The 57,671-nt window shown below is 71.7% G+C and carries 43 protein-coding genes, 2 tRNA genes and 1 other RNA gene (2 of these 46 cut by a window edge); 33 read left to right on the top strand and 13 right to left on the bottom strand.

The window, feature by feature from the left end; translation table 11 throughout:
* Nucleotides 1–500, bottom strand: partial view of a pyridoxal phosphate-dependent aminotransferase gene (locus BJK06_RS13830; protein ID WP_070419490.1) — the start only. Its footprint begins 682 nt before the window's first position; the window shows 500 of its 1,182 coding nt (coding positions 1–500); the start codon lies at nucleotides 498–500; its stop codon lies off the left edge, out of view.
* Nucleotides 501–681: 181 nt separating this feature from the next.
* Between BJK06_RS13830 and BJK06_RS13835 the strand changes: the two genes are divergently transcribed.
* The 6 genes from BJK06_RS13835 (at nucleotide 682) to BJK06_RS18675 (ending at nucleotide 4,270) form a co-directional block, all read left to right on the top strand.
* Nucleotides 682–754 (top strand) — tRNA-Trp (locus tag BJK06_RS13835).
* Between the two features lie 35 nt (nucleotides 755–789).
* Nucleotides 790–1,053 carry a preprotein translocase subunit SecE gene (secE, locus tag BJK06_RS13840; protein ID WP_370871658.1) on the top strand — a complete coding sequence of 88 codons (264 nt, stop codon included), beginning with the start codon at nucleotides 790–792 and terminating at the stop codon, nucleotides 1,051–1,053.
* A 119-nt stretch (nucleotides 1,054–1,172) separates the two neighbouring features.
* Nucleotides 1,173–2,222 carry a transcription termination/antitermination protein NusG gene (gene nusG, locus BJK06_RS13845; protein ID WP_070418373.1) on the top strand — a complete coding sequence of 350 codons (1,050 nt, stop codon included), beginning with the start codon at nucleotides 1,173–1,175 and terminating at the stop codon, nucleotides 2,220–2,222.
* Between the two features lie 142 nt (nucleotides 2,223–2,364).
* The gene (gene rplK, locus BJK06_RS13850; RefSeq protein ID WP_022906459.1) at nucleotides 2,365–2,796 is read left to right on the top strand and encodes a 50S ribosomal protein L11; all 432 of its coding nucleotides are present in this window, start codon (nucleotides 2,365–2,367) and stop codon (nucleotides 2,794–2,796) included.
* Between the two features lie 88 nt (nucleotides 2,797–2,884).
* The gene (gene rplA / locus BJK06_RS13855; RefSeq protein ID WP_070418374.1) at nucleotides 2,885–3,574 is read left to right on the top strand and encodes a 50S ribosomal protein L1; all 690 of its coding nucleotides are present in this window, start codon (nucleotides 2,885–2,887) and stop codon (nucleotides 3,572–3,574) included.
* A gap of 87 nt (nucleotides 3,575–3,661) precedes the next feature.
* Complete coding sequence (locus BJK06_RS18675; RefSeq protein ID WP_156794870.1) at nucleotides 3,662–4,270, top strand: Pr6Pr family membrane protein; 609 nt, start codon at nucleotides 3,662–3,664, stop codon at nucleotides 4,268–4,270.
* Here BJK06_RS18675 and BJK06_RS13865 read toward each other — a convergent pair.
* Both BJK06_RS13865 and BJK06_RS13870 read right to left on the bottom strand, forming a co-directional pair.
* Nucleotides 4,267–4,986, bottom strand: a complete 720-nt coding sequence (locus tag BJK06_RS13865) for a YqaJ viral recombinase family protein (protein ID WP_070418376.1) — start codon at nucleotides 4,984–4,986, stop codon at nucleotides 4,267–4,269. The genes BJK06_RS18675 and BJK06_RS13865 overlap by 4 nt on opposite strands.
* A gap of 73 nt (nucleotides 4,987–5,059) precedes the next feature.
* The gene (locus BJK06_RS13870) at nucleotides 5,060–6,271 is read right to left on the bottom strand and encodes an ROK family transcriptional regulator (protein ID WP_070418377.1); all 1,212 of its coding nucleotides are present in this window, start codon (nucleotides 6,269–6,271) and stop codon (nucleotides 5,060–5,062) included.
* 145 nt (nucleotides 6,272–6,416) lie between these two features.
* Between BJK06_RS13870 and BJK06_RS13875 the strand changes: the two genes are divergently transcribed.
* The 6 genes from BJK06_RS13875 to BJK06_RS13900 all read left to right on the top strand — a co-directional run bounded on the left by BJK06_RS13875 (nucleotide 6,417) and on the right by BJK06_RS13900 (nucleotide 12,924).
* Nucleotides 6,417–7,163, top strand: coding sequence for a sugar phosphate isomerase/epimerase (locus BJK06_RS13875; protein ID WP_070418378.1), 747 nt, complete (start codon nucleotides 6,417–6,419; stop codon nucleotides 7,161–7,163).
* Nucleotides 7,160–8,317, top strand: a complete 1,158-nt coding sequence (locus BJK06_RS13880; RefSeq protein WP_070418379.1) for a Gfo/Idh/MocA family protein — start codon at nucleotides 7,160–7,162, stop codon at nucleotides 8,315–8,317. The genes BJK06_RS13875 and BJK06_RS13880 overlap by 4 nt, the downstream gene beginning before the upstream one ends.
* A 92-nt stretch (nucleotides 8,318–8,409) precedes the next feature.
* The gene (locus BJK06_RS13885; RefSeq protein ID WP_070418380.1) at nucleotides 8,410–9,711 is read left to right on the top strand and encodes an ABC transporter substrate-binding protein; all 1,302 of its coding nucleotides are present in this window, start codon (nucleotides 8,410–8,412) and stop codon (nucleotides 9,709–9,711) included.
* A 262-nt stretch (nucleotides 9,712–9,973) separates the two neighbouring features.
* On the top strand, nucleotides 9,974–10,969 hold the full coding sequence (locus BJK06_RS13890; protein ID WP_092386365.1) for a carbohydrate ABC transporter permease: 996 nt from the start codon (nucleotides 9,974–9,976) through the stop codon (nucleotides 10,967–10,969).
* Nucleotides 10,962–11,801: a carbohydrate ABC transporter permease gene (locus BJK06_RS13895; RefSeq protein ID WP_070418381.1), complete on the top strand. Its 840-nt coding sequence runs from the start codon at nucleotides 10,962–10,964 to the stop codon at nucleotides 11,799–11,801. Before BJK06_RS13890 ends, BJK06_RS13895 begins: the two co-directional genes overlap by 8 nt.
* Before the next feature lie 190 nt (nucleotides 11,802–11,991).
* Nucleotides 11,992–12,924, top strand: a complete 933-nt coding sequence (locus tag BJK06_RS13900) for a hypothetical protein (RefSeq protein WP_070418382.1) — start codon at nucleotides 11,992–11,994, stop codon at nucleotides 12,922–12,924.
* A 157-nt stretch (nucleotides 12,925–13,081) separates the two neighbouring features.
* On the opposite strand, the gene BJK06_RS13905 is transcribed toward BJK06_RS13900, so the two are convergent.
* The 5 genes from BJK06_RS13905 to BJK06_RS13925 form a co-directional block, all read right to left on the bottom strand.
* The gene (locus BJK06_RS13905) at nucleotides 13,082–13,756 is read right to left on the bottom strand and encodes an ABC transporter ATP-binding protein (protein ID WP_070419492.1); all 675 of its coding nucleotides are present in this window, start codon (nucleotides 13,754–13,756) and stop codon (nucleotides 13,082–13,084) included.
* A gap of 140 nt (nucleotides 13,757–13,896) precedes the next feature.
* Entirely contained in the window at nucleotides 13,897–15,435 is a 1,539-nt protein-coding gene (locus BJK06_RS13910; protein ID WP_070418383.1) for an ABC transporter permease, read from the bottom strand.
* An 87-nt stretch (nucleotides 15,436–15,522) separates the two neighbouring features.
* Nucleotides 15,523–16,251: a glycosyltransferase family 2 protein gene (locus BJK06_RS13915; protein WP_070418384.1), complete on the bottom strand. Its 729-nt coding sequence runs from the start codon at nucleotides 16,249–16,251 to the stop codon at nucleotides 15,523–15,525.
* Nucleotides 16,248–17,606, bottom strand: coding sequence for a PIG-L family deacetylase (locus tag BJK06_RS13920; RefSeq protein WP_258027644.1), 1,359 nt, complete (start codon nucleotides 17,604–17,606; stop codon nucleotides 16,248–16,250). Before BJK06_RS13920 ends, BJK06_RS13915 begins: the two co-directional genes overlap by 4 nt.
* Nucleotides 17,603–18,676 carry a hypothetical protein gene (locus tag BJK06_RS13925; RefSeq protein ID WP_070418386.1) on the bottom strand — a complete coding sequence of 358 codons (1,074 nt, stop codon included), beginning with the start codon at nucleotides 18,674–18,676 and terminating at the stop codon, nucleotides 17,603–17,605. Before BJK06_RS13925 ends, BJK06_RS13920 begins: the two co-directional genes overlap by 4 nt.
* A gap of 105 nt (nucleotides 18,677–18,781) precedes the next feature.
* Here BJK06_RS13925 and BJK06_RS13930 point away from each other — a divergent pair, with 105 nt between their 5' ends.
* From BJK06_RS13930 to BJK06_RS13950, 5 genes are all read left to right on the top strand, one after another.
* The gene (locus BJK06_RS13930; protein ID WP_031274250.1) at nucleotides 18,782–19,522 is read left to right on the top strand and encodes a response regulator transcription factor; all 741 of its coding nucleotides are present in this window, start codon (nucleotides 18,782–18,784) and stop codon (nucleotides 19,520–19,522) included.
* A 10-nt stretch (nucleotides 19,523–19,532) separates the two neighbouring features.
* Entirely contained in the window at nucleotides 19,533–21,152 is a 1,620-nt protein-coding gene (locus BJK06_RS13935; RefSeq protein WP_070418387.1) for a cell wall metabolism sensor histidine kinase WalK, read from the top strand.
* 269 nt (nucleotides 21,153–21,421) lie between these two features.
* Complete coding sequence (gene rplJ / locus BJK06_RS13940; protein WP_070418388.1) at nucleotides 21,422–21,937, top strand: 50S ribosomal protein L10; 516 nt, start codon at nucleotides 21,422–21,424, stop codon at nucleotides 21,935–21,937.
* 51 nt (nucleotides 21,938–21,988) lie between these two features.
* On the top strand, nucleotides 21,989–22,372 hold the full coding sequence (gene rplL / locus BJK06_RS13945; protein ID WP_022907351.1) for a 50S ribosomal protein L7/L12: 384 nt from the start codon (nucleotides 21,989–21,991) through the stop codon (nucleotides 22,370–22,372).
* A 280-nt stretch (nucleotides 22,373–22,652) separates the two neighbouring features.
* Complete coding sequence (locus tag BJK06_RS13950) at nucleotides 22,653–23,570, top strand: hypothetical protein (RefSeq protein ID WP_070418389.1); 918 nt, start codon at nucleotides 22,653–22,655, stop codon at nucleotides 23,568–23,570.
* A 180-nt stretch (nucleotides 23,571–23,750) separates the two neighbouring features.
* Here the strand turns inward: BJK06_RS13950 and BJK06_RS13955 are convergent, their stop codons facing one another.
* Nucleotides 23,751–25,220 (bottom strand): amino acid permease, encoded by a 1,470-nt coding sequence (locus tag BJK06_RS13955; protein WP_374115153.1) that lies wholly within the window; start codon nucleotides 25,218–25,220, stop codon nucleotides 23,751–23,753.
* 92 nt (nucleotides 25,221–25,312) lie between these two features.
* Between BJK06_RS13955 and BJK06_RS13960 the strand changes: the two genes are divergently transcribed.
* From BJK06_RS13960 to BJK06_RS13990, 7 genes are all read left to right on the top strand, one after another.
* Nucleotides 25,313–27,205: an ABC transporter ATP-binding protein gene (locus BJK06_RS13960; RefSeq protein ID WP_070419494.1), complete on the top strand. Its 1,893-nt coding sequence runs from the start codon at nucleotides 25,313–25,315 to the stop codon at nucleotides 27,203–27,205.
* A gap of 180 nt (nucleotides 27,206–27,385) precedes the next feature.
* The gene (locus tag BJK06_RS13965) at nucleotides 27,386–29,611 is read left to right on the top strand and encodes an adenylate/guanylate cyclase domain-containing protein (protein WP_083295271.1); all 2,226 of its coding nucleotides are present in this window, start codon (nucleotides 27,386–27,388) and stop codon (nucleotides 29,609–29,611) included.
* The gene (locus BJK06_RS13970) at nucleotides 29,608–31,041 is read left to right on the top strand and encodes a mechanosensitive ion channel domain-containing protein (protein WP_070418391.1); all 1,434 of its coding nucleotides are present in this window, start codon (nucleotides 29,608–29,610) and stop codon (nucleotides 31,039–31,041) included. Before BJK06_RS13965 ends, BJK06_RS13970 begins: the two co-directional genes overlap by 4 nt.
* A 10-nt stretch (nucleotides 31,042–31,051) precedes the next feature.
* Nucleotides 31,052–32,416: a cystathionine beta-synthase gene (locus BJK06_RS13975; protein ID WP_070418392.1), complete on the top strand. Its 1,365-nt coding sequence runs from the start codon at nucleotides 31,052–31,054 to the stop codon at nucleotides 32,414–32,416.
* Nucleotides 32,417–32,463: 47 nt separating this feature from the next.
* Nucleotides 32,464–33,609 (top strand): cystathionine gamma-synthase, encoded by a 1,146-nt coding sequence (locus BJK06_RS13980; protein ID WP_070418393.1) that lies wholly within the window; start codon nucleotides 32,464–32,466, stop codon nucleotides 33,607–33,609.
* A 73-nt stretch (nucleotides 33,610–33,682) separates the two neighbouring features.
* Nucleotides 33,683–35,071, top strand: coding sequence for an MFS transporter (locus BJK06_RS13985; protein WP_083295272.1), 1,389 nt, complete (start codon nucleotides 33,683–33,685; stop codon nucleotides 35,069–35,071).
* 10 nt (nucleotides 35,072–35,081) lie between these two features.
* The gene (locus tag BJK06_RS13990) at nucleotides 35,082–35,627 is read left to right on the top strand and encodes a substrate-binding domain-containing protein (protein ID WP_175473677.1); all 546 of its coding nucleotides are present in this window, start codon (nucleotides 35,082–35,084) and stop codon (nucleotides 35,625–35,627) included.
* Nucleotides 35,628–35,646: 19 nt separating this feature from the next.
* Here the strand turns inward: BJK06_RS13990 and BJK06_RS13995 are convergent, their stop codons facing one another.
* Complete coding sequence (locus tag BJK06_RS13995) at nucleotides 35,647–36,228, bottom strand: TetR/AcrR family transcriptional regulator (protein WP_070418395.1); 582 nt, start codon at nucleotides 36,226–36,228, stop codon at nucleotides 35,647–35,649.
* Nucleotides 36,229–36,499: 271 nt separating this feature from the next.
* Between BJK06_RS13995 and BJK06_RS14000 the strand changes: the two genes are divergently transcribed.
* Both BJK06_RS14000 and BJK06_RS14005 read left to right on the top strand, forming a co-directional pair.
* On the top strand, nucleotides 36,500–37,756 hold the full coding sequence (locus tag BJK06_RS14000; protein WP_070419497.1) for a multidrug effflux MFS transporter: 1,257 nt from the start codon (nucleotides 36,500–36,502) through the stop codon (nucleotides 37,754–37,756).
* A gap of 62 nt (nucleotides 37,757–37,818) precedes the next feature.
* Nucleotides 37,819–39,789 (top strand): helicase HerA-like domain-containing protein, encoded by a 1,971-nt coding sequence (locus tag BJK06_RS14005; RefSeq protein WP_070419498.1) that lies wholly within the window; start codon nucleotides 37,819–37,821, stop codon nucleotides 39,787–39,789.
* 4 nt (nucleotides 39,790–39,793) lie between these two features.
* Here the strand turns inward: BJK06_RS14005 and BJK06_RS14010 are convergent, their stop codons facing one another.
* Together BJK06_RS14010 and BJK06_RS14015 are read right to left on the bottom strand one after the other, a co-directional pair.
* Nucleotides 39,794–40,435 carry a hypothetical protein gene (locus BJK06_RS14010; protein WP_070418396.1) on the bottom strand — a complete coding sequence of 214 codons (642 nt, stop codon included), beginning with the start codon at nucleotides 40,433–40,435 and terminating at the stop codon, nucleotides 39,794–39,796.
* 310 nt (nucleotides 40,436–40,745) lie between these two features.
* Nucleotides 40,746–40,833: transfer RNA gene (locus tag BJK06_RS14015), tRNA-Ser, on the bottom strand.
* Nucleotides 40,834–40,953: 120 nt separating this feature from the next.
* Between BJK06_RS14015 and pta the strand changes: the two genes are divergently transcribed.
* Together pta and BJK06_RS14025 are read left to right on the top strand one after the other, a co-directional pair.
* Nucleotides 40,954–43,062: a phosphate acetyltransferase gene (gene pta, locus BJK06_RS14020; protein WP_070418397.1), complete on the top strand. Its 2,109-nt coding sequence runs from the start codon at nucleotides 40,954–40,956 to the stop codon at nucleotides 43,060–43,062.
* Nucleotides 43,063–43,114: 52 nt separating this feature from the next.
* Nucleotides 43,115–44,311 (top strand): acetate/propionate family kinase, encoded by a 1,197-nt coding sequence (locus BJK06_RS14025; RefSeq protein WP_070418398.1) that lies wholly within the window; start codon nucleotides 43,115–43,117, stop codon nucleotides 44,309–44,311.
* A gap of 146 nt (nucleotides 44,312–44,457) precedes the next feature.
* Here the strand turns inward: BJK06_RS14025 and BJK06_RS14030 are convergent, their stop codons facing one another.
* Nucleotides 44,458–45,132, bottom strand: coding sequence for an SDR family oxidoreductase (locus BJK06_RS14030; protein WP_070418399.1), 675 nt, complete (start codon nucleotides 45,130–45,132; stop codon nucleotides 44,458–44,460).
* 37 nt (nucleotides 45,133–45,169) lie between these two features.
* On the opposite strand from BJK06_RS14030, the gene ffs reads away from it, so the two are divergent.
* The 5 genes from ffs to BJK06_RS14055 form a co-directional block, all read left to right on the top strand.
* An RNA gene (ffs, locus tag BJK06_RS14035) (signal recognition particle sRNA small type) lies at nucleotides 45,170–45,266 on the top strand.
* A gap of 163 nt (nucleotides 45,267–45,429) precedes the next feature.
* A complete protein-coding gene (locus BJK06_RS14040; RefSeq protein WP_070418400.1) occupies nucleotides 45,430–52,980 on the top strand; it encodes a choice-of-anchor G family protein in 7,551 nt (2,516 codons plus the stop codon).
* 142 nt (nucleotides 52,981–53,122) lie between these two features.
* Entirely contained in the window at nucleotides 53,123–56,056 is a 2,934-nt protein-coding gene (locus tag BJK06_RS14045; RefSeq protein ID WP_070418401.1) for a DNA polymerase III subunit gamma and tau, read from the top strand.
* Nucleotides 56,056–56,655 (top strand): recombination mediator RecR, encoded by a 600-nt coding sequence (gene recR / locus BJK06_RS14050; protein ID WP_070418402.1) that lies wholly within the window; start codon nucleotides 56,056–56,058, stop codon nucleotides 56,653–56,655. The genes BJK06_RS14045 and recR overlap by 1 nt, the downstream gene beginning before the upstream one ends.
* A gap of 131 nt (nucleotides 56,656–56,786) precedes the next feature.
* On the top strand, nucleotides 56,787–57,671 hold the 5' portion of the coding sequence (locus BJK06_RS14055; protein ID WP_070418403.1) for an aspartate kinase. It continues 381 nt past the right edge of the window; 885 of the gene's 1,266 nt are visible here — the first part of the coding sequence; the start codon lies at nucleotides 56,787–56,789; its stop codon lies off the right edge, out of view.

Raw genomic sequence — 57,671 nt, forward strand, 5'->3', positions numbered from 1 at the left:
AGCAGCGCCTTGGTCTTCGGGGTGCGGGCGGCCTCGAGCTGGTCGACCGTGACGAGGTAGTCCTGGTCGCTGCCGGCGAAGACCTCGACGGGGACGCCCCCGGCGAGCCGGATGGCCTCGGGGTAAGTGGTCCAGTACGGCGCCGGCAGGAGGACCTCGTCGCCGTCGTCCACGATCGTCTGGAACGCCTGGTAGACGGCCTGCTTGCCGCCGTTCGTGACGATCACCCGGGCGGGGTCGACGGTGATGCCGGACTCGCGGGCGGTCTTCTCGGCGATCGCCTGCTTGAGCTCGGGCAGGCCGGTCGCGGGCGTGTACCGGTGGTTCTTCGGGTCCTGCGCTGCCTGCACGGCGGCGTCGACGACGTGCTGCGGCGTGGCGAAGTCCGGCTCGCCCGCGGCGAACGAGATGACCGGGCGGCCGACGGCCTTGAGCGCCTTGGCCTTCGCATCGACCTTGAGCGTCGCGGACTCGGCGATCGCGGCGATGCGGGACGCGATGCGCGGCCGATCGGTGGTCGCGGCAGCGGGGTGGGCGGTGGACTCGGGGCCTGGGGCTTCGGTGCTCACGGGGCCCAGCCTACCGGCGCGGCACGCCGGAGCATCCGTCAAGTGGACACCGTGTGACGGACTCCCGTACACTCGACCACCGGAACACGGATCGGTGACGAACCGTGTCCGAAGGGCGGTGGCTCAATTGGTAGAGCAGCGGTCTCCAAAACCGCAGGTTGCAGGTTCGAGTCCTGTCCGCCCTGCACATCTGGAAGGGTAGAAGTTGGCGAGCAAAGACATGGAGACGACGGCGGATGACGTCGTCGCCAAGGCGAAGCAGGACCGGGCCGAGCGCCGTGGTCCGTTCGCTGCCATCGTGCTCTTCATCCGTCAGGTCCTCGGCGAACTCCGCAAGGTGGTCACGCCGACCCGCAAGGAGCTCTTCAGCTACACGGGCGTCGTCCTGGTTTTCGTCGTCGTGATGATGATCCTGGTGTCGGTCCTCGACTTCGTGTTCGGACTCGGCGTCGGGTACGTGTTCGGCAACGGGCCGACGGCCTGAGCCGGACGCCGGCTGTCCTGACCGCTCGCGGACAGGAGTACGGTCGCCCGAGACGGCGCCGGTCGTGAACCGATCCGCCCGCCAACCCGATCCGCATCACCGAACGGAAAGATTCGACAGTGTCTGACAACTCCCGCGACGACATCGACCTCGCCACGGCTGCCGAGCAGTCCTCCGAAGTCGAGGAGAACCAGGAAGGCGACGTCGAGACCGGCGAGGAGCGTTCGGCCGAGTCCGCCGAAGAGCGAGCCATCGAGATCGAGGACGAGAACGACGAGTCCCTCGGCCTGAGCGACGAGCCCGACGACGGCACCGTCGACGCCGGCATCGACGAGGCGCTCACCGCGCTGGCCGAGTCGCGCGACCCCGAGGCCGACGCCGTCGTGGACGACGCGCTCGAGATCGACACCGCCGACGAGGCCGAGGCCGCCGTCGAGGCAGTCGAGGACGAAGAAGAGGTCGAGCTGGAAGAGGAGACCGCGGCCGAGGCCAACGCGACCCTCGCCGCCGATGAGGCCCTCGACGCTGAAGAAGCCGAAGAAGAGGCCGAGGTCGACCCGTACGAGGCCTTCAAGGCCGAGCTGCGGATGAAGCCGGGCAAGTGGTACGTCATCCACTCCTACGCGGGCTTCGAGCGCCGCGTGAAGTCGAACATCGAGAACCGCATGGTCTCGATGTCGATGGAGGACTACATCTACCAGGTCGAGGTCCCGATGGAGGACGTCGTCGAGATCAAGAACGGGCAGCGCAAGCTGGTCACCCGCGTCCGGATCCCCTCGTACGTGCTCGTCCGCATGGACCTCAACGAGGACTCGTGGTCCGTCGTCCGGCACACCCCGGGTGTCACCGGCTTCGTCGGCAACGCCCACAACCCGACGCCGCTCCGCTTCGACGAGGCGTTCGGCATGCTGAAGTCCCTGGTCCAGGTGGCCGAGGCCGCTCCGACCAAGGGCGGCGCGAAGGGCTCCGGCGGCGCACAGTCCCAGCCGGCGGCCGAGGTCGACTTCGAGATCGGCGAGACGATCACCATCAAGGAAGGCTCGTTCGCGGGTCTCCCGGGGTCGATCTCCGAGATCAAGCCGGAGAGCGGCAAGCTCACGGTCCTCGTCTCGCTGTTCGAGCGCGAGACCCCGGTCGAGCTCAGCTTCGACCAGGTCACCAAGCTGTAGTCCAACCCGATCATCGGGTAGACTCAACGAGTTTGGCCCCGCACGCTTCGTGCGTGCGGGGCTTCACCGCGGTCCGGAACGGCCGGGCCAGCGGGAGAGTGCACGGATCCCCGTGCGTTCGATTCCAGGAGGAAGACAAGTCATGGCACCGAAGAAGAAGGTCACGGGCCTGATCAAGCTGCAGATCAACGCGGGCGCCGCCAACCCGGCCCCGCCGATCGGTCCGGCGCTCGGTCAGCACGGCGTCAACATCATGGAGTTCTGCAAGGCGTACAACGCGGCGACCGAGTCGCAGCGTGGCAACGTCGTGCCGGTCGAGATCACCGTCTACGAGGACCGTTCGTTCACGTTCGTCCTCAAGACCCCGCCGGCGGCAGAGCTGATCAAGAAGGCCGCGGGTGTGCAGAAGGGTTCCGCGACCCCGCACACGGTCAAGGTCGCGAAGATCTCGATGGACCAGGTCCGTCAGATCGCCGAGACCAAGCAGGCCGACCTGAACGCCAACGACATCGAGCAGGCCGCGAAGATCATCGCCGGCACCGCTCGCTCGATGGGCATCACGGTCGAGGCGTAAGCCCCACCTGCTCAGGCACACAACCGAACACCCTTCCGTGGGAGAGCCGCGCCGGCTCGTCAACCACGTAGCTCCCAAGGAGAACACCATGGCGAAGAAGTCCAAGGCCTACCAGGCCGCGGCCGCGAAGATCGAGGCCGACAAGTTCTACACCCCCACCGAGGCAGTCGCCCTCGCGAAGGAGACCGGTTCCACCAAGACCGACTCCACCGTCGAGGTCGCCCTCAAGCTCGGTGTCGACCCGCGCAAGGCGGACCAGATGGTCCGTGGCACGGTCATCCTGCCGCACGGCACGGGCAAGACCGCCCGCGTCATCGTCTTCGCGGTCGGCGCAGCGGCTGAGGCCGCCATCGCCGCCGGCGCCGACGAGGTCGGTGGCGACGAGCTCATCGCGAAGGTCGCCGAGGGCTACACCGCCTTCGACTCCGCCGTCGCGACGCCGGAGCTCATGGGCAAGGTCGGTCGTCTCGGTAAGGTGCTCGGCCCGCGTGGCCTCATGCCGAACCCGAAGACCGGCACCGTGACCCCGAACGTGGCGCAGGCCGTCAACGACATCAAGGGCGGCAAGATCGAGTTCCGCGTCGACAAGCACGCCAACGTGCACTTCGTCGTCGGCAAGGCCTCGTTCACGCCGGAGCAGCTCGACGAGAACATCTCGACCGCGCTCGAGGAGATCAACCGCCTCAAGCCGAGCGCCTCGAAGGGCCGCTACATCATGAAGGGCGCCGTCTCGACGACCTTCGGCCCGGGCATCCCGCTCGACGTCAACAGCATCTGATCCACTGATCAGTCTCGGAAGGACCCGCACCGCTCCCGGTGCGGGTCCTTTCGCGTACCCGGCGCGGTGTGCCGGTAGCGTGGCCTGGTGCGCACCCTCGTGAACTCGCTCCGGCTGCTCGCGGTCATCGCCGTCGTGGCCGCCATCGTCGGGCAGTGGCTGGTCAGCTCGAAGCTCCCGAGCTACAACCCGTGGAACTTCTTCGGCTACTTCACGATCCAGTCGAACATCATCATCGCGTTGGCATTCGCCGTGACCCTCGTCGCGGCGGCCCGCCGGAAGCGCGGGGACCTGCGCGTGAGTCTGTTCCGCGGCGCGGCGACGGTGTACATCGCGACGACCGGGATCGTCTACAACACCCTGCTCACCGGGGTCGACGTGTCGGCGAACGTGCAGTGGTCGAACGACATCCTGCACAAGGTCCTCCCGGCGTACGCGGTGCTGGACTGGCTGCTGTTCTCCGACCGATCGAAGCTCCTGCTCCGGCACGTGTGGTGGTTCCTGATCTACCCGGCCGTCTGGACGATCGTGGTGCTCGTCCGCGGCGCGACGGACGGATGGGTGCCGTACCCGTTCCTGAACCCCGACCTGGGCTACGGCGTCGTGGCGCTGTACTGCCTCGGGGTGGCGGTGTCGATCGTCCTGCTCGGCGTGCTCGTCATCGGGATGAGTCGCCTGCGGATCGTGAAGGTCTAGCTCCGGAAGTCGCGCAGCCGGTCGAGCACGAGGTCGGCGAGCTGGATCAGCCCGCGGATCTGGTCGTCGTCGCGGTCGACCCACCGGCACTCGGGCTCGTCGGCGACCGGCACGAAGCCGTCGTGGCGTTCCCAGACGAACAGGGTGCGGTCGGCACCGAGCACGTACTGCTGCCACCAGATCTGGCGGAGGTAGTGCCGGGGGATGCTCCGCCAGCCCTTGCCGGTGGTCTTGATCTCGGCGAGGACGACCCGCGACGAACCGTCGACACCGACGCCGTCCGGGGTCGCGAGGTGGGCGCGGTTGGTGGCGGCGTGGAACAGGTGTGCGGACGGCTGGATGCCGTGCGTCGCGGCGACCCAGGCGGCGATGACCGGTTCGCGTTCCTTGCCGTGCTCCGTGTACGAGTTGCCGGAGAACCGCGAGCCGTACCGCTTGTCGGTGACGACCGCGTCGACGGCGCGCAGCGAGGCGAGCCGGGCGACGTCGGTGGCGGTGATGCCCATGGCGCGGGCGCGGAGCCACGCGACGCGGTCGGAGGAGTGCGCGACGATGCGCTCGGTGTGCCCGCGGAGCGCGGTGAACGCGTCGTGGACGACGGGGCCCGATGCCGTGGAGCCAGCCACGGATGCGACCGACACCGGCGTGCCGGGGGCGGGTTGCGCCTCCAGGCCGGGGTCCAGGTCGCCCCACAGGGTGGGCTGCACGATCGTCACCCGTCGATTCTCTCCCCACGCACCGACGAGACGAAACCGACGCACCGGCGGACCCACGGACGCGACGCACCGGTCAGGAGACCAGCTGGCGCCCCTCGGCGAACGTCACCAGCTCGTCGACCCCCGCGGGTGAGAGCGCGTACCCGATGGCGAGCGCCGCCGCCCCCTGGAGCGCCGCGAGCGACCCCGCCCGCGACTGCGCGATCACCAGGTGTTCCGTGGCGAGGGGCATGGAGCGGGAGTAGACGACCTCGCGGACCCCGGCGAGGAGGTGCTCCCCGGCCTGGGTGATCGATCCGCCGAGCGCGATGACCGACGGGTTCATGAGCGAGACGCACGTGGCGAGGACCTCGCCGATGTCACGTCCGGCCTGGCGCACCGCCTGGATGGCGTCGAGGTCCGACCGGTTGACGAGTTCGAGGACGTCCGCGCTGGAGTGCACGTCGTGCCCCTTCGTGCGGAGTCGTCGGGCGATCGCCGGACCGGAGGCGACGGCCTCGAGGCACCCGGTGTTCCCGCAGTGGCACGGCACGTCACCGGCGCTCGAGACCCGGACGTGACCGATGTCACCCGCGGTGCCCTGCGCGCCGCGCTGGAGCTCGCCGTCCGAGACGATCCCGGAGCCGATGCCGGTGGCGACCTTGACGAAGAGCAGGTGGTCGACGCCCGGCCAGCCGTGCTCGCGCTCCCCGAGTGCCGCGATGTTCACGTCGTTGTCGAGCAGGACGTGGGCGGCGATGTGCGCGCGCAGCCATCCGGGCACGTCGAAGCCGTCCCAGCCCGGCATGATCGGCGGGTTCGCGGGGCGTCCGGTGGAGAACTCGACCGGCCCCGGGACGCCGATGCCGATCGCGATGACGTCGTCCCGGGCGCGGCCGACCTCGTCGAGGAGCGCGTCGATCGTCTCGACGAGCCACGACAGGGTGGGGACCGGGCCGGCAGCGATGTCGATGCGTGCTTCGCGGGTGGCGAGCGGCTCGGCGACGAGGTCGGTGACGGCGACGCGGCCGTGGGAGGCCCCGAGGTCGGCGGCGATGACCAGGCGTGCGCGGGGCATCAGCGCCACCTGCGCAGGCGGGCGTCCGCCCGTGGACGCCGCGGTGTCCACGGGTCCGACGAGCCCGACCTCGATGAGGGCATCGAGGCGCACGCCGATCGTGGAGCGCGCGAGTCCCGTCAGGCTGGCGAGCTCGGCCCGGGTCCGCGGCACGCCGTCGCGGAGGATCTGGAAGAGCTCGCTCGTCCCGACCGGAGGCGACGCTGCCGTCCGGTTCAAGTCGACCATGTGGGGGAGTGAAGCACACATCGAACGCGCCACGCAACGAAGTTCGTCGAAGAACCACGAACTTCTGCTTGACCGCCGACAAAAGTGGTCATAGTGTGACGCTCGGTCGACGTCGACCACACCATCTCGACGAGGAGAACCCCTGGTGACCCAACTGCTCTCGGTCCAGCTCTACACAGTCCGCGACGCCCTCGCTGCCGATCTGCCCGGCACGCTGCAGCGCATCGCCGACATCGGCTACACGAACGTCGAGGCATTCGGCTTCGTCGACCGCGCCGAGGCGCTGCGCGATGCCCTCGCCGCGGCCGGACTGCAGAGCCCGAGCGGCCACGCCCGCCTCCTCGACGCCGGCGAGCAGGACCTCGAGCAGATCTTCCACGCGAGCGTCACCGTCGGCCTCACGACCCTGATCGACCCGCACATCGACGAGGCCCGCTGGACCACCCGCGAGGACGTCGAGGCCATCGCCCGCGAGCTGAGCGCCCTCGCTCCCCGTGCCGCGGACCACGGTCTCACTCTCGGCTACCACAACCACGCGTTCGAGTTCTCGAACCGCATCGACGGCGTCTCCGCCTACGAGGTCTTCGCCGACGCGCTCTCCGACGACGTCGTGCTCGAACTCGACACCTACTGGGTGAAGGTCGGCGGCGACGACCCGGTGGCGATCATCGGCAAGTACGGCGACAAGGTCCAGTTCCTGCACGTCAAGGACGGCGACGGTTCGCACGACGACAAGAAGCAGGTCGCCGTGGGCAACGGTGTCATGCCGATCCGCGAGATCATCGCCGCGGCGCCGGACGCGCTGCACGTCGTCGAGCTCGACGGCCACGAGGGCGACGTCTTCCAGGCCGTCACCGACTCCTACACGTTCCTCGAGGGGGCCCGCGCATGACCGACACCACCACCGCGACCGACACGCAGGTCGACGCCACCGAGACCACCCGCACCGGCCCGGTCGGCGTCGGCGTCATCGGCGCCGGGGTCATCTCGGACCAGTACCTCTCGAACCTCACGGTCTTCCCCGACGTGACGGTCCACTTCATCGCCGACATCGACCTGCCCCGCGCAGCGGCACAGGCGGAGAAGTGGGGCGTCGCCGGATCCGGCACGGTCGAGGAGCTCCTCGCGAACGACGACATCGAGATCGTCGTCAACCTGACCATCCCGGCCGCCCACGTCGAGGTCGCCCTGCAGGCCCTCGCCGCCGGCAAGCACGTCTGGGGCGAGAAGCCCTACGCCCTCGACCGTGCGAGCGCCGCCGAGCTGCGCGACGCCGCCCGTGCCGCCGGCAAGACCGTCAGCGTCGCTCCGGACACGTTCCTCGGCGCCGGGCTCCAGACCGCGCTGCGCACCATCCGCGACGGTCGCATCGGCACCCCGCTCAACGGCCTGACGCTCTTCCAGAGCCCCGGCCCGGAGTCGTGGCACCCGAGCCCCGAGTTCCTCTTCGCGTACGGCGCGGGCCCGCTGTTCGACATCGGCCCGTACTACATCACGACCCTCGTGCAGGCGTTCGGCCCCGTGAAGAAGGTCACCGCGACCGCGTCGAAGTCCCGCGCGACCCGCACCATCGGCTCCGGCCCGAAGGCGGGCACCGAGTTCCCGGTCGAGGTCCCGACGAACCACTCGGCCCTCATCGAGTTCGAGAACGGCGGCAGCGCGCAGAGCGTCTTCTCGTTCGAGTCCGACCGCGGCCGCACCGGCTTCGTCGAGATCGCGGGCGAGACCGGCACGGTCGTGTTCCCCGACCCGAACAACTTCGACGGCGACACCGAGCTGTACGCACTCGGTTCCGAGGAACCCGAGACGATCCCCGCCGTGGGGTCCACCTACTCGCGCGGCACCGGCGTGGTCGACCTGGCCCGCTCGCTCCGTGCAGGAGAGGAGAACCGGGTCCCCGGTGCCCTCGCCTTCCACGTCCTCGACGTGATGGTCTCCATCGCCGAGGCAGCCGAACGTGGTGAGGCGGTGCTCGTGGAGAGCACCGTCGCACCCTCCCCGACCCTCCCCGAGGGCTGGGACCCCGCGGCGTCGACCCTGGCCTGACCGGCCGGAGCGGCACCGCACACACAGCAGCACCCGACAGCACGACCAGTACCACCCCCTGCACCATCTCAACGACGAGAAAGTAGAGAGTCATGCGCACTGCCATCCGCGCACTGGCCATCACCGCGGCCGCGGCACTCACCGTGACCGGCCTCGCAGCCTGCTCCTCCGGAGGCTCCGGTTCGTCCGGCGACTCCAAGACGCTCACCTACTGGGCGTCCAACCAGGGCACGTCGCTCCAGAACGACAAGGAGGTGCTGACCCCCGTCCTCAAGAAGTTCACCAAGGAGACCGGGATCAAGGTCGACCTCCAGGTCATCGGCTGGAACGACCTGCAGAACAAGATCCAGACCGCCGTCACCTCGGGCCAGGGCCCGGACGTCGTCAACATCGGCAACACCTGGGCGACCTCGCTCCAGGCCACCGGCGCCTTCCAGGAGTTCGGTGACTCGGAGATGAAGGCGATCGGCGGGTCCGACAAGTTCGGCAAGGTCGCGCTCTCGACCGGTGGCGCGCCCGGCAAGACCGTCACGAGCGTCCCGCTCTACGGCCTCGCCTACGGCCTGTACTACAACAAGAAGATGTTCTCGGACGCCGGCATCGAAGCGCCGACCACGTGGGAGGACCTCACCGCCGACGCGAAGAAGCTCACCTCGGGTGACAAGTACGGTTTCACCATCGCCGGTGGCTCGTACACCGAGAACTCGCACTTCGCGTTCATCACCTCCGCCCAGAACGGCGGCGAGTGGTTCGACAAGGACGGCAAGCCGACCTTCACCCAGAAGGCGAACGTCGACGGCATCAAGCGCTACCTCGACCTGATGCAGTCCGACAAGGTCGTCAACCCGTCGAACGCGCAGTACGACAACGGCACCCAGGCCGTCTCGGACTTCGCGAACGGCAAGGCCGCGATGATGCTCACGCAGAACAACGCGAACGCGACCATCACGTCGCAGGGCATGAAGACGGACGAGTTCGGCGTCGTGCCGTTCCCGACCACCGCTGACGGTCAGGACATCGCGTCCTTCCCGGCCGGCATCAACCTGTCGATCTTCAAGAACACGAAGAACAAGGACGGCGCGCTCAAGTTCGTCAAGTACATGACGAGCGCGGACACGCAGACGACGCTCGACAAGCCGTACTCGGCGCTGCCGGTGCTCGCCGCGGCTGCTGACTCGGTCACCGACGAGCAGACGAAGACGTTCCTCGACATCTACAACAACAAGGCGAAGCCGCTCCCGCTGGTGCCCGCCGAGGACCAGTTCGAGTCCACGGTCGGCAAGGCGATGAACGACATGTTCGCCAAGATCGCGACCGGTTCCACCGTCTCGGACAGCGACATCAAGTCGGCGCTCCAGACCGCCCAGGACCAGGTGTCCCAGGCCGCTGGTTGATCCGCCCAGGAGGCCCGGGTCGCGTCCGCAAGGACGCGTCCGGGCCTCCACCCCTCAGGTCTACGGCCCCTCCCGCTCCGGGACGGTCGTTTCCAGACCCCTCAGGTCCACGGCCCCGCCCACGTCGAGCCCGCGACCTGCGGTTCCGCACCCGGCCACACGCCGGGGGTGAGCCGATCGGCTCACGCATGCCGCGCCTCCCGACCGCTGCCACGGTCCGCGCGAAGCACCCGATCCCCCTCCTGCCGAAAGGCCCCCGCTCATGTCCACCTCGGTCCTGCCCGACTCCGAGCGCATCGACCTGACCCACACGAAGGGCCCGACCACGTCGGGCCGTCCGCCCGGTCGGAAGCGCAAGGGACACTGGCTGCCCTACGCGCTCGTCGCGCCCGCCATCCTCTTCGAGCTGCTGATCCACATCGTGCCGATGCTCACCGGCATCTGGATCTCGTTCATCCAGCTCACCAAGTACTTCATCGCCAACTGGGGTGCCGCACCGTTCGCGGGGCTGCGCAACTACTCGGTCGTCATCGACTTCGACCAGGCGATCGGCAAGGGCGTCCTGAACTCGTTCCTCATCACGTGCGGCTTCACGGTCCTCGTGGTCGGGCTCTCGTGGACCTTCGGCATGGCCGCCGCGGTCGCGCTGCAGAAGCCGTTCAAGGGCCGCGGTCTGTTCCGCACGCTCTTCCTCGTGCCGTACGCGCTGCCGATGTACGCCGGCATCATCACCTGGAAGTTCATGTTCCAGCGTGACTCCGGTGCGATCAACCACATCCTCGTGGACCAGCTGCACCTGTTCAACGGCACCGGGCCGTTCTGGCTGATCGGCTCGAACGCCTTCGTCTCGGTCGTCGTCGTGGCGATCTGGAAGACCTGGCCGTTCGCGTTCCTCATGCTCATGGCCGGCCTGCAGTCCGTGCCGAACGACGTGTACGAGGCGGCCTCGGTCGACGGCGCGAAGCCCTTCCGCCAGTGGCGCTCGATCACGCTGCCGATGGTGCGCCCGGTCAACGTGACGCTCGTGCTCGTGATGTTCCTCTGGACGTTCAACGACTTCAACACGCCGTTCGTGCTGTTCGGCTCGACCGCCCAGCCCCCGGCGGCGGACCTGCTGAGCTTCCACATCTACAACGCGTCCTTCATCACCTGGAACTTCGGCTCCGGTGCCGCGATGAGCGTCCTGCTCCTCATCTTCCTGCTCATCGTCACCGGCATCTACCTCGCCGTGACCAACCGGAGGTCCGTCCGTGCGTGAGACATTCGGCGCCAAGTCCTTCAAGGTCGTGACCCTGGTCGTCCTGACCCTGTTCACGGTCGTCCCGCTCTACGTGATGATCACCACGGCCATCAAGCCGCTCGGTGACGTGCAGAACGACTTCACGTGGATCCCGACGAACATCACCATCCAGCCGTTCATCGACATGTGGTCGACGGTCCCGCTCGGCAAGTACTTCATCAACTCGCTCGTGGTCTGCACGGTCGCGACGGTGTTCTCGCTGATCATCGCGACCTTCGCCGCCTACGGTGTCTCGCGCTGGAACTTCAAGGGCAAGAGCACCTTCACCACCGCGGTGCTCTCCACCCAGATGTTCCCCGGCGTGCTGTTCCTGCTCCCGCTGTTCCTCATCTTCACGAACCTCGGGAACGCGCTCGGCATCCAGCTGGTCGGCAGCTGGACCGGCCTGATCATCACCTACCTGACGTTCACGCTCCCGTTCTCGATCTGGATGCTCGCGGGCTACTTCGAGACCATCCCGCGTGAACTCGACGAGGCCGCGATGGTCGACGGCTCCGGCCCGATGGGTGCCCTGTTCCGGGTCATCCTGCCCTCGGCGCGTCCGGGTCTGGTCGCGGTCGGCATCTACTCGTTCATGACGGCGTGGGGCGAGGTGCTCTTCGCCTCGGTCATGACGAACGGCGACGGGCAGACGCTGGCCGTCGGTCTGCAGCAGTACTCCACACAGACGAACGTGTACTGGAACCAGATCATGGCGGCGTCCCTCGTCGTCTCGATCCCGGTCGTGATCGCGTTCCTCATCGTGCAGCGGCAGTTCGTGGCCGGCCTGACGGCCGGTGCGGTGAAGTAGGCGGGACCGCCTGACGGGAGGCGCGGTGCGGGTCCGACCCGCACCGCGCCTCCCGTCCGTGCGTGCGCTGGTGTGCGGGTGCGTGCGCCGGCAGCGAGACTCGGCCGGGCGGACGCTTTCGCGTCCGTGAGGCCACGAAGGTGTCCGCCGGGGCGAGACTCGGCGGACGGAATCCGGACAGGATGGGACCATGAGCGAGCCACGCGGGCGGCAACTGCTGCCGGGACAGACCAGCCGGGTGCACATGTACGACGTCGAGAGCCGGACGAGCCGGCTCGTGTTCGAGTCGAGCTCGGTGCTCGTCGAGGCGCCGAACGTGCTGGCCGACGGCACCCTCGTGCTGAACGGGAACGGCGACCTCTGGCTGCTGCGGCCCCCTGCCGACGGCGACGCCGTGCTCGACGAGACCGCCCTCGTGCGCGTCCCGATGCCCGGCGTCCCCGAGATCAACAACGACCACGTGCTCGACCCCTCGGGCAACTCCGTCGTGGTGAGCGCCCGCGACGGGGACCTGTACCGGGTGCCGGTGCCGGCCGGGGGAGCGGCGGCGACCCTCACCGACGTCACCACCGCGCTGCCGGTCGTCCGGAAGTTCTACCTGCACGGCATCGCGCCCGACGGCGAGACCCTCGCGGCGATCGTCGGGGAGCGCACCGAGGAGGGCGTCTGGACCACCGACGTCGCCCTCGTCGACCCGGCCACCGGGGACCCGACGTTCCTGACCCGCGACGAGCACCCCGACGACGGCGTCTCGTTCGCGGGCGACATGCTCGTGTGGAACTCGGAGCGGTTCACGCCGGGCACCGCGCAGCTCGTCGCCCTCTGGCCCGGGGCGACCGACCCGGTCCGGATCACGAACGACGACCGGGTGAACTGGTTCCCGCACGTCTCGCCGGACGGTGCCCACCTGCTCTACCTGTCGTACGAGCCCGGCGTGCAGGGCCACCCCGCCGACCACCGCGTGGAGCTCCGGCTCCTGCCCGGCTCGCTCGTGCGCGGCGCCCGGATCGCCGTCCAGCCGGAGACCCTCGTCACGCTCGAGGGCGGGCAGGGGACCGTGAACGTGCCGCCGTGGTCGCCGGACTCGCGCTGGTTCGCGTACTGCGACTACCCGGCGGCGTAGCGCCCGGCGCCGGCGCGCACCGCCGGGCGCCGGGCGCCGCGAGTTCACGCGCTGAGCGACAGTTCACGCGCTCGGTGGCCCGTGAACTGTCGCTCAGCGCGAAACACCGGCGGAGCAGCGGCCCCGGCGGCCCCGGCGGCCCCGGCGGCCGGCCCGCCTACACCTCGCGCACCTGGCCCTGCTTGATGTGCAGGCGGCGCTCGGCCCGCTTCGCCACCCACGAGTCGTGCGTGACGATGACCACGGTGAGCCCGCGCTCCTTCCACTGCTTCTCGATGAGGCCCATGATCTCGTCACGGGTCGCCTCGTCGAGCGCACCGGTCGGCTCGTCCGCCAGCAGCACGCTCGGGTTCTTGACCAGCGCCCGCGCGATGGCCACGCGCTGCTGCTGCCCGCCGGACAGCTCCGCGGGCAGGTGGTCGAGCCGTTCGCCGAGGCCGACCTCCCGGAGCGCCGCGGTCGCCCGGTCGCGGATCTCCGACCGCGACCGGTTCGCGAGGGATCCGGCGAACGCGGTCTCGACGTTCTCCAGCGCCGTCAACGTCGGGATGAGGTTGAAGCTCTGGAAGACGAACCCGATCTCGGTCGCCCGCAGGTTCGTCAGCGCCCCGTCCCCGAGCTTCGCCACGTCCTGGTCACCGAGGAGCACGCTGCCGGCACTCGGACGGTCGAGCGCGCCGAGCATCTGCAGCAGGGTCGACTTGCCGCCGCCGGTCGGCCCCTGGATCGCGACGAGCTGCCCCTGCGGGATGGTCAGGTCGACGTTCGTCAGCGCGGTGACGGTCCGGTTCTTCTGCTTGTACGTCTTGCTCACGTTCTTCAGGGCGTAGATCGGCCTGGAGGCGCGGCTCGCCTCCGCAGCGGAGGGCGCGGTGTCGATGCTGGTCACGGGGGCTCCTGTCGGTTCCGGTGTCGATGCGGTGCTGTCGCGGCCGGCGACGACGGGGGTCGCGCCGGTGGTCGGCCCGGGCATCAGGCCACGCTCCGCAGGGCCTCGGCCGGACGGAGCCGGCTCGCCCGCCAGCCGCCGAGTGCGCCGGCGATGAGGCCGCCGAGCACGGCGAGGCCGATGGCGAGCAGGATCACCTCGACGGTGACGGGGGCGTGCAGGACGACGTCGGTCGTCGAGGCCGTGCTCGCACCGCCGCCGCCGAACCCACCGGCGGGGGCACCACCGGTCGTGCCGCTGCCGGCCGCCGCCGTCGCCGCGCCGCCGGGCATCCCGCCGCCGCCCATGCCGCCGCGGTTCGTCGTGGACGAGGCGCTCGCCGAGATCGTCGGGGAGATGACGTTCACGACGAGGATGCCGATGAGTCCAGCGGCCGCACCGATCACGCCGCCGATGATGCCCTGGACGAGGGACTCGCCGGCGACCTGGCGCGTGATGCGGCCGTTCGACCAGCCGATCGCCTTGAGGGTGCCGAACTCCCGCGTGCGTCGGGTGACGCCGGAGATCGTGAACAGGATGGCGATGAGGAACGCCGCCGCGAGGACGACGATCGACAGCCAGGTGCCGAGGTTCGACACGAGGCTCGAGGCGGTGCTCAGCGAGCCGGAGACGCTCGACGCGAGGTCGGCCTCGGTCGAGACGGTGGCGCTGGTGAGCTGCTTCTGCAGCGCGGACTTGATCGTGCCGACGTCCGACGAGGACGACGCCGAGACGTAGATCGAGGTGACCTTGCCGTCCAGGTCCGCCAGTGCCTGCGCGGTGTCCAGCGGGATGTACGTGTTCGAACCGGTGGTCGACGACGAACCGGTGGACGACACGATGCCGATGACCGAGAAGTCCTTCCCGCCGATCGAGACGGTGTCGCCGACGGCCTTCGACTCGCTCTTCGCGTAGGCGGCGTCGAGCACGACGACGTCCTTGCCCGCGTCCGCCGACGTGAACGCGCGACCCTTCGTGAGCTCGGTGCTCGTCAGCGGCCCGACGGTGTCACCGGACACCGGGATGCCCGTGACGGTGAACGAGTCGACGCTGAACGACCCGCCGCCGAAGCCGCCGCCGCCCTCGCCGCCGCTCGGCGGACCCTGCTGGGTCCCGGTGCCGCTGCTGTCGCTCGAGCTGCTGCTGCTGTCCGACTGCTGCTGCACCTGGCCCGAGAACGTGCTGTTCTCGAGGGTCAGGACACCGGTCGCGGCCTTCACTCCGCTCGTGCTCGTGACGGTCTGCACGTCCGACGCGCTGAGCGTGCTGGACCCGCGGGAGACGGCGAGCCGGGACTGCGACAGGTCGGTCGAACCACTGCCGCTGCCGGAGCTGCCCTGGCTGCCGAAGTCGAAGCTCGGACGTCCGGTGGCGGAGCCCGTCGGGGTCTCGGTCTTCGTCACGGTGATGTCAGTACCGACGCCGTAGACGGACTGCAGCACGCTCGCCTGCGCGGCCTTCACGCCGCCCGCGATCGAGGACACGATGACCACGAGGGCGATGGCGAGCGCCATGCCGATCGCGATGATGACGGTCTGCTTCTTGCGGTTCGTGAGTTCGCGCCTGAGGTAGGTCAGGAACATGGTTCTCCTCGGTGTTGGGGTCGAGGAGACCGTAGGGAGGCAGTCGATGAGCGGCGCTGCGGGATCCCAAGAACTTCCGATGAAGCCTCAGCTGGCGTCGCCGTACGTCCGGCGGAGGTGCTCGGCGTAGCCGCCCGGTGTCCGACCGTCGAACCGGCCGCTCGTCACCACGGGGAGGTCCGTCGTCGCACGCACGTCGAACCCGAGGGCTCGTGCACGCTCGACGAGCCGGACGTCCTCGTGCTCGGGCACCGGGTCGAAGCCGCCGATCGCCAGGCACACGTCCCCCCGCAGCCCGAGGTTCGCACCGTGCACGTGGCCGAGCGTCGACCCCGGCGGGTGCGCGTGCGTCCACCGGGCGAGGACCACGGGGTCGAGGTCGTCCGGGTCCGGGACCACGGCCCCCACCAGGACGTGCGCGCCGTCGGCGTGGGCCTCGACCTGCTGCACGAGCCAGCCCGGGTCGACGCGGGAGTCGGCGTCCGTGTGGGCCGTCCACCGCTCGGACGGCTCCGGTCCCGTCGCGAGGGCACGGGTGGTCCCGACGGCCCGTGCTCGTCCGACGCCGAGGTGCGCGGTCTCGACGACCTCGAGGGGGACCTCGGTCCAGAGCGGATCCGCGGCCGCCGCCGACCGGAGGACGAACGCCGTCCGGTCCGTGCACCCGTCCAGGACGACCACGACCGACACCTCGACGGTGGGGTGCGCTCGCCGCAGGACCCGGACCGCGTCGGCGAGGGCTTCGACGCAGCCGCCGATGCCGTCCTCCTCGTCGTGCGCCGGCACGACGACGTCGACGCGTGCGGGGAGCGTCACGGGGTCAGCCCTTCCGTCGTCGCGACGGAGACCACCGACGGACCGGGGAAGACGCTCAGGACGAAGTCCTCCTCGACGTGCCGGACGAGCGCGGGCCGCGGCCACCGCTCGGCGATCCGGGCGTCCACGGCGTCACCCGAGGTCACGGCGTCGTCGTCGGGGTGCCGCCAGTGACAGGCGACGAGGACACCGTCGTCGTCGAGGGAACCGAGCGCCCGGTCGATCGTGGCGTCGAGGTCCGCCGGCGACAGGTAGTACCCGACCTCGGACACCACGACGAGGTCCCATCGACCGTCCGGCCACTCCGACGGCAGCTCGGCCTGGACGAACCGGGCGGCCGGCGCACGCAGCCGGGCACGTTCCAGTGGTGCCGCGGCGATGTCGGTCCCGAGCACGGCGTCGGCGCGCTCGGTCAACGCGGCCGTCAGCACCCCCGTCGCGCAGCCGAGCTCGAGCGCGGACCGGTACCGCTCGCGGGGGAGCGCCGCCAGGGTCACGGCACGCTTCCGCCGTTCGTACCAGGAGCCCTCGAAGTCCCAGCCCTCCGGCTTCCGCTCGTAGTGGGCGTCGAAGGACTCCCGGGAGCGGGACGACTGCACCGCGGACACGGCGAAGAACCACTCGGTCGGCCGCAGGTGGTGCGCGGCGTGCCGGGCGTCGACGATCGCCTCGTCGCCCGGGGCCGGCGAGAGCGGCCGCGTCTGCGAGGGGTAGGCGTCGAGTGCGGCGCGCTTCCGGTCCAGGACCGCCGACGACAGCGCCAGCGACCGGGCCCGGTCCCAGGGCGCCGCGGGGTCGGACGGGTCGTCCCAGTGCCACGCCCAGATCGGGTACTCGAGCAGCTCCGCTCCCGGAGTGCCCGCGACGACGTCCGCGGCGACCTCGCCCGCGATGCGGTGGTCCCGGTGCCCGTCCCCACGCCACGGCGCGACGACGAGCACGGGACCGTCGACCGGCCCGACCCGCTCGGTGAGCGCCGCGCGGAGCACGTCCGGGTGCTCACGGAGCCCACCGTCCGGGACGTCCAGGACCGTCGCGCTCGCCGCGGGGGCGAGTGCCGCCAGCGCCGCCCGGAACTCGGCGTCCCGGATCGCCCGGAGCCGGTCGGGGGAGGTGCTCGGCGAGTCCGGGTGCGAGCCCTCGCCGCAGGTGACGAGCAGCACGTGCACGGGGACACCGGCGTCCGCGGCGGACGCGATCAGCCCGCCGGCGCCGAGGGTCTCGTCGTCGGGGTGCGGCGCGACGACCACGACCGCGGCGACCCCGTCGAGCCGCACCGGCAGCGAGGGCACCGACCGCAGGAAGGGCGTCCAGTCGGCGGGGTCGGTGCCCGGCTCGCGGTGGTCGAAGCTCACCACGCGACACCGCCGCGCTCGACGACGATGCGGCCGGTGCGGGCGAGGTCCCGAGCGCCGTGGTCCTGCAGCACGTAGAGCTCGAGGTCGGCGACGCGCGCGGCGACCGCCGGGTCCGAGGTCAGGGGAGCGGGGCCGATCGTCCGCACGACCCGCTCACGGACGGCGTCGACGGCCCGGCGGACCCGGGAGCGCACGACCTGGGCGAGCAGCGACCAGTCGTCGGAGGTCGGGGCGGACGCGTCGCCGGAGTCGGTGCCCGGGCCGTCGATCCGGGCTGCGGCGTCGGCGAGGGCGTCCTCGGCGTCGGCGAGGTCGGCGACCGTCGCGCCGAGGGCGGCCTGCAGCAGCTCGGACTCGGGCCGGGACACCACCAGGGAGCGGAGGACCCGGGCGAGTCCGACCGCGCCGCCCCACCAGCACGCCGCGACACCGATCCCGCCCCAGGCGAACCCCGGACGCGTGAGGTACCACCCGGGAGCGCCGACGGGCGTCGCGTGCACCCCGGCGAAGTCGACCGGGCCGCTCGGCACGTCCGGCATGCCACGGGCGACCCAGGCCTCGTCGTGCACCGTCACACCGTCCTGCCGGAGGTCCACCGCGAACAGCTGCCGGTCGTCCCCGACGTGGGCGGTGACGAGCGCGTTCGAGAGGCTCGACGCCAGGGAGCACCACGGCTTCGTGCCGTCGAGCGCGAACGAGCCGCCCGAGCCGCCCGACGTCGCCGTGAGCCGCAGCCCCGGGCCCTCGGCGGCGAACACGCCCCACGTCGACCCCTCCGGAGCGTCCACCCCGGCCTGCGCGAGGATGCCGAGCGCGTCGAGGTGCGGCTCGACCGTGCGCGAGAGGGCGACGTCCGCGGCCGCGACGGCAGCCAGAGCGGCGAAGGATCCACCGGCCGTCCCCGCGGACAGCAGCGGGGCCGTGGCGGCGACCGACCGCGCGAACGCGAGCCGGTCCGCCGGGGCCGCGCCGCGCCTCCCGGGACCGCCTGCGATCCGGGCGGACTCCTCGATGCGCGCGGTGTCGACGGATCGGGCGGAGGCCGGCCAGGCCGAGGATCGGAGCATGGCGCTCACGGTACGGAGCCGACGCCGAGTGCCTGCTCGGGAATCCACAGAGCGCCGAGGGGCGCTCCACAGACCGCTCATAGGAAACTCTCGATACTCGAAGACGTGACCATCTCCCAGCCTGCAGCAGCCCCGCGCCTCACGCGTGCCGACGGAACCCCGTTGCGCATCCTCGTCGTCGACGACGAGGCCAGCCTCACCGACCTCCTGTCCATGGCGCTCCGCTACGAGGGCTGGGACGTCAAGAGCGCGAACGGCGGTCAGGACGCGCTGAGCACGGCGCGCGAGTGGAAGCCGGACGCGATGGTGCTCGACGTGATGATGCCGGACCTCGACGGTCTGCAGGTGCTCAGCCGGCTGCGGCAGAACAACGACGACACCCCCGTGCTGTTCCTCACCGCCAAGGACTCCGTGGAGGACCGCGTCACCGGTCTCACCGCGGGCGGCGACGACTACGTCACGAAGCCCTTCTCCCTCGAAGAGGTCGTGGCGAGGCTCCGCGGGCTCATCCGTCGCTCCCAGATCTCGATCTCCGAGGCCGGCGACTCGCGCATCGTCGTGGGCGACCTGGTGCTCGACGAGGAGTCGTACGAGGTGTCCCGCGCCGGTCGGCCGATCGAGCTGACCGCGACCGAGTTCGAGCTCCTCCGCTTCCTGATGCGCAACCCGCGCCGCGTGCTGTCGAAGGCGCAGATCCTCGACCGCGTGTGGTCCTACGACTTCGGGGGCAAGTCCTCCGTCGTCGAGATCTACATCTCCTACCTGCGCAAGAAGATCGACGCGGGCGAGACCCCGATGATCCACACCGTGCGCGGCGTCGGGTACGTCATCAAGCCCACGTCCTGAGGTCGGTGCAGTGACCCTCCGTCGTCGGCTCGTCCTGAGCATCGTCGCGCTCGTCGTCGCCGTCAGCGCGGTCATCGGTGCCGGGAGCATCATCGCGCTCGCGTCCATCCAGACGGGCACGATCGACAGCCAGCTCTCGAAGGCGACCGACCGTGCGAGCACGAAGTTCGGCGAGGGACAGCAGAACCCGAACGGGCAGCGCCCGAACGACGACGCCCTGCAACCCCTCGGCCAGGCGGCCGGCACCCTCACCGCGTACTACTTCTCCGGTGGCGGCGCGGGCGGGATCGTCCTGACCGACAACAGCTCGCGGTTGCAGCTCACGACGACGCAGCTCGACCGCCTCGGCAATGTCAAGGTCGGCGTCGACCCGGCCACGATGGACCTCGGCGGATCGCTCGGCCGCTACCGCGTGGCCGCCGTGCAGGTCGACAACCCGGTGCTCGGCAACGCCGTCCTCGTGGTCGGACTCCCGATGTCACCCGTGTACGAGAGCGTTCGGTCGCTGCTGCTCGTCGTGATCATCGTCGTCGCGGCAGCGCTCGTCGCCGCGTCCGTCGTCGCCGCGGTCGTCGTCCGCCGGTCCCTGCGGCCGCTCGAACGGGTCGCCGAGACCGCCTCGACCGTCGCCCGCATGCCACTCGAGCGCAGCGACGCCCTGCAGGACGTCCGGGTGCCCGACACCGACCCCCGCACCGAGGTCGGCCGCGTCGGCAGTGCCTTCAACCGGATGCTCGGCCACATCGCCGGCGCCATGCAGGCCCGCGAGCGCTCGGAGCAGAAGGTCCGCCAGTTCGTCGCCGATGCGTCGCACGAACTGCGGACGCCCCTGGCATCGGTCCGTGGGTACGCCGAGCTCACCCGCCGGATGGGTGCGGACCTGCCGAAGGACGTCGTGTACGCGATGAGCCGGATCGAGTCCGAGTCGAAGCGCATGACGAGCATGGTCGAGGACCTGCTGCTGCTCGCCCGACTCGACGAGGGCCGCGAGATCCAGTTCGACGACGTGGACCTCACCGGGCTCGTGCTCGACGCGGTGAACGACGCGCACGCGGCATCGCCGGACCACCCGATCGAGGTGGACGTCCCGTCGACCCCGGTGACGGTGGTGGGCGACGCCGCGCGCCTGCACCAGGTGATCGTCAACCTCGTCACCAACGCCCGGACCCACACCCCGGACGGCACCCGCATCACCGTGGGGCTCGCGCCGTCGGCCTCGGGGACCGGCGTGGACCTGACCGTGCGGGACACCGGGCAGGGCATCGACCCGGAGTTCCTGCCGAAGCTGTTCGAGCGGTTCGCCCGCGCCGACAGCTCCCGCTCGCGCACCGCGGGGTCGACGGGGCTCGGGCTCGCCATCGTGGACGCGGTCGTGCAGGCGCACGGCGGGTCCGTGGACGTGACGAGCGAGCCGGGGGACACCGTGTTCACGGTGCACCTGCCGTCGGAGCGGCCGGCGGCCGGCGCGGCGTCGGCCGCGGCGTCGTCCGCGGCTGCGGTCGGCGCTGCGCCGTCCGCTTCCGCTTCCGCTCCCGCTCCCGCGTCCGCTTCCTCGTCCGCTTCCGCTTCCGCTTCCTCGTCCGCGTCCGACGACTGGTCGGCGACCCCGGTCCCGTCCGCCACCGACTGACGGACGGGAGGCGCGGTGCGGGCCGGCACCGCGCCTCCCGTCCGACGGTTGGTCGCGACCGTCGTGCCGTGCTACAGTTCTCGAAGCCAAAGACCGCCGGTTGTCGTGCTGCTCGCAGTGCGAACGAAGGTCCTCACTCATGAGGCAGCCCGCGCAGGTGTTCCGAACCACTCCTTCCGTTCGCGGGGGAGCAGCTCCGAGCCTCTGCGCCGGAGCTTTTTTCATGTGGTGGGGTCCTGGGGCTGCCGGCAAGAACCCCAAGGAGAACCATGGCGAACAAGGAAGCTGCGGTCGCCGAGCTCACGGAGTCCTTCCGTAGCTCGAACGCCGTTCTGCTCACCGAGTACCGCGGTCTCACGGTCGCGCAGCTCAAGGAGCTCCGCAACTCGATCCGTGAGCACGCCACGTACGCCGTGGTGAAGAACACGCTGACCAAGATCGCGGCGAACAACGCCGGCATCTCGTCGTTCGACGACGAGCTCGCCGGTCCGTCCGCTCTCGCCTTTGTCCACGGTGACACCGTCGCCGTCGCGAAGTCGCTGCGTGCATTCGCCAAGGCGAACCCCGAGCTCGTGGTGAAGGGTGGTTACTTCGACGGTAACCCGCTCTCCGCGACCGAGGTGGACAAGCTCGCCGACCTCGAGTCCCGTGAAGTCCTGCTCGGCAAGCTCGCCGGCGCCTTCAAGGCCTCGCTGTTCGGTGCTGCGTACCTGTTCCAGGCCCCCCTCTCGCAGGCCGTCCGCACCGTGGACGCCCTTCGCGAGAAGCAGGAGTCCGCGGCCTGATCAGGCTCGCGTTCCACAACCACACGATCTAGCTAGTAGTAGGAGAAAATCATGGCGAAGCTTTCGCAGGACGAGCTCATCGAGGCCTTCAAGGAGCTCACGCTCATCGAGCTCTCGGACTTCGTGAAGAAGTTCGAAGAGGTCTTCGAGGTCACCGCGGCCGCCCCGGTCGCCGCTGCCGCTCCGGCTGCCGCCGGCGCCCCGGCCGAGGCCGCTGAGGAGAAGTCGGAGTTCGACGTCGTCCTCAAGTCCGCTGGTGACAAGAAGATCCAGGTCATCAAGGAGGTCCGTGGCCTGACGTCGCTCGGCCTCGGTGAGGCCAAGGCGCTCGTCGAGACCGCCGACGCCAAGATCCTCGAGGGTGTCAACAAGGAGACGGCCGACAAGGCGAAGGAGGCCCTCGAGGCCGCCGGCGCCACGATCGAGCTCGCGTAGTCTCGACCGTTCGGTCACGAAGGCCGCTGCCCCTCGGGGCAGCGGCCTTCGTCGCGTGCGGGGGGCTTGCGGCGGCCGGCGCTGCGGGGCGTTTCCGCGAAAGCGACACTCTGCCTTCGGATGCACGCGCCAATGTGTCGCTTCGGCGGCACCGTCGTCGCGACTCAGCTGTGAAGTGTCGCTTTGGTCACATGAGCGGGGCAGGCCAGGAGGCACGGCACCTGTCCACAGATCGGCGCAGGACCGCCTCCACGCGCGTCCAAGACGACAAGGTGCCGTCATGCACCCTGCGAACGCGATCGAACTGTTCCGTACGACCCGGCTCGACCGAGCGGCCGGTCGACACCTCCAACGCCGGCGCGCCGCGGACGAGCTGGTGCGGGTCCGCCACGGCGTGTACGTCGAACGGGCTGCATGGGATGCGCTCGACGGTCGGTCACGGCACCTCGTCCGCATGCGCTCGGCCATCCCGTTGCTCCGCCCGGGCGCCGTGTTCGCCTTCGAGTCAGCGGCCGCCGTGCACGGTCTGCCGAGGATCGACCCGTGGACCACTCGCGTCCGAGCGATGGTGCCGTCGCTCGACCACGACGTGCACCGCGTCGACCTGACGCTGCACGCCGGCACCACGCTGCGGTCCGGACGTCTGTTCTGGGGTGTCCCGTACGCCTCGCTCGCAGCGACCACGATCGAGATCGCCCGTCGCGGCTCACTCTCCGCCGCCGTCGTGGCCATCGACCACGCGCTCCGTCGGGGGGAGCAGCTCGTCGAGCTGCAACGCCTCGCGTCGGAGGCCGGACCGTGGGGCTCCTCGCGGCTCGAGCACGCCTTCGCGATCGCCGACGTGCGCCACGAGTCGGTCGGGGAGTCCTACTTCGCGGCCCGCGCCGCAGAGCTCGGATGTCCCGACCTCGAACCGCAGCACGAGTTCGTCCACGCAGACGGAACGGTGGATCGGGTCGACTTCTGGCTTCCGCGGCAGGGCATCGTGATCGAGTTCGACGGGCGCCAGAAGTACGAGGACCCGCGCATGCTCGGCGGTCGGGACCCGCACGATGTCCTCTGGGCCGAGAAGCGCCGCGAAGATCGCATCCGGTCCCGACGCGAGGTGCACGGCGTCGTCCGCGCGGACTGGTCACACCTGATCGACCCTGAGCGCTTGCGGGCGCTGTTCCGCACGCACGGCGTTCCGTGTCGATGACCGCGACGCCTGTGATCACCCGCCGAAGCGACACGCTGCCGCCGAGGCTCGACGTCTGTGCGGCGAGAGCGACACGTTCGCGCCGAAGCCCGGCGGGAACCTGTCGCTTTCGCGGACGAGCGGCGCAGCGGGCGGGCGGGTGGTCGGCCGGCCCGGGCGGCGGGCGGCGCCGCGCGCGCGTCAGCGCAGCGTGCTGTGGCGGCGGCCGTAGGCCAGGTAGAGCGCGGCGCCGGCGACCATCCAGATGCCGAAGGCGATCCAGGTGCCGATGCCGAGGAACACCGCGAGCAGCACGCAGCAGAGCGCGCCGATGATCGGCACGACGGGGAACAGCGGCACGCGGTACGACCGCTCGAGCGACGGCTGGGTCCGACGGAGCACGATGACCGACACGTTCACGAGGGCGAACGCCACGAGCGTGCCGATGCTCGTCGCGTCCGCGAGCTCCCCGAGCGGTACCAGTGCGGCGACGATCGTCACGACGACCCCGATGATGAGGGTGTTCCAGACCGGGGTGCCGGTGCGGTGCGAGACCCGGCCGAACACCTTCGGCACGAGTCCGTCGCGGGCCATCGTGAGCAGGATGCGGGTCTGCCCGTAGAGCACGGTGAGCACGACGCTCGCGATCGCGATGACGGCGCCGATCGAGAACACCAGGGCGACCCACGGCTGTCCGGTGACGTCGACGACGATGCGCACGAGCGAGGCCTCGGTCGACGAGAACGACGTCCACGAGCGGGCGCCGATGGCCGCGATCGCGACGAGGATGTACAGCGCCGTGATGAGCGCGATCGACCCGATGATCGCGCGGGGGAGGTCCCGCCGCGGGTTCTTCGCCTCTTCTCCGGCGGTCGACGCGGCGTCGAACCCGATGTACGAGAAGAACAGCCGGGACGCGGCCGCGGTGACCCCGGCGGCACCCATCGGTGCGAGCGGCTCGAAGTTCTGCGCCTGGAACGCCGAGAACGCCACGATGACGAAGAACACGAGCAGGGCGATCTTCACGATGACCATGACCGTGTTCACCCAGGCGCTCTCGCGCGCACCCGGGAGGAGGACCGCCGTGGCGAGCAGCACCAGGACGGCGGCCGGCAGGTTGACCATGCCGCCCTCGCCCGGAGGCGCCGACAGTGCGGTCGGCAGGTGCAGCCCGAACACCCGCAGGGTCTCGTCGACGTACTCGCTCGCGCCGACCGCCACGGCGGCCACGGAGACGGCGTACTCGAGCACGAGGCACCAGCCGCACACCCAGGCGATGCCCTCGCCCATGGTGGCGTAGGTGTACGAGTAGCTCGACCCGGACGTCGGCACGGCACCCGCCATCTCGGCGTACGACAGCGCCGAGAGGAGGGCGGCGACACCGGCGACGACGAAGGAGATCCAGACCGCGGGACCGGCGAGCGGCACGGCGGTCCCGAGGACGACGAGGATGCCGGTGCCGAGCGTGGCGCCGACACTGATCATCGTGAGGTGCCAGACCCCGAGCGACCGCCGGAGCGGCTCGCCGTCCACCCCCGCCGAGGCCTCGGCCTGCAGCTGCTCGATCGGCTTCCGTCGGGCGAGCTGTGCGCGGAGGGACGTGGGGCGGGTGGGCGCGGACGTCAATGGGACCTCGAGTGGTGCGGGGAAGGGGACGGGAAATGGTCGCATGCCCCCTGAACGGGGTCAAATGAGCCACGGCGGCCCGATGTCCCACCCCGGGGCTAGGTTTGCAGCATGGATCGGGGTGACGCGTCGTGAGCATGCACGGCGGGATGCGCGGCGGCGGCGGCGGCGGTGGTGGCGGTCGCGGTGGCGGTCGGATCTCCAGTGGCGACTTCGAAGCGCAGAAGGCCGCCAACGCCGAGGCGCCCAAGATCCCGAACCTCCTCAAGCGCATCGCCGGGCTGTTCGTGCCGCACCGGAACGCGATCATCCTGACCGTCGTACTGGTGCTGATCGGCGCCGCGATCTCCGTCGTCCCACCGCTCCTCACCCAGCGGGCGTTCGACGAGGGGCTCTTCCCGAAGGGCGGCGGCGGGCCCGACCTGCCCGTGCTGTACGTCCTCGTCGGCGCCATGGTGGTGCTCTGGATCGCGAGCGCGGGGATCGGCGTCTGGCAGACCTACCTCACCGCGACGGTCGGCAACAAGGTCATGGGCGCGATGCGCATGCGGCTGTTCGGACACCTCCAGCGCATGGAGCTCGCGTTCTTCACCCGCACGAAGACCGGTGTCATCCAGTCCCGCCTGCAGAACGACGTCGGTGGCGTCGCGAGCGTGCTCAACAACACGATCTCGTCGATCCTCGGCAACACGGTGACGGTGATCGCCGCCGTCGTCGCGATGCTGCTCCTCAGCTGGCAGATGACCCTCGTCGCGGTCGTCCTGCTGCCCCTCCTCGTGATCGCGCAGCGACGGGTCGGCCAGGTCCGCGCCAAGATCGCCGCGCAGACACAGGAGTCGCTGTCGGACATGACCGCGATCACGCAGGAGGCACTGAGCGTCTCCGGCATCCTGCTCGCGAAGAGCTTCAACCAGCAGCGTGCGGAGACGCAGCGGTACGGCAACGAGAACCGCAACCAGATCCGCCTGCAGGTCCGTCAGCAGATGTCCGGTCAGTGGTTCTTCGCGATCGTGTCGATCTTCCTGTCGATCATCCCGGCGATCATCTACGTCGTCGCCGCGTACCTCATCATCGGCGACGTGCCGATCACGGCCGGCACGATCGTGGCCTTCACCACCGTGCAGTCCCGGCTGCTGTTCCCGACCGTCGGCCTGCTCCGGGTCGTCCTCGACCTGCAGACCTCCGGCGCGCTGTTCGCCCGCATCTTCGAGTACCTCGACCTCCAGCCCGCCATCACGGACCCGCCCACGGCGAAGCCCGTCGACGAGTCCCGGGTGGGGCACGTCGCCTTCGACGACGTGACGTTCACCTACCCGGACGGCGAGGCGGACAAGCCGACCCTCCGCGGGGTGTCGTTCGAGCTCCAGCCCGGTCAGTTCGCCGCGTTCGTGGGGCCGTCGGGTGCGGGGAAGACGACCGTGTCGTACCTCGTGCCCCGGCTGTACGAGGCGACCGCGGGCTCGGTCCGGTTCGCCGGACAGGACGTCCGCGAGCTGGCGCACGAGGACCTCATGCGCCACGTCGGCATCGTCAGCCAGGAGACCTACCTCTTCCACGCCACCATCGGCGACAACCTGCGCTACGCCAAGCCGGACGCGACCGACGACGAGATCGAGCAGGCCGCGCGCGCGGCGAACATCCACGAGACGATCGCCTCGTTCCCGGACAGCTACGAGACGGTCGTCGGGGAGCGCGGCTACCGGCTGTCCGGCGGCGAGAAGCAGCGGATCGCGATCGCGCGGGTGCTGCTCAAGGACCCGCCGGTGCTCGTGCTCGACGAGGCGACGAGCGCCCTCGACTCGATCTCCGAGCGTGTCGTGCAGACGGCCCTCGACAACGCCGCGGCGGGCCGGACGACGATCTCGATCGCGCACCGGCTCTCGACGATCCGCGACGCCGACGTCATCTTCGTGCTCGACCACGGGCGGATCGTCGAGCAGGGTACGCACGAGGAGCTCCTCGAGCGGGACGGCACCTACGCGATGCTGCACCACCAGCAGAACGCCCCCGCCGACGCCGTCGGCAGCTGACACACCAGGCGCACCGCACGCGGGACGGGAGGCGCGGTGCGGCCCGCACCGCGCCTCCCGTCCGTCGCCGGGTCGCGACCACGGCGTTTTCCGGTCGACCCGACGGACACGAACGATGCTCGTGTGGTAGCTGTGAAGGAACCAGACGCAAGCGCACCGGGCCCCTGAGCGGAGTCCGAAGTGACAGCTGTCCCACCGACGTCCGACCCCATCCCGCCGACGGGCCCGATCGCCCCCGATGCACCACGCGTCGTCGAGGACGCGCCCCGCAAGAAGGGGAAGTTCCGCGCGTTCCTCACGAGCGGCTCCCTCGACATCCAGTCCAAGCTCCTCGTGATGCTCCTCGCGGTGAGCATCGTGGCGGCGCTGGTCGTGGGTGTCGTCGGCTACCTCAACGGCCGGAGCTCGCTCGAGGCCGCGGCGTTCAACCAGGTGACCTCGTTGCGCGAGGCGAGGATCACCGAACTGCAGCGCTCGTTCGGCCAGTTCACCCAGATGGTCGTCGCGCAGACCCGCAACGAGAGCGTCATCGGCGCGACGAAGGCCTTCGAGTCCGGGTGGGACGACCTGCAGTCGCGGCCGGTGTCCGACGACGACCACACGAAGGTCGAGGACTGGTACCGGGACTCCTTCGTCCCGCAGCTCGACGACCGCAACGGCGGCACCGCCAACCCGGACCAGTTCGCGCCGACCGAGGACCCGCAGGCCTACCTGCAGGCGCGGTACACGGCGCCGTTCACCGACTACGACAAGGCCATCGACCAGGACGACGCCGGGGACGGCAGTGCGTGGTCGGCGGCGCACGCCGAGTACCAGCCGTACTTCAAGCAGGCGGTCGAGGCCGCCGGGTACGAGGACCTCCTGCTCATGGACACCGACGGGGACGTCGTGTACTCGGCGTACTCCGGCGCGGACCTCGGCACGAACCTCGAGAGCGGGCCCTACCGCGACTCGAACCTCACGACCGGGTACCAGCAGGCACTGCAGCTGACGAGCTCGGACGACTTCGTGGTGACGGACTTCGCGCGGTACGTGCCGAGCCTCAACGTCCCGACGCTCTGGGTGATGTCGCCGGTGGCCGAGGACGGCAAGATCATCGGGGTGATGGCCGTCCAGGTGCCGGTCGACCTCATCACGCAGGTCATGACGGGCAACGAGCAGTGGAAGGACGACGGCCTCGGGGACACCGGGGAGTCGTACCTCATCGGTGCCGACCACCTCATGCGGTCGTACCCGCGCCAGCTCATCGAGCACCCGAAGCAGTACCAGCGCGACGTCGTCGCTGCCGGGACGGCGCCCTCGACGGCGGCCCGCCAGGTCGCGGTGAAGGGCTCCGTGCTCCTGCAGGAGGTGAACACCACCCCGGTGACACGGGCGCTGCAGGGCAAGTCCGGCACCGTGATCTCGACCGACTACCGCGGGAAGGAAGTACTCGCGGCGTACGCGCCGCTCGAGGTCGACGGGCTCCGCTGGGTCGTCGTGGCGCAGATGGACACCGCCGAGGCGTTCGCCCCGGTGAACGACTTCGCCCGCAACATCGGCCTCGCGCTCGTCGGCATCATCGTCCTCGTCAGCCTGCTGTCGCTGCTGCTGGCCCAGGTGTTCGTCCGGCCGATCCGGCGGTTGCAGACCGCGGTGAACCGGGTCTCGTCCGGCGACCTCGGCGTCGAGGTGCAGACGAAGGCCGGCGACGAGATCGGCGACCTCGGACTCGCGTTCAACGACATGAGCCGCAGCCTCCAGGTGAAGCAGGACCTGCTCGACGAGCAGCGACGGCAGAACGACACCCTGCTGCTGACGCTCATGCCGGAGGAGGTCGCCCGTCGCTACAAGCAGGGCGACGAGACGATCGCGGCCGACCACCAGGACGTCGCCGTCGTCTACGCGGACATCATCGGGTTCGACGAGTTCGCCGCCGGCCTCACCGCCGAGGAGTCCCTGTCCCTCGTCAACGACGTCTGGCGCTCCCTCGACGAGGCGGCCACCCGCCACGGCGTCGAGCGGGTGCGCACGACCCGGAGCGGGTACCTCGCCAGCTGCGGCCTGAGCGTGCCGCGCGTGGACAACGTCCGCCGCGTCGTCGACTGGGCGGAGGAGGCGCAGGGCGTGCTCGAGCGATTCAACGCGCAGCACGGGTCGAAGATCGGGTTGCGCGCCGGCATCGACACCGGCCAGGTCACGAGCGGGCTCGTCGGGCGCTCGAGCATCGTCTACGACATGTGGGGCGACGCCGTCAGCCTGGCGTTGCGGGTGCAGGGGATCGCCCCGGCGCCGGGGGTGTACGCGACGCAGCGCGTGGTCGACAAGCTCGGCGACCGCGGGGGCGTGCAGGACGTCGGCGAGGTGCAGACGCAGGCCGGACCGCAGCGGGTCTGGAAGCTCGAGCGCACCGGAGCGGCGTCGTGACCGCGTTCTGGGAGCAGCCGTGGTTCTGGCCGGCGATCAGCGTCATCGTCGGCCTGCCGCTGCTGCTGCTCGTCCTGACCGAGCTGCAGTCGAACCTCGAGCGGCGAGGCAACTCGCTGCACAAGGTGGTCGGACTGCTGCGGAACGCCGTGGTGCCGATCATCGCGATCCTCGTCCTGTCCGTCCAGGTCACCGACGCGGTCGACCCGGGCAAGCCCGTGGTGAACCAGATCATCGGCACGGTGCTCGGGTTCCTCGTGATCGTGTTCGTCCTGAACGGGCTGAACATCGTCCTGTTCACGAACGCCCGGAAGGGCACCTGGCGCGAGAAGATCCCGTCGATCTTCGTGGACATCGCCCGCATCGTGCTCATCGCGCTCGGGCTGGCGCTGGTGTTCAAGATCGTCTGGGGCGCGGACGTCGGCGGGATCTTCACCGCGCTCGGTGTCGGCTCGCTCGTCATCGGCCTCGCGCTGCAGTCCGCCGTCGGTCCGGTGATCGCCGGGCTGTTCCTGCTGTTCGAGCAGCCGTTCCGGCTGGGGGACTGGCTCGACGCCGGTGGCGTGCGCGGCCGGGTGGTCGAGGTGAACTGGCGGTCGGTGCACATCGACACGGGCGCCGGGATCCTCATCATGCCGAACTCCTCGTTGGCGGGGGCGTCGTTCACGAACCTCAGCCGGACAGGAGGCACGTTCCCGGTCGCCACGGACGTCACGTTCACGACGGACGACCCTCCGGCAGCGGTGGTCGCCCTGCTGCAGCGGGTCGCGTCCGGCCTGCCCCAGCGGTACCCCGGCACGCAGCCGGTGGCGGTGCCGACCGGCGGATCGTCGTACACCGTGTCCTTCGAGGTCCGCGGACCGTCGCAGGAGGGCGATGCGCTCGCCCAGTTCCGGATGTGGCTCTGGTACGCCGCCCGGCGCGCAGGGCTCGGCCTCGACGGCGACACGACCGACGACTTCGTCACTGACGAGCGGCGGGACGCCGCCCTGGCGTCGATCGCGCCCACGCTGTACCTGACGGGCGACGACGGGGCCGCGCTGGCACCGCTCGTCCGGCTCGAGCGGTACGCCGCCGGCGAGACGATCGTCACGGCCGGCACGGTGCCCGACGCGGTCCGGTTCGTCCTGTCCGGCAGCGTCGACCTGCGCGTCCCGTTCGAGGACGCCGAGTTGCCGGCGACCCGCGTCGAGACCGGCGACTACCTCGGGCAGACGGCGTTGACCCGGGAGGCGCTGCTCACCACCGCCGTCGCGCTCACCGAGGTCGCGGTGCTGGTCGTGCCCGCCACCGCGCTCGACCAGATCGTGCGCGGCACGCCGGCGCTCGCCCGGGACATGGGGGAGGTCATCGACCGCCGCCGGCAGGAGGTCTCCGCGGCGGTGTCCGCCCACGTCGCATCCCAGCGGAAGACGGTGTCCGCCGCCTAGACTCGACCGCGTGCGTTACGCGAACTCCGTGGTCGACCTCGTCGGCGACACCCCGCTCGTCAAGCTCAACCGGGTGACCGAGGGGGTGCGCGCGACCGTCCTCGTGAAGGTCGAGTACCTCAACCCCGGTGGGTCGTCGAAGGACCGGATCGCCACCAGGATCATCGACGCGGCCGAGGCCTCCGGCGACCTGGGCCCCGGCGGCACCATCGTCGAGCCGACCTCCGGCAACACCGGTGTCGGCCTCGCGCTCGTCGCCCAGCAGCGCGGCTACCGCTGCGTGTTCGTCCTGCCCGACAAGGTCGGCGAGGACAAGCGGAACGTGCTCACCGCGTACGGCGCCGAGATCGTCGTCACGCCGACGGCCGTCCCGCCCGAGCACCCGGAGTCGTACTACTCGGTGTCCGACCGGCTGGTGCGCGAGATCCCCGGCGCCTACAAGCCGAACCAGTACGCCAACCCGAACGGCCCGCGCAGCCACTACGAGACCACCGGTCCGGAGATCTGGCGCGACACCGAGCAGCGCATCACGCACTTCGTCGCGGGTGTCGGCACCGGCGGCACCATCTCCGGCACCGGACGCTTCCTGAAGGAGGCCTCGGACGGCCGTGTCCGCATCGTCGGCGCCGACCCCGAGGGCTCCGTCTACTCGGGCGGCACCGGTCGCCCGTACCTGGTCGAGGGCGTCGGCGAGGACTTCTGGCCGACCGCGTACGACCCCGGGGTCCCCGACGAGATCATCGCCGTGTCGGACGCCGACTCGTTTGCGATGACCCGTCGGCTCGCCCGTGAAGAGGGCCTGCTCGTCGGTGGCTCGAGCGGCATGGCGGTCGTCGCCGCGCTCCGCGCCGCCCGCGACCTCACCGAGGACGACGTGGTCGTGGTGCTCCTGCCGGACGGCGGCCGCGGCTACCTCGGCAAGATCTTCAACGACCGGTGGATGCGCTCCTACGGCTTCGCCGAGACCGACGACGAGCGCACCGTGGGGTCGCTCATCGCGGGCAAGGACGGCCGGCTGCCCGACCTCGTCCACGCCCACCCGGCGGACACCGTGCGCGAGGTCGTCGACATCATGACGAAGTACGGCGTCTCGCAGATGCCCGTGCTCAGCGCCGAACCGCCCGTCGTCATCGGCGAGGTCGTCGGCGCGGTGGCGGAGAAGGACCTGCTCGAGCAGGTCTTCACCGGCGCCGCGAAGATGACGGACGCGCTGTCCGGGTTCGTGGGCGACCCGCTCCCGCTCATCGGCGTCGGCGAGTCGGTCTCGTCGGCGCGCCGTGCGCTCGAGTCGGCGGACGCCCTGCTCGTCGTCGAGGACGGCAAGCCCGTCACCGTGCTGACCCGCCACGACCTGCTCGCCTACCTGTCCGAGTGACCCGCATCCCGCGTGACGCCCCCGACCCAACGAGGAACGAAGCCCGCATGACCGAGTTCAGCACCCGCGCCGTCCACGCCGGACAGGAGCCCGACGGCCCCACCGGCGCCGTCATCCCCCCGATCCACCTCACGTCGACGTACGTGCAGGACGGTGTCGGCGGCATGCGGAACGGCTACGAGTACTCCCGCGCCGGCAACCCGACGCGCGACTCGCTGCAGACCCTCCTGGCGGACCTCGACGGCGGCGTCGCGGCGTACTCGTTCGCGTCCGGGCTCGCCGCCGAGGACGCCCTGCTGCGCGCCACGCTCGTCCCCGGTGCCCGCGTGGTGATGGGCAACGACGTGTACGGCGGGACCCACCGCCTGGTCAGCCGGTTGCACGTGCCGTGGGGCGTCGAGCTGGTGGTCGTCGACATGAGCGACACCGACCGCGTCCGTGCCGCGCTCGAGGATGCTCCGGCGCAGACCGTCCTCTGGGTCGAGACGCCGACGAACCCGCTCATGAAGATCGCCGACATCGCCGCGCTCGCCGAGATCGGCCACGCGGCCGGTGCCGTGGTCGTCGTCGACAACACCTTCGCGTCGCCGTACCTGCAGCAGCCGCTGTCGCTCGGCGCCGACGTCGTCGTGTACTCGACGACGAAGTACCTCGGCGGCCACTCCGACGTCGTCGGCGGCGCCGTGGTGCTCGCCGACGAGGAGCTCGCCGCGAAGGTGCAGTTCCTGCAGTTCGGCGCCGGGGCGATCTCGTCGCCGTTCGACGCGTTCCTCACCACGCGCGGCATCAAGACCCTCGCGGTCCGGATGGAGCGGCACTCGCGGAACGCCCAGGCGGTGGCCGAGGCACTCGTCGGGGCTCCGGGTGTCGAGCGCGTGTACTACCCGGGGCTCGCCGAGCACCCCGGCCACGACGTCGCGGCACGCCAGATGCGCGGCTTCGGGGGCATGCTCTCGGCCGCGCTGAGCGGTGGACCCGAGGCAGCGCGCCGTTTCGCGGAGTCGACCGAGGTGTTCGCGCTCGCCGAGTCGCTCGGCGGGGTCGAGTCGCTCATCGGGTACCCGTCCGAGATGACGCATGCGTCGGTGAAGGGCACGGAGCTGGCGGTGCCGGAGAACGTCGTGCGCCTGTCCGTCGGCATCGAGGACGCCGGCGACCTCGTGGCGGACCTCCAGCAGGCGCTCGCGCGCTGACCCGCTCGACGGCGGTGGCGGGCCCGACCTCGGCGGCCCGCCCGGCGTCGGTGGGCGGCCCTACGATGATCGGGTGAGCACCGCGGCGACGAGGACCAGTCTGTTCAGCGGACCGTACGCCCTCGCCACCGTCGGCATGGTCGCGATCGTCGCAGTCGCGGCGTTCCAGAACCTGGCGATGACGACCGTCATGCCGGAGATCAGCCGCGACCTCGACGGCGAGACCCTCTACGCGCTGGCCTTCGCCGCACCCCTGGCTGCCGGCGTGCCGGGCATGGTCCTCGCGGGCAACTGGACCGACCGCGCGGGTGGGCGCATCGTGGCGTGGGTGTCGGCCGGGCTCTTCGCCGTCGGCACCGCCGTCGTCATGCTGGCCCCGACGATGGAGGTCTTCCTCGTCGGCCGGCTCGTCGAGGGCTTCGGTGCCGGCGCGATCGACGTCGTGCTCTACGTCCTCGTCGCGCGGATCTTCCCCGCCGACCTGCACGGCCCGGTGTTCGCCGGGTTCGCCGCCGCGTGGGTGGTGCCGGCGCTCGTCGGTCCGGCGCTCGCGGGCATCGTCACCGACGTCTGGAACTGGCACTGGGTGTTCGCCGGTGCACTCGTCATCGCGGTCGGCGCGTTCTCGCTGCTCGTCCCGACCCTCGGCCGGCTGCACCCACCCGCACCCGAGCTCCGTCCGGCGTGGCAGCGGTCCCGGATCGGCTGGTCGGTCGCCGCCGCGGTGGCGATCCTGCTGCTCAACGTCGCCCCGGACCTCAGCGCGTGGGCGCGGCTCGCCGCCGTGCTCATCGGCCTCGTCGGGACGTGGTCCGCACTCCGCCCGCTGCTGCCCGCCGGCACCTTCCGCGCCGCCCCCGGGCTGCCGTCGGTGATCCTGTTGCGGGGGCTCGTCGCAGCCTCGTTCTTCGGCAGCGAGGCGTACGTGCCGTTCCTGCTGCAGGCGAAGGACGGCCTGTCCGCCTCGGCGGCGGGGCTCGCGCTGACGGTCGCGGCACTCAGCTGGGCCGGGTCGAGCTGGCTGCACGGACGGCTGGGCGAGGAACGGCTCACCGCGACCCGGACCTTCGCGATCGGGCTCGCGCTCGTGCTCGTCAGCCTGCTCACGGCGCTGACGGTCGCCACGTTCGGTCTGCCGTGGTGGCTGCTCGTGGTCGGGTGGTTCGTCGGCGGCGCGGGCATGGGGGCGATCTACCCGCGGACCTCGATGCTGACGCTGCGCTTCTCCGGCGAGGGCGACGACGGGTTCGCGAGCTCGGCCCTGACCATCGCCGACGCCTCGGGCAGCGTGATCGGGCTCGCCGTCACCGGGCTGCTGTTCATCGGGACGGGCGGTGCCGACGCCGCGGTGTCGTTCCCGCTCGTGTTCGGCGGCATGACCCTGATCGCGGTGCTCGCCGTCGCCGCGGTCCGTCGCCTCGGCCCCGTCCCGGCACCGTCCGTCGTCGCGGTGGGCGGGTAGCGTGGCGGTCGTGCTCCTCCGCGTCGTCACCGCCACCGTCGTCATCGGTGCGGCCCTCGCCCTGGCCGGCTGTCAGGGCACGACGTCGGCCGCGCCCACGCCGGTGCAGAGCACGGACCTGACCAGCTCCGACGGCGGGTTCGACCGGCACGCGGTCATCGGCGTGGTCCTCGAACCCGGGCAGGACACGCTCGGCGCAGACCTGCGGTCCGGACTGGCCGACGCCGGCTTCGACCCGGACGTGCGCGTCGCACCGGCCGACGGCTCCGCCGCCGCGCAGCGCACCGCGGTGGACCAGCTCGTCCGTACGGGCGCGAAGGCGTTGCTCGTGCGGGCGGTCGACGCCTCGGCGCTGACCGGGGTCATCCAGACGGCGCACGACGCCGGTGTCGTCGTGGTGTCGCTGGGGGACCCGCTGCCGACGAGTGGCACGGGCGGCGACGGCGTCTCCGCGGACTACCGGGTGCCGGCCGGCGACGACCAGGCCGACCTCGTCAGCGGGGCCGTCGACGTGGTCGAGTCGCTCCAGCGCGGCGAGAAGCCCACGACCGACTGACGTCCGTCGGGCAGGGCGGTCAGCGCCACCACGACGGGAACGACAGCACGATCGTGTCGACCAGTGCCTTCCGCGACCGTCGCGGTCCGGCGAGCCAGGCCTCGATCGCGCCGACGAAGCCCTGCGCCACGAAGCCCGCGGCGACGTCGTCGAGGAGTTCCGGCCGGTGCTCGCGCTCGAGCGTCCGGATGTGCTGCTCGCTCGACACCGTGAAGTGCTCCACGAGGAGTCGGTGCAGCGACGCGTCGTTCGGGTCCGGCAGCGCCTTGCCGTAGATCTCGCGGTGCGCGACGACGTGCTCGACGACGGCGTTGATGCCGCGTCGGGTGATCGTCGCGAACTCGTCGACGCCGGCACCCCGGGCGAACGCCGCGCGTCGGACCTCGGCGTCGTCCTCGCGGATGCGGTCGAGCTCCGGCGTGAGGACGTCGGCGAGCAACGACCCGGGGGAGACCGCGTGCGAGTAGAACGTGGCGCGGTTGATGCCGGCCGCCCGGGTGACGTCGGCGACCGTGATCTCGGACACCGGCCGGTCGGCGGCCAGTCGCAGGATTGCCTCGCGCAGGGCAGCGGTCGTGTGCAGGATGCGGGCATCCACCATGACGCCACCCCCTTCTGATCCGGTTCCGTCCCGCCGGTGTTCCGGCGGAACGGGCGGGACGACGTCCGCCGGCGGTCGACCGGCGGCGAGCAGTCCGACGGTACCGCATGTGCCGCGTCCGATCGGGGCGGGAGCCGTGGCAACACGCGGGAGAACGCCCCGGACTGCTGCGGTGGTGCTCGGGGGACCCGTAGGATGGTTCCGCGGACGAATCGATTCGATCGACGCCGCGATCACCTCCCCACCCCTCACCGTCGAAGGACTCCTGCTCGTGACCGCGCCCGCCACCACCGGTTCGCTCCGTGTCGTCCTGCACCCGGGAGACGCGCTCTCCCGCCGGCAGCGACTCGTCTACGTCTTCGTCCTGGGCGCCCTCACCGCGCTCGGACCGTTCACGATCGACCTCTACCTGCCGGCGTTCCCGTCGCTCAAGGACGAGTTCGGCATCACCGACGGGGCGGTGCAGCTCACCCTCACCGCGACGACGCTCGGCTTCGCGGCCGGACAGCTGCTGGTCGGCCCGTGGAGCGACAAGGTCGGTCGCCGGCTCCCGCTCATCATCGCGACGAGTCTGCACGTCGCAGCATCGCTCGGAGCCGCACTGGCGCCGAATGTCGAGGTGCTGGCGCTCTTCCGCGTCCTGCAGGGCATGGGTGCAGCGGCCGGTGGCGTCGTGGCGATGGCGACCGTGCGCGACCTGTTCGGCGGCAAGCCGCTCGTGCGGATGCTGTCCCGCCTCGCGATGGTGAACGGCCTGGCGCCCATCCTCGCCCCGCTCATCGGCTCGCAGATGCTCCGGTTCGTGAGCTGGCACGGGATCTTCGTCTTCCTCGCCTGCTACGGCGCCGCTGTCGTGCTCGCCGCGGTCCTGCTCATCGTCGAGACGCTCCCGCCGGCACGTCGGCACGAGGCCGGGCACTCCACCATCGGGCAGCGGTACCGGGCGCTCTTCTCGGACCGCGTCTTCGTGGGGGTCGCGCTCATCGGGGCGATGGTCTTCAGCGGGCTCTTCTCGTACCTCAGCGCGTCACCGTTCCTGTTCCAGGGCCTGTACGGGCTCGACGCGCAGCAGTACGGTCTGCTGTTCGCGGTGAACTCGGTCGGCGTCGTCGTCGGCGTGCAGGTCTCCGCGCGGTTGGCGCAGCGCGTCGGACCGCAGTGGATCCTCGCGTGCTCGACCGCGACCCTGTTCCTCGCCGCCGTCGCGATCATGGTGCTCGACCAGCTCGGCGCCGGACTCGTCGGGGTGCTCGTGCCGCTCTGGTTCTTCATCGCCGCGTGCGGCTTCTCGTTCCCGCTCGTCCAGGTGATCGGGCTCGCCGCCCACGGCAAGGAGGCCGGCACCGCCGCCTCGCTCCTCGGCGCGCTGAACTTCGGCGTGGCGGGGATCATCTCGCCCGTGGTCGGGTGGATCGGCATCACCACGGCGACCCCGATGGCAGTGGTGATGGCGTGCACGTCGGCCGTCGCGATCGTGCTGCTCTGGGCGGTCGTCCGACCGAGGACGGTCCCGGCGCTCACGCACTGACCGTCGCACGGTGCCACGGCACGCGCCGGACAGGAGTGTCCGGCCGTTCGTATGCTGTGGACATGAGCGACGTGGTGGCGCAGGCACGGGCAGCGGCCGAGGCCGCGAAGCAGGCGGCCGACGAGGCCCGGCGCCTCGCGGACGAGGCGGTGCAGCGGGCGGAGGAACTCGCCGCCGCGGTGGCGCAGGGCCAGGAGGCGCGGCTCGAGCCCGACGCGGAACCGGCGGTCGTCGACTCGCCGGCCCCGGCGGTGGACGCGACCGCCCCGGCGGGCGAGCCGACGTCGACGGCCGGCACCGTGCCTCCCGAGCCGACCACCACCGAGGGGCCGCTCGGCGCGGACGCCGTCGCGGCGATCCGCGCCGGCTACGAGGTCGAGGGCAGCGCGCTGCAGCTCGGTGCCCTCGTGAACGGCGCCGCGGTGCCCGACGTGCAGGTCCGGATCCCGCTCGGCATGCTCAACCGACACGGTCTCGTCGCGGGCGCGACCGGCACGGGCAAGACGCGCACGCTGCAGGTCCTCGCCGAGCAGATCGCCGCGAACGGGGTGCCCGTCTTCGCCGCCGACATCAAGGGCGACCTGTCCGGGCTGGCGGTCGCGGGCACGCCGAACGACAAGCTCCTCGCGCGCACCGCCGGGATCGGCCAGGAGTGGCGCGCGGTGGCGAGCGAGGCGGAGCTCTACTCGCTCGGCGGGCAGGGGACCGGCGTGCCGATCCGTGCGACCGTGTCCGGGTTCGGACCGCTCCTGCTGTCGAAGGTGCTCGGGCTGAACGACACGCAGGAGTCCTCCCTCGGGCTCGTGTTCCACTACGCGGAGCGGGCCGGGCTGCCGCTCGTCGACCTGTCCGACCTGCGGAGCGTGCTGACCTTCCTCGTGAGCGACCAGGGCAAGGCGGAGCTCGCCGAGCTCGGCGGGCTGTCGAAGCAGACCGCCGGGGTGATCCTCCGCGAGCTGATCACCTTCGCCGACAAGGGCGCCGACCAGTTCTTCGGCGAGACGGAGATCGACACGACCGTGTTCCTCCGCACCGCCGCCGACGGCCGGGGGATCGTCAGCCTGCTCGAGGTGCCCGGCGTGCAGGACCAGCCCGAGGTCTTCTCGACGTTCCTGATGTGGCTCCTCGCCGACCTCTTCAACGAGCTCCCCGAGGTGGGCGACCAGGACAAGCCGAAGCTCGTGTTCTTCTTCGACGAGGCGCACCTGCTCTTCAGCGGGGCGTCGGCGGACTTCCTCGAGCAGATCGTCCGCACGGTCCGGCTCATCCGTTCGAAGGGCGTCGGGATCTTCTTCGTCACGCAGACCCCGAAGGACGTCCCGAACGACGTGCTCGCCCAGCTCGGCTCGCGGATCCAGCACCAGCTGCGGGCGCACACCCCCGATGACGCGAAGGCGCTGCGCGCGACGGTGTCGACCTACCCGACGAGCGACTACGACCTCGGGGAGGTGCTGACCTCGCTCGCCACCGGTGAGGCGATCGTCACCGTGATGAACGAGAAGGGCGCGCCGACGCCGGTGGCCTGGACGCGCCTCCGCGCCCCCGAGGGCTCGATGGACCCGATGCCCGCGGCCGAGATGACGGCGCGGGTGCAGGCATCGCCGCTCCTGTCCACCTACGGCACGCGGCTCGATCCCGACTCGGCGTACGAGATGCTCGCCCGCCGGATGGAGGCCGCCGCTGCGGACGCGGCTGCCGCGGACGCCGAGAAGGCCGCGGCGACCGCTGCCGCCGAGGCGGAGAAGGAGGCGGCCCGCGCCGCTGCCGCCGCAGCGAAGGAGGCCGCGGCGAAGGAGAAGACCGAGGCGCGCGAACGGGCCGCGGCGCAGAAGGAGTACGAGCGGGCGCAGCGGGAGTTCGAGCGAGCCGAACGGGCGGCCGATGCGCGGCGGTCGGGGCGCACGTCGTCCCGGACGACGACGTCACGGAAGGCGGACGACCCGCTGTCGGACCTGCTCGGGTCCGGGCTGGGCAGGACGATCGCCAAGGAGGTCGTGCAGGGGATCTTCTCGACCCTGCGCCGCCGTCGCTGAGGGGTCAGCCGAGGAGGCCGGTGGTCTCGACCACGAGCAGCCCGGCGACCGCGAGGACCGCCACCGCACCGACGGCGACGTACGCCCCGCGCTGCTCGTACCAGGACCGGCTCGCCGGGTAGCGCCGCACGAACTCGCGGATCGACATCGGCCGGGTCTCGTCGGTGACCTGCACGCCGAGGGCGTCCACGATGCTGTCGATGCCGGCGTCGCTCCAGGTGTCGGCGCGGAGGCGGAACAGGTGGGCGCCGGCGGCGTCGAGCGCGATGAGCTCGCGCGTCGTGCGCTCGACCGCGCTGCCGTACGTGGTGGCGAGGACCAGGCTGTGGACGCGGTCGCGGTCCACCCGCCGGTTCTGCGTGAGGACGCCGCGCACCGTGATCGCCACCGGGTCGATGCCGATGAACGCGGTGCCGAGGCGCACGAAGACGACGGCGACGGCGGCCGCGAGCAGGATGACCGCACCCGTGACGACCGGCCAGAGGCGCATCGGGAGGGAGACCCAGACGAGGGCGACGGCGAGGGGGACGGCCGAGAACACGACGCTCAGGATCGTCGAGCGCACGAGCGAGCGACGCGGCCGGAGGACCACGTCGTACACGGTCGCGCTCGGCCGAGCTGCTGCCGGCGCCGTCAGGTCCCCCACGTGGACTCCTCGTCCCTCGGGTGCCCGGGCAGCGTTCGACGCTCGCCCGGGGAGCGCGCCCCTGCCGCTCCGTGCACCGTGTCCGACCCGTCCCGGGGTCGTTCGTCTGGGCAGTCTAGGCGACCGACGGGTATCGGGGACAGCCCGTTCCACCCCTCGGCATCGTTTCCCGGCCAGTCCATGGCGAACGGGGTTCGGCGGGGTCCGCCGGGTGGGGGACCGTCCTGTCCGGAGTGCGCCGGAGTGCGCCGGAGTGCTCCGGACGACGAACGCCCCGGGAACCGATCGGTTCCCGGGGCGTTCCGTGCTCTGGCGGAGAATGGGGGATTCGAACCCCCGAGGGCTTGCACCCAACACGCTTTCCAAGCGTGCGCCATAGGCCACTAGGCGAATTCTCCTGGCGCCGTCTTCCGACGACGACACCCAATGGTACAGGTTCTCCGGAGTGCTCACGACCGCGTGTCGGAAGTGCCGGGGCTCCCAGATGTCGTGCCGTGTGCGCCGACTACCCTGGACGCGTGTCGACCCGCATCTACATCACGTCAGCAGAAGGACACACGGGCAAGAGCACCGTCGCCCTCGGTGTCCTCGAGACCCTCGCACGCTCGGTCGGACGGGTCGGGGTGTTCCGACCGGTCGCCCGCTCCGTCGACGAGCCGGACTACGTGCTCGAGCTCCTGCTGCAGCACACCGCGGTCGGCATCTCCTACGACGACGCGGTCGGCGTCACCTACGACGACGTGCACGCCGACCCGGACGCGGCGCTCGCGACGATCGTCACCCGCTTCGCCCAGGTCGAGCGGCAGTGCGACGCGGTCGTGGTGCTCGGGTCGGACTACACCGACGTCGGCAGCCCGACGGAGCTGTCGTTCAACGCCAAGGTCGCGGTCAACCTGGGCGCTCCGGTGCTGCTCGTGCTCGGTGGCCGCGACGCCGCCGAACGCGGTGCCCGCACCCCCGAGGACATGGCCCAGGTCGCCGACGTCACGACGAGCGAGCTCCGCGCCGCGCACGCCCAGCTGTTCGGCATCGTCGTGAACCGTGCCGACCCCGATGCCCTGCCGTCGGTCGTGTCGAGCGTCCGGCAGGCGGTCAGCGACGACCACCCCGACCTGCCCGTGTGGGCCATCCCCGAGGACCGCGTCCTCGTCGCCCCGACCGTCCGCGCCCTGCTCGAAGCCACCGGGGCGACCCTGGTGCGCGGCGACGGGGCGCTGCTCGACCGCGAGGCCCTCGGCACCGTCGTCGCCGGCATGAGCATGGAGAACGTCCTGCCGCGCCTGATCGAGGGCGGGATCGTCGTCGTCCCGGGGGACCGCAGCGACGTCCTCATCGCGACGCTCCTCGCGAACCAGTCCGAGACGTTCCCGAGCCTCGCCGGGGTGATCCTCAACGGCGGGTTCGAGACGGCACCGCAGATCTCCCGCCTGCTCGAGGGGCTGTCGAGCTCGCTGCCGATCGCGCAGAACGACCTCGGCACCTACGACACCGCGCTCCGCATCACCCAGACCCGCGGACGCCTCGCGGCGGACTCGCCCCGCAAGGCCGACCTCGCGCTCGCGCTGTTCGAGCAGCACGTCGACGCCGACGCCCTCCGCGACCGCCTGCAGCTCACGCCCTCCGGGGTCGTGACGCCGCTCATGTTCGAGCACGGACTGCTCGACCGGGCCCGCGGGTACGGCAAGCGCATCGTCCTGCCCGAGGGCGAGGACGACCGCATCCTCCGCGCCGCGTCCACGCTCCTGCAGCGTCAGGTGTGCGAGCTCACGATCCTCGGCGACCCCGCCGCGATCCGGACCCGGGCGACCGAGCTCGGCCTCGACCTCGACGCCGCACAGCTCGTCTCCCCGTTCGACCCCGAGCTCCGTGAGCGCTTCGCCGAGGAGTACACCCGCCTCCGGGCGCACAAGGGCATGTCGATCGAGCTCGCCCGCGACACCGTGACCGACGTGTCCTACTTCGGCACGATGATGGTGCAGCTCGGGCTCGCCGACGGCATGGTCTCCGGCGCGAAGCACACGACGGCGCACACGATCCGGCCGTCGTTCGAGATCATCAAGACCCGGCCGGACACCTCGATCGTGTCGAGCGTCTTCCTGATGGCCCTCGCCGACCGGGTCCTCGTCTACGGCGACTGCGCGGTCATCCCCGACCCCACGAGCGAGCAGCTCGCGGACATCGCGATCTCGTCCGCCGAGACCGCGACGCAGTTCGGCATCGACCCGCGCGTGGCGATGCTCAGCTACTCGACGGGCGACAGCGGCTCGGGAGCGGACGTCGACAAGGTCCGCGCCGGCACCGCCTTCGTGCGCGAGCGCCGCCCGGACCTGCTCGTCGAGGGGCCGATCCAGTACGACGCCGCCGCCGACCCGACGGTCGCGTCGACGAAGATGCCGGACTCGCCCGTCGCGGGTCGCGCCACGGTGTTCATCTTCCCCGACCTCAACACGGGCAACAACACGTACAAGGCCGTGCAGCGCTCGGCCGGTGCCGTGGCGATCGGCCCGGTCCTGCAGGGTCTGCGCAAGCCGATCAACGACCTCTCCCGCGGTGCGCTCGTCGGCGACATCGTCAACACCGTCGCGATCACCGCGATCCAGGCCGGCACCGCGACCGACGCGGGCTGACCCGCGCGACCCGCACCGCGCCTCCCGTCCGACCGAGAAAGTGACCCATCCCGTGACCGCAGCCCTCGTCGTGAACTCCGGATCGAGTTCGTTCAAGTACCAGCTCATCGAGCTCGAGGGGGAGCGCACGCTCGCCTCCGGGCTCGTCGAACGCATCGGCGAGTCGACGGGTGCGTGGAAGCACACCAACGCGCTCACGGGGGAGTCCTCGTCGAACGACTCGACCCCGGTGGCCGACCACGCGGCCGGCTTCCAGGCCATGATCGACGCCTTCGCGAAGGTCGGGCCGTCCTTCGACGAGCACCCGCCCGCCGTGGTCGGCCACCGCGTCGTGCACGGCGGCACCACCTTCGACCGGGCCACCGTGGTGACGGACGAGGTCGAGCAGCAGATCGAGGCGCTGAACAGCCTCGCGCCGCTGCACAACCCGGCGAACCTCGAGGGCATCCGCGCGGCGAAGCAGGTCTTCTCGGACGTGCCGCAGGTCGCCGTGTTCGACACCGCGTTCCACCAGACGATGCCGCCGCACGCCTACACGTACGCGATCCCGGCCGACCTCGCCGCGAAGTACGCGATCCGCCGCTACGGCATGCACGGGACGAGCCACAAGTACGTGTCCGAGCAGGCGGCAGAGTTCCTCGGCCGTCCGCTCGCTGAGCTCAAGACGATCGTGCTGCACCTCGGCAACGGGGCGTCCGCCGCGGCGATCGACGGTGGACGCTCGATCGAGACCTCGATGGGCCTCACCCCGCTCGAGGGTCTCGTGATGGGCACCCGCTCCGGAGACCTCGACCCCGCGGTCCTCATCCACCTCCACCGCGAGGCCGGGCTCTCCTTCGACGAGCTCGACACCATGCTCAACAAGGAGTCCGGGCTGCTCGGCCTGACCGGCAACGGGGACATGCGCGACGTGCAGGACGCGGCGCTGCACGGCGACGAGGTGGCCGAGGCGGCGCTCGCCGTCTACCGCCACCGCATCCGTCGGTACGTCGGCGCCTACACGGCGCAGCTCGGCGGGCTGGACGCGGTGGTCTTCACCGCGGGGGTCGGCGAGAACAACGCGCTGCTGCGCCGGCGCGTGCTCGCCGGGCTCGAGCACCTGGGCATCGAGATCGATGCGGACCGCAACGAGTTGGCATCTCGGGAGGCGCGGCGCATCTCCACGGACACGTCGCGCGTCGCGGTGCTCGTGATCCCGACGAACGAGGAACTGGAGATCGCCCGGCAGTCGGCTGCGGTCGCGCTCTGACGCACGGCGCGGCGCCGCGGGCGGCGGGCACGGCGCGCTTGCGGCGGGCGCGGCGCCGCGATCGAACCACGAATCCGACGTCGAACCACCGTCGTCGCCCGGTTCGATGTCGGATCCGTGGTTCGACGCCGCTGCCGTGGTGGGCGTCAGCCGAGCGACGCGACCGCCGCGGGGATCGGGGTGTCGCCGCTCGTGACCTCGAACTGCACGCCGACCGCGGTGTCGTCGAGGAGCGCGTGGAGCACCACCGCCGCGACGTCCGCCCGTGGGATCGTGCCGCGGGGAACCGTGGCGCCGACGTCGACCGTGCCCTGGGGCGGCGTGTCGAGCAGGCCCCCGGGGCGGACGATCGTCCAGCGCAGGTTCCGCGCCCGCAGGTTCGCGTCCGCCTCGGCCTTCGCGCGGAGGTACACCTGGAAGACGTCGGCCTCGGACCGGGCGGGCACGACCGCACGCTCCGGGTCGTACGAGTCCGCCGCCATCGCCGAGATCATCACGTAGCGGCGGATGCCGGCGCGCTCGGCCGCGTCCGCCAGGAGGATCGCCCCGTCCCGGTCGACCGAGAGCTTCCGCTCGGCGCCGCTCCCCGGACCGGCCCCCGCGGCGAACACCACCGCGTCGACCCCGCGCAGCCGGAGCCCGAGTTCGTCGTCGTCGAGCTGCTCGAGGTCCGCGACGATCGCCCGTCCGCCCTGCTGCTCCACGTCGGTGACGTGCGCGGGGTTGCGGACGATGGCGACGGCGTCGTGGCCGGCGTCGGTGATCTGGCGGGCGAGGAGGAGGGCGATCTGGCCGTGGCCTCCGGCGATGGCGATCTTCATGTGTCCGATCTTGCCCGTCGCGTCCGGTAGACTTCTCGGCGGCTCCTCACGTGACGCCATCCAGGCCAACTCCCCCAGGGCGGAAACGCAGCAAGGGTAACCGGGCTCTGGCGGGTGCGTGAGGAGTCTTTTCGTGCGCCCGGCGTCTCTTTCGTAACGGGTTGCGGACAGCAACCTGATCGTGTGCAAAGATCGCCCTCAGGAACCCCCAACCAGGGCTCCTGACCCTCCACCGCCTCACCAGCGGGGGAGTTCCGGATCAGGTGGCGAGCGCGCTCGCCAGGAAAAGAGACACGCATGCGCAGGCACGTGTCGCTGCGGGGTACCCGTGTACCCACGACGGCGGGCGACTGGACACGACGGATCTTCGGTGCTGGCGGCCGAGCTCGACGACGAGCATCGGACGATCGGCGTCTCCTCCTGCGCGGCGGCGTCATCGCCACGGTGACGGCGCTCCTCGCCGCCACCGTGGCGATCCAACCCGCTGCGGCTGCACAGACCGACGTCTCCGAGGCCGAGGGGCTCCTGCTCAGCGGCTCGGGCATCGTGGACGTCGACGGCATCGCCCAGCTCGGCGGCGCCTACTCCGCACGCGGTGCGACGACCGGCGGCGGGACGACGAACCAGCCGCTCAACGTCGAGGCCCTGAACACCGTGGGGGTGGACCTCGGCAACGACGTCGACCTGCTCGGGGCGAACGGCATCCTCACCCTCGGGGTGGCCGGCCAGTACGCGACGACCTCGGCGAACGGTGCGACGGCGTCCTCCGGCCTCCTGACGAACGACGGCGGCATCGGCGTCGGTACCGGGATCGGCACCGGGGCGTCGACGCTCGACCTCAACCCGCTCTTCAGCCGGGTCGGTGCCGACACGACGGTGCTCTCGAACGCGCAGCTGCGTGTCGGGGCGCTCGCCTCGACCCTGTCCGCGACGCGCGGCGCGACGGTCAGCACCACGAGCGACTACCGGATCGCCGGAGCCGACCTCACGCTGACGAGCCCCGCCGTCCAGGGGCTGACGACCTCGCTCCGTGACGAGCTCCGCACGGTGTCGGGTTCGGTGAACGGCGTCTTCGGCACCGGGGGAGCGCTGCAGGGCACCACCGCAGCGGTGTCCGGCCAGATCCAGACACTCCTCCGCCAGGCGCTGCTCGGCACGGTGAACGTGAGCGGCACCACCATCACCGCGAACGTGAACCTCAACCTCGACGGCACCCTCACGCAGGTCCTCCAGCAGCCGCTCACGGACGGCGCCGTGACGATCGTCCCGGCGACCGGCACGATCACGGTGGACCTCGACAAGCTCACGGCCCTCAACGGCCAGCCCGCGAACACCCCGGTGCTGACGACGGTCGCCGTGGACTCGATCAACCAGAGCATCGCCACGATCCTCGGCACGCAGCTGCCCACCACGCTGCAGACGGCGGTCGTCAACACGATCAACTCCACCGCGGTTCGCGTGAACATCGCCACCAACGCCACCGTCCTCGGGCAGTCGGCCGCCGCGATCGGTCTGCAGGTCGACACGACCCTCGGCGCGCTGGCCGGCACCGCGACGGCGAACCCGACCGTCACCGCATCGGGGAGCCTCGTCGGCCTGCCGCTGCCCCTCGGCACCGTGCTCGCGCCGGTCGTCTCCGGCATCGTCGTCCCGACCCTGCAGACCGCGCTCCGGCCGATCATCGGCGGGACCGCCCTCACGCAGCTCGGCACCACCCTGACCACCACGACCACAGCCGTGGCGACGCTGCTGTCGCCGGTCGTCCTGCTCCTCCGCCAGGTCGTCGACCTCACCGTCAACGCGCAGGACACCACGACCGGGTTCCGCGACCGCCGCGGGTACGACCCCGGCTCGCGGAGCGTGCACGCCCTGCGGCTGTCGATCCTGCCCGGGGCGAACGTCGCCACCGTCGACCTCGCCACGTCGACCGTGCGGGCCTCGGCCTTCGTCGCGCCGACCATCACGGCACCGACCGCGAACCAGGTGTTCAGCGTGCCGACGGCGTCCTCCACCCGCAGCGTCACCGTCAGCGGTGCCGGCGAGCCCGGAGCCACGATCGCCGTGACCCTCGGCGGCGGCCGGACGGGCACCGCGACCGTGGCGGCCAACGGGACGTGGACCACCTCGGTGGCGAACGTGCCCACCGGCTCGTACACGGCGACCGCGACCCAGACCGTCGGGGGAGCAGCGGCGGGCTCGGCCACGCAGCAATTCTCCGTCGTCGCGCAGCAGGCCCTGACCATCTCGACGCCGACCGCGGGGCAGACCTTCACGACCACCGGCACCACCGCGCCGGTGACCCTGGCCGGCACCGCGACCGCGAACGCCCGCATCGACGTCGACCTCGGCGGCGGCCTCACCGCGACCGGCACGGCGAACGCGAGCGGCGCGTGGAGCATCACGGTGCCGGACGTCCCGATCGGCGAACCGACCGCGAGCGTGACGCAGACCGTCGGGGACACCACCTCGGCGCCCGTGACCCGGGCCTTCCGGGTCGTCGCCGCAGCCGGCCTCACGGTCGACAGCCCGACGGCCGGCCAGGACTTCCCGCTCGCCGGCACCACCCGGGACGTGCCGTTCTCCGGTTCGGCGCAGCCCGGCGCACGGGTCGACGTCGACCTCGGTGGCGGCCGCACGGCCACGACCACGGCGAACGCCGGCGGTACCTGGTCGACGACGGTGACGGGTGTCCCCGCGGGGTCGTACTCCGCCCAGGTGACGCAGACCGTCGGGTCCTCGACGAGTGCCCCCGTGACACGTGCCTTCACGGTCACGGCCGCCCCGGCGCTGACGATCGACGCACCCGAGGACGGCAGCACGATCACCGTCGCGGACCCGACCTCGACCACGCCCGTCACGGTGTCCGGCACCGCCGCACCGAACGCGCAGGTCACGGTCGGCATCGGCGGGTCCTTCACCGCGACGGTGACCGCGACAGGCGGCGGCGACTGGGAGGAGACCTTCCAGGGCGTCCCGGTCGGCGACCGCACCGCGACCGCTCGGCAGACCGTGGGCGGGACGACCTCCGGCCCCGTGACGAGCGACTTCACCGTCGCCGCCGGTGACCCGATCGCGATCACCGCCCCGGCACCCGGTGCCACCGTCACCGTGCTCGACGCGGACACGACGACCGACCTCGACGTGACCGGCACCGCCGAGCCCGGCGCCGACGTCGCGATCTCGCTCGGCGGCGGGCTGACCGCCACCGCGACCGCGAACGGCGACGGGGACTGGACCGCCACGGTCCAGGACGTCCCGGTCGGCCGGTACACGATCCAGGCGACGCAGACCGTGGGCGGGACCACCTCGCCGGCCGTCCGCCAGGTCGTGACGGTCGTCGCCGGCGCGGCGCTCGCCGTGACCTCGCCGACCCAGGACGGCACGACCGACGTCGCGACCGACGACTCGACGATCGACGTCGTCGTCTCGGGCACCGCGCAGCCGGGCGCCGGCATCAGCGTGGTCCTCGACGGGACGGGCGACCCGGTCACCACGACCGCCGGCGACGACGGTGCGTGGTCGGTGACCCTGCCGGACGTCGGCACGGGCGACCACACCGCGAGCGTCACGCAGACGGTCGGCGGGCAGACGTCCGCAGCCGTCGACCGGGACTTCGCGATCGCCGTCGCCGACGACCTGGTGATCGAGTCGCCCACGGACGCGCAGGAGGTCCCCGCGGGAGCGGGCGGCCAGATCGGCGTCGTCGTGCGCGGCACCGCCGAGCCGGGTGCGAGCGTGCGGGTCACGGTCGACGACGGCGACCCGGTCGACGTGGTCGCCGACGGCTCCGGCAACTGGGCGACCGACCCGACGCAGCTCGGCATCGGCGACCACACCGTCACCGCCGTGCAGACCGTGAACGGCACGACCGGACCCACGGTGACGCGCGACTTCACCGTCGTGCCGGGGACCGCCGTCGCGATCGACTCGCCGGCCGTCGGTTCGCGCTTCGTCGTCGTCGACGGCGACGCGACCGCGACCGTCCCGATCTCCGGCACCTCGGAGCCGGACGCGGACATCTCGGTCTCGCTCGGCCCGGACACGCAGTTCACCACCACGGCCGACGGCGACGGCGTGTGGAGCGTCGACGCCACCGGTCTCGCACCCACCGGCACGTACACGGTGAACGCGAGCCAGAGCGTCGAGGGCGTGGTCACCACCGCGATCCCGACCACGTTCCAGGTCGTCACGGCCGCGCAGCTCGCGATCACCGCCCCCGGCACGGCGCCGATCACGGTCGCGGGCGACGACGTCCGACGTGACGTGACGGTCTCCGGCACCGGCCAGCCCGGCGCCGCGGTGACCGCGAGCACGACCGGCGAGGACGACCAGCGGACGACGGTCGCCCCGGACGGCACCTGGTCGGTGACCTTCCCGGACCTCGCGGTCGGCGAGCACCCGGTGTCGGTGACGCAGACGCTGCCCGGGACGGTCTCGTCCCCGGCCGTCTCCGACCCGGCGACGCGCACCGTCACGATCGAGGCCGCGGACACGGTCACGGTGACGACCCCGGCCGCCGACACCGTGCTGCTCGTCCCGGACGCCGACGCGACGCGTGACGTCACGGTCACCGGGACGGCCGAGCCGAACGCTCCGGTCACGGTGCGACTCGGCGACGACGAGGCGACCACCACCGCGGACGGCGACGGCGACTGGACCGTCACGTTCGGCGGGGTCGGTGTCGGTGACCCGACGCTCATCGCGACCCAGACGGTCGGCGGGACCAGCGCCTCCAGTCCCGCACAGACCGTCACCGTCCGTGCCGGGACCGCGCTCTCCCTGACCGCTCCGACGAACGGCGCCGTCCTGACGGTCGCCGACGCGGCCGGCACGGCCGACGTGCGGGCCGCGGGACGGGCACAGGGCGGGGCCACCGTCACGGTGACACTGTCGAACGGTGACTCCGACGAGGTGACCGCCGCTGCCGACGGCGCCTGGGAGACGACGTTCGCGGACGTCCCGGTCGGCGACTACACGGTCCGCGCGACGCAGGTCGTCGGCGGGCAGACGTCGGCACCCGTCACCGCGGCGGTGTCGGTCCGCGCCGGTGCGCCGCTCACGGTGACGACCCCGGCGGGGGCCACCTCCGTGACGGTGGCGGACTACGACGCGACGACCGACGTGCGGTTCGCCGGCACCGGTCAGCCCGGGGCGACCGTCACGGTCGACCTCGGTGACGGCGGGACCGCGACGGCACGGGTCGACGACGACGGGGACTGGGCCACGACGGTCGAGGACGTGCCCACCGGTTCGTGGACGGCGGAGGTCACCCAGGCCGTGAACGGGACGACGAGCGCGGCGGTCGCACGACCGGTGTCCGTCGTCGCCGCGGCCGACCTGACCGTCCGCCAGCCCGACGAGGACCCGATCACCGTCGCGGACGGCGACGCCACCACCACGGTGACGATCGCCGGTGACGCCCAGCCGGGCGCCACCGTCACGGTCACCGTCGACGACCGCGACCCCGTCGAGGTCACCGCCGGTGACGACGGCGCGTGGAGCGTCGACGTGCCGGACCTCGGCGTCGGCACGCACGACGTCAGCGTCACGCAGACGGTCGACGGGTCCACGTCCACCACCCCGGTCGAGTCGGCCTTCGAGATCGAGGCCGGAGCCCCGGTCGAGATCGCCGAACCGACGGCAGGCCAGGAGTACACCGTCGCCGGCGAGGGCGCGACCACCACGGTCGACGTCAGCGGGACGGCGGAGCCCGGTGCGACCGTCGTGGTCGACCTCGGCGGCGGACGCAGCGAGTCCACCACCGCGGACACCGACGGCGACTGGAGCGTCTCGGTGCCCGACGTGCCCGCGGGCACCCCGACCGTCAGCGTCACGCAGCGGATCGGTGACACCGTCTCCGCCCCGGTCACCGTCGGCATCCGGGTGCTCGTCGCGGACCCGATCACGATCGCCACCCCGGCGAACGGGTCGACCGTGCGCGTCGCGCAGCAGGACTCGATCGCGACCGTGACCGCGAACGGCGCCGCCGAGCCGCTGGCGACCGTCCGGGTGGCGGTCGACGGGGGCTACCCCCGGACCGTGACGGCGACCGCCGCCGGCACCTGGTCCGTCGACCTCGAGGGCCTCGGCACCGGCGAGCACACCGTCCGTGCCACCCAGACGGTCGAGGGATCGACCTCGGCGCCGGTCTCGACGACCTTCACGGTCGCCGCGGGTGCAGCGCTGACGGTCGACACGCCGGCGTACGGCGACACCGTGACCGTGCCGGCCGGCACCACGACCGCGAGCGTCCCGGTCAGCGGCCAGGGGCAGCCCGGCGGCACCGTGCGGATCGTGACCGACGACGGCGACCCCGTCCAGGTCCCGGTCGGCCCGGACGGCCGCTGGTCGACCGAGCTCACCGGTCTCGATGCCGGCGACCACACGATCGTCGTCACGCAGGTCGTGAACGGCACGACGTCGTCGCCGATCGAGCGCGACCTGACGGTGGAGGTCGCCGCGGTGGACACGATCGTCGTCACCTCCCCGGAGAACGGCACCGCCTACCGCGTGCTCGGCGGCTCCACGGACGTCCGGGTCACCGGTGTCTCCGCCCCGAACGCGGCCGTCTCGGTCCGCGTCGACGGCGGGGCCCCGGTCACGACGACGGCGGACGGCGACGGCGAGTGGGCCGTCACCGTGCCGGACGTCGGCACCGGCCCGCACACGATCGCCGCCGCGCAGACGGTCGGTGGGACGACGACGAACGCACCGCAGGTCGGGTTCTCCGTCGCCGCGGCCGCACCGGTCCGGGTCACCAGCCCGACCGACGGCCAGGTCGTCCCGACCACCGGTGCCACGACGTCGATCCCGGTCAGCGGCACCGCCGAGCCGGGCGCCACGGTCTCCGTCGACATCGACGGCCGGACCGCGACGACGACCGCGGGTGGTGACGGTTCGTGGACCGTCACCGTCACCCGGGTCCCGCCGGGCACCCACACCGTGTCGGTCACCGAGACCGTCGGCGGCGTGACCTCCGACCCGGTGACGAGCACCGTGCGGGTCGTGGTCGCCCAGCCGACCGACGTGACCATCACGAGCCCGGTCCCCGGCCAGCTCATCCCCGCGACGGGCACCGGTGACACCGGCAGCTTCACGGTGACCGGGCACGCCACACCGGGAGCGCTCGTCACGGTGCGCCTGTCGAACGGGCAGGTCCGCACCACGACCGCGGACGCCGACGGCGACTGGAGCGTCACGTTCGACCGCGTCCCCGAGGGGGAGTGGACCATCGAGGCGTCGCAGTCCGTGAACGGCACGACGACGGTCTCGCAGCCGGTCCCGATCGTGGTCGACGCGGTGGAGCCGCTCGCGGTCACCTCGCCGACGCCGGGCGCGCACCAGACGGCCTCGGCCGCCGGGACCGTCGACTGGCGGGTCACCGGGACCGCCGAGCCGGGAGCGACCGTCACGGTCGTCGCCGACGACGGCACGCCCGTCACGACGACGGCGGCCGAGGACGGCACCTGGTCGGTCGTCCTGCGACTGGCGGTCGGGCAGCACACCATCCGCGTGACGCAGACGGTGGCGGGTGCGACGTCGGCCGTGCAGTCGGTCGCGGTCGTGGTCGACGCCGCGGTGCCGGGTGGCCCCGGCACGCCGGGGACGCCCGGGACGCCCGGAACGCCCGGTGCGCCCGGCGCGCCTGGGACTCCGGGTGCGCCCGGGGCCGGCGGCAACGCGTCCGGGAACGGGAGCGGGACCGGTTCCGGGTCCGGTGGGCTCGCCTTCACCGGCGCCGACGTGGCCCCGCTCGCCGGGGCAGCGGGTGGCCTGGTGGTGCTCGGCTTCCTCCTGCTGGGCCTGTCGCGGCTCGCCCGCGGCCTCCGCCGCCGCGGACGCGTCTGAGTCCGTCGCACGCACGAACCGCGCCTCCCGTCCCGTCGTCTGCACGGACGGGAGGCGCGGTTCGTCACGTGCCCGCCGCCCACTTCCCACAGGTGGTCCGGTCCGACCATCGGGTGTCGGTCGTCCCGGCTACCCTTGGGGCGTGGTCACCGCCCTGTATCGCCGTTACCGGCCCGAGAACTTCGCCGAGCTGATCGGACAGTCGCAGGTCACCGATCCCCTCCGGACGGCCCTGCGCACGAACCGGGTCAACCACGCCTACCTGTTCAGCGGCCCGCGCGGCTGCGGCAAGACGACGTCCGCGCGCATCCTCGCGCGCTGCCTGAACTGCGCCGAGGGCCCGACCGACACGCCGTGCGGCGTCTGCCCGAGCTGCGTCGAACTGGCACGCGGCGGCGGGGGATCGCTCGACGTGATCGAGATCGACGCCGCCAGCCACAACGGTGTCGACGACGCCCGTGACCTGCGCGACCGTGCCGTGTTCGCCCCGGCGCGCGACCGCTACAAGATCTTCATCCTCGACGAGGCGCACATGGTGACGCCGCAGGGCTTCAACGCGCTGCTCAAGTTGGTCGAGGAGCCGCCGGAGCACGTCAAGTTCATCTTCGCGACGACCGAGCCCGAGAAGGTCATCGGCACGATCCGCTCGCGCACCCACCACTACCCGTTCCGCCTCGTCCCGCCGGCAGCGATGCTCGAGTACGTCGAGCAGCTCTGCCAGCAGGAATCGGTCTCGGTCGCGCCCGGCGTGCTGCCCCTGGTCGTCCGCGCCGGCGGTGGTTCCGTCCGTGACACCCTGTCGCTGCTCGACCAGCTCATGGCCGGCAGCGAGGACGGGGCGATCGCGTACGAGCGGGCCGTCGCGCTCCTCGGCTACACCGACGCCGCACTGCTCGACGACGTGGTCGACGCGCTCGCCGTGGCCGACCCGGCATCGGCGTTCGCCGCCATCGACCGGGTCGTGCAGACCGGGCAGGACCCTCGTCGCTTCGTCGAGGACCTCCTCGAGCGCCTCCGTGACCTCATCGTCGTGGCCGCGACCAACGAGAGCGCCGCGGCCGTCCTCCGGGGCGTCTCGCCGGAAGAGCTCGACACGATGACCCGGCAGGCCGGTGTCTTCGGTGCGACCGGGCTCTCGCGTGCGGCGGACATCGCGAACCGGGCGCTGACGGACATGACCGGGGCGACCTCGCCGCGGCTGCACCTCGAACTCATGACGGCGCGGATGCTCGTGCCCGAGGTCGACGACACCCAGCGCGGTGCCCTCGCCCGGGTCGAGCGACTCGAGCGACGCATCGGTGTCGGGGACGCCGGCGGGCACCAGGCCGGGCCGGAGTCGCTCCCGGCCGCGGGGTCGACCACCGCCCCCGCGCCGAGCACGCAGCCGACCGCACCCGCTCCTCGGGCGGCCCAGGCCCCCGCGGCTCCGGCCCAGGCCCAGGCCCAGACGCCGGCGCCGGCTCCTGTTCCGGCCGCCGCCGAACCGCCCGCCACCCCGGCCCCGACGTCGACCGACCCCGGTGCCACCGCTCGGGATGCCGCTGCCTCGTGGGCCGCCGCGGTGCCGAGTGCACCCGAGGCGCCGTCGAGCGGGCCCGGGTCCACGCCGGCACCCGGAGCCACGCCGACGCCCGCCGCGGGCGCTGCGAACGCGTCCTCGACCGGCCAGGGCGCGGCTGCGGGCGACGAGCCGGCCGTGCGTCCCATCGGCGCCGTCGGGTTCCAGCAGCTCCGCGACTCCTGGCCGCAGATCGTCGAGCACGTCCAGCGGCAGAAGCGTTCGGCGTGGTCCGTGGTCGTCACGGCGCAGGTCACGGCGCTGCGCGAGGACGTCCTCACCCTCACGTTCCCGAGCCAGCAGGACGTCGCCTCGTTCAAGGAGATGTCCGACCCGAACGCCAGCGTCAGCGAGCTCCTGCGGGCCGCGATCGTCGACGTGCTCGGGCTCCGTGTGAAGTTCGTCGCCCGTGGTCCCGGTGGGCCGGGGCAGCAGCGACCGCCGCAGCAGCCCGGGGCCCAGCCGCCGCAGGGGGCCGCGCAGCCGACGCCGAGTGCCGCGCCTGCCCCTGACGCTGCGGGTGCTGCGGGTGCTGCACGGCCCGGTGCCGACCGGTCCGCCGAGACGGCTCCGGCCGCTCCCGCGCGTCCGGAGCCGACGACGTCCGAGCCGCACGGGTCCGCCGAGCAGCAGGCGGCGGGGGACTCCGCCGACCGGTCCGCTGCGCAGGAGTCCGGCGGGGGCGCATCCGCCACGGGAGCACCCTCGGCGGCCGAGTCCGCCGCGCGCGAGACGGCACCGTCGGAGCACGCGGCACCGGCACCGGCACCGGCACCGGCACCGGCTCCGGCACGGCCGGACTCGGCGCCCGCGCAGGGAGACCAGCGCCCGACGCAGTCCCGCCCTGCACCCACCCCCGCCGCGGAGCCCACCCCCGCCCCGGAGCCCACCGGCGCCCCGGAGCCCACCGGCGCCCCGGTCACCGAGTGGGCCGTCGCCACGATCCCCGCCGCGGATCCCACCGCCGGGGCCGAGCGCTCGTGGTCGGCACCGTTCGGCACCACCGACACCGGTGAGCCCGTCGCTCCCGTCCCGACCACGTCCGACCCGACGGTGGACGCGGCCCTCGCGGCACAGCTGCGCCCCGCGTCCTCGCTGGGCGCCCCCGCACCGCAGGCGGCCCCGTCGACGCAGGCCGCGCCTCCCGGCAGTCCGGACACCGACGCCGACCGCGGCCCGGGCGCCGAGCCGTCCACCGGCCCGGACGCCGCGCCGTCCACCGGTCCGGCCGCCGCACCGGGCGGCAGCCCGGACGTCCCCGTCGACGACTACCCGCTCGACGACGACCCGTACGGCGACGGCGACCCCTACCCCGACGCGCAGCAGTCCGCCGCACCGCAGCAGCCCGCCGCCCCCGCGCCGAGCCAGCAGCGCCCGGCACCGGCCCAGCGCCCCGCCGCACCCGCCCCGCAGGTCCGCCGCACCCCCGTCGCGGGCCGCTACGGCGAGGCCGTCGTCCGTGAGATCCTGAACGCCCAGTTCATCGAGGAGACCTCCCTCCACGAGGAAGGCGCCTGATGTACGACGGCATCGTGCAGGACCTCATCGACGAGTTCGGTCGCCTCCCCGGCATCGGACCGAAGTCGGCGCAGCGCATCGCGTTCCACATCCTCCAGACCGAGTCGTTCGACCCCACCCGGCTGTCCGAGCTCCTGGCGGACGTCAAGGAGCGGGTCCGCTTCTGCGAGATCTGCGGCAACGTCACCGAGAACGTGCAGTGCAGCATCTGCCGTGACCCGCGCCGGTCGCCGGCGGTCATCTGCGTCGTCGAAGAGGCGAAGGACGTCGCCGCGATCGAACGGACGCGCGAGTTCCGCGGGCTGTACCACGTGCTCGGCGGCGCGATCAGCCCGATCGACGGCATCGGCCCGGACGACCTGCGCATCCAGCAGCTCATGACACGACTGGCGGACGGCACGGTGGACGAGGTCATCATCGCCACCGACCCCAACCTCGAGGGAGAGGCCACGGCGACGTACCTCAGCCGACTGCTCGTCCCGATGGGCATCCGCACGACCCGCCTGGCGTCCGGGCTGCCCGTCGGCGGCGACCTCGAGTACGCCGACGAGGTCACGCTCGGCCGCGCGTTCGAGGGCCGTCGGGTCGTCGGCGGCTGACCTGCCGGAGCCGAGCAGCGCGCAGGATCCTTGCGTCTGCACCGGCTCTGACGCAACATCCTCGAAACACCGACTACCATCATGAGACCGCGTGACAGTCGCGGAACCGTCGTCCCCGGGAGTACCAACCAGTGGCCTTGATCGTGCAGAAGTTCGGTGGATCGTCCGTCGCGGACGCCGAGAGCATCAAGCGCGTGGCGAAGCGGATCGTCCAGACGAAGAAGGCCGGCAACGACGTCGTCGTGGCCGTCTCGGCGATGGGCGACACCACCGACGAGCTCGTCGACCTCGCGCACTCCGTGACACCGATCCCCGCCGGACGTGAACTCGACATGCTCCTCACCGCGGGGGAGCGCATCTCGATGGCGCTCCTGGCGATGGCGATCAAGAGCCTCGGGGTCGAGGCGTCGTCGTACACGGGCAGCCAGGCCGGCATGCTCACCGACGCCCAGCACGGCAAGGCCCGCATCGTCGACGTCACCCCGAAGCGCGTGCGCGAGGCACTCGACGCCGGGCACGTCGCGATCGTCGCCGGGTTCCAGGGCTTCAACCGCACGACCGGCGAGATCACCACGCTCGGTCGCGGCGGTTCGGACACGACGGCCGTCGCCCTCGCCGCGGCCCTCGACGCCGACATCTGCGAGATCTACACCGACGTGGACGGCATCTTCACCGCCGACCCGCGCGTGGTGCCGAAGGCCAAGAAGGTCGACCGCATCACCAGCGAGGAGATGCTCGAACTCGCAGCATCCGGTGCGAAGGTCCTCTACATCCGTGCCGTCGAGTACGCCCGTCGGCACGGCGTCACCTTGCACGTCCGCTCCTCCTTCAGCAACGCCGAGGGAACCATCGTCTACAACCCTGCAGAGGGGGAAACCGTGGAAGAACCGATCATCACCGGCATCGCCGGAGACCTCTCCGAGGGCAAGATCACCGTCGTCGGCGTGCCCGACACCCCGGGCAAGGCGGCGGAGATCTTCACGATCGTCGCCCGCGCCGGCGCGAACATCGACATG

Source organism: Curtobacterium sp. BH-2-1-1 (genome assembly GCF_001806325.1).
GTDB lineage: Bacteria > Actinomycetota > Actinomycetes > Actinomycetales > Microbacteriaceae > Curtobacterium.

Coding starts and splice junctions, on each gene's coding strand:
- recR (WP_070418402.1), top strand. CDS start 56,056: ATGTACGACGGCATCGTGCAGGACCTCATCGACGAGTTCGGTCGCCTC.
- rplK (WP_022906459.1), top strand. CDS start 2,365: ATGGCACCGAAGAAGAAGGTCACGGGCCTGATCAAGCTGCAGATCAAC.
- rplL (WP_022907351.1), top strand. CDS start 21,989: ATGGCGAAGCTTTCGCAGGACGAGCTCATCGAGGCCTTCAAGGAGCTC.
- BJK06_RS13910 (WP_070418383.1), bottom strand. CDS start 15,435: ATGTTCCTGACCTACCTCAGGCGCGAACTCACGAACCGCAAGAAGCAG.
- BJK06_RS13925 (WP_070418386.1), bottom strand. CDS start 18,676: ATGCTCCGATCCTCGGCCTGGCCGGCCTCCGCCCGATCCGTCGACACC.
- BJK06_RS13995 (WP_070418395.1), bottom strand. CDS start 36,228: ATGGTGGATGCCCGCATCCTGCACACGACCGCTGCCCTGCGCGAGGCA.
- BJK06_RS13870 (WP_070418377.1), bottom strand. CDS start 6,271: ATGGTCGACTTGAACCGGACGGCAGCGTCGCCTCCGGTCGGGACGAGC.
- BJK06_RS13955 (WP_374115153.1), bottom strand. CDS start 25,220: ATGCGACCATTTCCCGTCCCCTTCCCCGCACCACTCGAGGTCCCATTG.
- rplJ (WP_070418388.1), top strand. CDS start 21,422: ATGGCGAACAAGGAAGCTGCGGTCGCCGAGCTCACGGAGTCCTTCCGT.
- BJK06_RS13950 (WP_070418389.1), top strand. CDS start 22,653: ATGCACCCTGCGAACGCGATCGAACTGTTCCGTACGACCCGGCTCGAC.
- BJK06_RS14040 (WP_070418400.1), top strand. CDS start 45,430: ATGCGCAGGCACGTGTCGCTGCGGGGTACCCGTGTACCCACGACGGCG.
- secE (WP_370871658.1), top strand. CDS start 790: ATGGAGACGACGGCGGATGACGTCGTCGCCAAGGCGAAGCAGGACCGG.
- BJK06_RS13880 (WP_070418379.1), top strand. CDS start 7,160: ATGACCGACACCACCACCGCGACCGACACGCAGGTCGACGCCACCGAG.
- BJK06_RS13980 (WP_070418393.1), top strand. CDS start 32,464: ATGACCGAGTTCAGCACCCGCGCCGTCCACGCCGGACAGGAGCCCGAC.
- BJK06_RS13885 (WP_070418380.1), top strand. CDS start 8,410: ATGCGCACTGCCATCCGCGCACTGGCCATCACCGCGGCCGCGGCACTC.
- rplA (WP_070418374.1), top strand. CDS start 2,885: ATGGCGAAGAAGTCCAAGGCCTACCAGGCCGCGGCCGCGAAGATCGAG.
- BJK06_RS14030 (WP_070418399.1), bottom strand. CDS start 45,132: ATGAAGATCGCCATCGCCGGAGGCCACGGCCAGATCGCCCTCCTCCTC.
- BJK06_RS13890 (WP_092386365.1), top strand. CDS start 9,974: ATGTCCACCTCGGTCCTGCCCGACTCCGAGCGCATCGACCTGACCCAC.
- BJK06_RS13960 (WP_070419494.1), top strand. CDS start 25,313: ATGCACGGCGGGATGCGCGGCGGCGGCGGCGGCGGTGGTGGCGGTCGC.
- BJK06_RS13900 (WP_070418382.1), top strand. CDS start 11,992: ATGAGCGAGCCACGCGGGCGGCAACTGCTGCCGGGACAGACCAGCCGG.
- BJK06_RS14005 (WP_070419498.1), top strand. CDS start 37,819: ATGAGCGACGTGGTGGCGCAGGCACGGGCAGCGGCCGAGGCCGCGAAG.